The organism is Pantoea sp. LS15 (assembly GCF_012241585.1).
In the GTDB taxonomy this organism is placed as follows: Bacteria; Pseudomonadota; Gammaproteobacteria; order Enterobacterales; family Enterobacteriaceae; genus Enterobacter.
Map to the genome: position 1 here is coordinate 1 of NZ_JAAVXA010000001.1, position 57671 is coordinate 57671.

The following is a 57671-nucleotide window of genomic DNA, read 5'->3' on the forward strand; positions in this document are numbered from 1 at the left end:
GGCGAACAAAACAAACTCGGTACGTAATGACATGGTATCTCTCGCATCCCAGGGCATAAGCGACTCCATTAACGGGTTCTTATGCCTTAGTTGTAAGTGTCTACCATGTCCCCGAACAAGTGTTCACTATGTCCCCGGACTGTACACCGGGAGAGGGGCAGGGTGAGGGCATCAGCGCCCTCGATGTTAACTTGCCGTCTTCTTCATCATACTGAAAATAAACAGCACCGCTGCACACAGCACCACAGACGGCCCTGCAGGCGTGTCATAAAACGCCGAGAAGGTCAACCCACCCGTTACCGCAACCATCCCAATGAGAACGGCCACGCCGGCCATCTGTTCTGGCGTGCGGGCAAAGCGGCGCGCTGTGGCTGCAGGAATGATCAGCAGGGAGGTAATAATCAGCGCTCCGACAAACTTCATCGCCACACCAATGGTCAACGCTGTCACCAGCATCAGCAGCAACTTCACGCGCTGCAATTTCACGCCATCAACAAACGCCAGGTCCGGACTTACGGTCATCGCCAGCAAATTACGCCACTGCCAGAGCAGAATGCCGAGCACCACGACGACACCAATGGCGATAGAGATCAGATCTTCTGGCGTCACGGCCAGCAGGTCGCCGAACAGGTAGGCCATCAGGTCGACGCGAATGTTCGACATCAGGCTCACGACCACCAGACCCAGCGACAGGGCGCTGTGCGCCATGATGCCAAGTAGCGTATCAATGGCGAGGTGTGGGCGTTTTTCCAGCCAGACCAGACCCGCGGCAAGGAGCAGCGTGACCACAATCACCGCATAGAAAGGATTGACATTCAGTAACAGACCAAAAGCGACGCCCAGCAGAGAGGCATGCGCCAGCGTATCACCGAAATAGGACATTCTGCGCCACACGACAAACGAGCCCAGCGGACCCGCCGCACAGGCAAGCATAATCCCGGCTAACCAGCCGGGCAGTAACAGTTCAATCATGAGTGTCCATTTCCCCGGCGCAGGACAATTCGTCCCTGTAAATCATGGCGATGATTATGATGATGGCGATAAATGCCCAGTTGCTCAGCACCGCGCGGGCCAAACATGGAGATAAACTCCGGATGCATTGACACCACTTCAGGCGTGCCGGAGCAGCAAATATGGTGGTTGAGACACAGCACTTCGTCAGTTTTTGCCATTACCAGATGCAGGTCATGGGATACCATCAGTACTGCACAATTCAGTTCCCGACGCAGTTGGTCAATTAAATCATAAAGCGCGACCTGACCATTAACGTCGACCCCCTGGGTGGGTTCATCCAGTACCAGTAACTGGGGACTGCTCAGCAACGCACGGGCAAGTAAAACACGCTGGGTTTCTCCCCCGGAAAGTTTTTGCAACGGCGCGTCGATGAGATGACCTGCCTGCACGCGTTTCAGTGCCGGGAGAATATCGGCTTTTCGTGTTCCGGGACGCAGACGCAGGAAGCGGCTGACCGTCAGCGGTAATGTGGCGTCGAGGTGGAGTTTTTGCGGCACATAGCCAATACGCAATTTTTCCTCGCGCTTAATCACGCCTTCATTGGGTGTGACCAGACCCAGCACCACGCGCACCAGGGTGGATTTGCCGGCACCATTGGGGCCGAGCAACGTCAGAATTTTGCCGGGCTTCAGATCCAGCGACACGTCAGAAAGGACGCGGCGCTGCCCGAATGAGACCGAAATATTTTCAAGAGAAACCAATGTCGTCATGTCAATTTAAGCTTGAAGAAGTCAACGAATGTTATAATATCACATTCCACGCATTCACTACGATGATTAGTCGCATTATGTTACATAAAAATACGCTTCTTTTCGCAGCATTATCCGCTGCCCTTTGGGGTACAACCGCACAAGATGTTAACGCTGCGGTTGTCGCTTCGCTTAAACCGCTTGGATTCATCGCATCTGCCATTGCAGACGGGGTAACGGAAACCCAGGTTCTGCTCCCTGATGGTGCATCCGAGCATGATTATTCCCTGCGTCCTTCAGATGTAAAGCGCTTACAAAACGCGGACTTAGTCGTCTGGATTGGCCCGGAAATGGAAGCGTTTATGCAGAAGTCAGCGAAACAGGTTGCTGACGAAAAACAGGTCGCGATTGCCGAACTCCCCGGCGTGAAACCGTTGTTCATGAAAGGGTCGGATGACGACGGCGACGAACATGACCATCATACTGCAGACGGCGAAAAAGGTGATGGAGATCACCATCACGGCGAGTACAACATGCATCTTTGGTTATCCCCAGAGATAGCGCGGCTTTCAGCGGTTGCAATCCATGACAAATTAGTGGAACTTATGCCGCAAAGTCGAGCCAAACTAGACGCCAACCTGAAGGATTTTGAGGCACAATTAGCCGCAACCGATAAGCAGGTTGGTACTGAGCTCGCACCGTTGAAAGGAAAAGGGTATTTCGTTTTTCATGACGCCTATGGCTATTACGAAAAACACTACGGTTTGACCCCGCTGGGGCACTTCACCGTCAACCCTGAAATTCAGCCTGGTGCGCAGCGTTTACATGAAATCAGAACACAGTTGGTTGAGCAAAAAGCGACATGCGTTTTTGCTGAGCCGCAGTTCAGGCCAGCGGTCGTAGAAGCCGTGGCCAGGGGGACATCCGTGCGCATGGGGACCCTTGACCCGCTAGGAACGAATATCCAGTTGAGCAAAGCGAGCTATTCGCAGTTCCTCAGCCAACTGGCGAACCAGTATGCGAGCTGCCTGAAAGGAGATTAACGAGGAAGTGAATACGTGCAACAGATAGCCCGCTCTGTCGCCCTGGCATTTAACAATCTGCCTCGACCCCATCGCGTTATGCTGGGGTCGCTTACAGTTCTCACTTTAGCGGTCGCCGTCTGGCGGCCCTATGTTTACCACCCGAGTTCTGCCCCTATCATCAAAACCATCGAGCTTGAAAAGAGCGAAATCCGTTCTTTGCTGCCTGAAGCCAGTGAGCCTATCGACCAGGCGGCTCAGGAAGATGAAGCTATCCCGCAGGATGAACTGGACGATAAAACCGAGAGCGAAGCAGGGACCCACGAATACGTTGTTTCTACCGGGGATACGCTGAGTAGCGTACTGAACCAGTACGGCATCGATATGGGTAATATCAGCCAGCTGGCGGCTGCCGATAAAGATCTCCGTAATCTGAAAATAGGGCAACAGCTCTCATGGACATTAACGGCAGATGGCGATCTACAGAGTCTTACCTGGGAAATGTCTCGCCGCGAAACCCGCACCTACGAACGTACTGCAAACGGTTTCAAAATGACCAGCGAAATGCAGAAGGGCGACTGGGTCAACAGCGTTATGAAAGGGACTGTGGGTGCAAGCTTTGTTTCAAGTGCCCGAGATGCAGGGTTGACCAGCGCTGAAATCAGTTCTGTCATCAAAGCCATGCAGTGGCAGATGGATTTCCGCAAACTGAAGAAAGGTGATGAGTTTTCCGTCCTGATGTCCCGCGAAATGCTGGAAGGTAAGCGCGAGCAGAGCCAACTGCTGGGTGTACGTTTGCGCTCAGAGGGCAAAGATTATTACGCGATTCGTGCTGAAGACGGTAAGTTCTATGACCGCAGCGGTACAGGTCTTGCAAAAGGCTTCATGCGCTTCCCGACGGCGAAACAGTTCCGCGTTTCTTCTAACTTCAATCCGCGCCGTCTGAACCCGGTCACCGGACGTGTTGCACCGCATCGTGGCGTTGATTTCGCGATGCCGCAGGGTACACCGGTACTGGCTGTGGGTGATGGTGAAGTGGTCATGGCTAAACGCAGCGGAGCAGCAGGATACTATGTTGCGGTGCGTCATGGTCGTACTTACACGACTCGCTATATGCACTTGCGCAAGTTGTTGGTCAAACCGGGTCAAAAAGTGAAACGTGGTGACCGTATCGCGCTTTCAGGCAATACCGGACGTTCTACCGGCCCGCACCTGCACTATGAAGTATGGATCAACCAACAAGCTGTTAACCCGCTGACGGCGAAACTGCCGCGCACCGAAGGCCTGACAGGTAAAGATCGTTCTGATTACCTGGCGCAGGTGAAAGAGGTGATACCGCAGTTGAGCTTAAACTAAGCCCTTTGTGTTGTTAAAAAAGCCGGTGTCAGTGTGCGCCGGCTTTTTCTTTTGTGCGGGGACGACTGCCTCGCTACACTATCTGAATAAAATTTTGCGTCATCAGACCCTGGATCCAGCATGGAAACCCAAAAAAACAATATTGAGTACATTCCTGAGTTTGAAAAATCTTTCCGTCACCCGCGTAACTGGGGTGCCTGGCTTGGCGTTTATGCATTTGCGGGTATTGCGATGTTACCGGCCTCTGTACGCGATCCTGTGCTGGGTAAAATAGGTCGCCTGGCAGGACGCTTAGGTAAAAGTGCCCGTCGCCGTGCGCAAATTAATCTTTACTACTGTTTCCCGGAAAAGAGCGACGCAGAGCGGGAAGCCATTATTGATGCCATGTATACCACTGCGCCACAGGCGATGGCGATGATGGCTGAACTGGCGCTGAAAGGGCCGGAAAAAGTCATGGATCGTGTTGACTGGAAAGGTCTGGAAATCATCGATGAGATGCGTCGCAACAACGAGAAGGTCATTTTTCTCGTTCCACACGGCTGGGGCGTTGATATTCCAGCTATGCTGATGGCGTCGCAGGGACAAAAAATGGCGGCAATGTTCCATAATCAGGGCAACAAGATCTTTGATTACGTCTGGAATACAGTACGTCGCCGTTTTGGTGGTCGTCTTCATGCGCGTAATGATGGTATCAAGCCGTTTATTCAGTCCGTCCGTCAGGGCTACTGGGGCTACTATCTGCCGGATCAGGATCACGGCCCGGAACACAGTGAGTTTGTGGATTTCTTCGCGACCTACAAAGCGACACTGCCTGCGATTGGCCGTCTGATGAAGGTGTGCCGTGCCCGTGTTATTCCGCTTTTCCCGGTTTACGATGGCAACACCCACCGTCTGAATATTGAGGTTCGCCCGCCGATGGATGATCTGCTCACCGCAGACGATAACACCATTGCGCGTCGAATGAACGAAGAGGTGGAAATACTGGTGGGACCGCATGCGGAGCAGTATACGTGGATACTGAAGCTGCTTAAAACGCGTAAGCCAGGCGAAAAAGAGCCGTATAAACGCAAAGAGCTTTTTCCAACAAAATAAAAAAAGCCCTCTCTGAAAGGAGAGGGCTTTTTAACAGAGACTGACTTACTCGACTGTCATGACGCGAGTGGTATTGGTTGAGCCGATGGTGCTCATCACATCACCCTGAGTCACGATGACAATATCACCGGATACCAGATAGCCTTTGTCGCGCAGCAGGTTTACGGCGTCATGTGCCGCAGCCACGCCGTCATTGCTGCTATCGAAGTGAACCGGGGTAACACCGCGATACAGCGCCGTCAGGTTCAGCGTACGCTCGTGACGGGACATGGCGAAGATAGGCAAGCCGGAACTGATACGGGAGGTCATCAGCGCGGTACGGCCAGATTCGGTCATGGTGATGATCGCGGTAACGCCCTTCAGGTGGTTGGCAGCGTACATGGCGGACATCGCAATCGCTTCTTCCACGTTGTCGAACTGAACGTCCAGACGGTGTTTAGAGACGTTAATGCTTGGGATCTTCTCAGCACCCAGACAAACGCGCGCCATGGCGGCCACGGTTTCTGCAGGATACTGGCCTGCCGCGGTTTCCGCTGAAAGCATAACTGCATCGGTACCGTCCAGCACGGCGTTGGCAACGTCCATGACTTCCGCACGGGTTGGCATTGGATTGGTGATCATGGATTCCATCATCTGAGTGGCGGTGATCACCGCACGGTTCAGCTGACGTGCGCGACGAATCAGCGCTTTCTGGATACCCACCAGCTCAGGGTCGCCGATTTCCACACCCAGGTCGCCACGGGCAACCATCACTACGTCGGAGGCGAGAATCACATCGTCCATGGCGTCCTGATCGCAAACGGCTTCCGCGCGTTCAACTTTAGCGACGATTTTGGCATCGCAACCTGCATCACGTGCCAGTCGGCGCGCATAGTTCAGGTCTTCACCACAGCGTGGGAAGGAGACGGCCAGGTAGTCAACGCCGATCAGCGCTGCGGTAACGATATCCGCTTTGTCTTTATCGGTAAGCGCTTCCGCAGAGAGGCCGCCGCCAAGTTTGTTAATGCCTTTGTTATTGGAGAGCGGGCCACCGACAGTGACTTCGGTGAACACTTTCATGCCCTGAACTTCCAGCACTTTCAGCTGTACGCGACCGTCGTCGAGCAGCAGGATATCGCCAGGTACCACGTCAGCTGGCAGGCCTTTATAGTCGATCCCGACTTTCTCTTTATCGCCTTCACCTTTGCCGAGGTTAGCATCAAGCAGGAATTTATCGCCGATATTGAGGAAGACTTTGCCTTCTTTAAAGGTCGATACACGAATTTTAGGACCTTGCAGATCGCCGAGGATGGCAACATGGCGGCCCAGTTTTGCTGCGATTTCACGCACTTTATCGGCACGTAATTTATGGTCTTCTGGCGTACCGTGAGAGAAGTTCATACGCACCACGTTGGCACCTGCGGCGATAATTTTCTCGAGGTTATTATCGCGATCGGTGGCCGGGCCTAAGGTGGTTACGATCTTGGTTCTGCGAAGCCTTCTGGACATGTAATACTCCGTTGACTGAAACAACTTTGGTGTTGCGTGAACATTGAATCGACCTTCATCTGCCGCAAGGCAGCAGAGAGCGGACCGAATGCCGTAAATCGTTACATCGTAATTATTCGTTACGTCTCGTTATCAACTATCAGGGAACATCGCTCTTTATAAGCAATTCTTTATCAAAACGCGATTCCTTAAGCGCTTCCTTGACACGCTTCAAGTTATCTCTGAATTTTGCGCCCCTTCGTAAGGTAAAACCGGTCGCCAGCACGTCAATCACCGTGAGCTGCGCCAGACGGGAGACCATCGGCATATAGATATCGGTGTCTTCCGGTACGTCGAGGGTAATAGCAAGTGTCGCCTCACGGGCCAGCGGTGTCCCTGCCGTCGTGAGAGCGATCACCATGGCATCGTTTTCACGCGCCAGCTGGGCCAGTTCTACCTGGCTCTTGGTACGTCCGGTGTGCGAAATCAGTACCACGACATCATCTTCACTGCAATTCATACAGCTCATGCGTTGCAACACAATGTCATCGGAATAAATAACCGGCACGTTAAAGCGGAAGAATTTGTTCATGGCATCGTGCGCCACAGCTGCCGACGACCCAAGACCAAAGAATGCAATCCGCTTGGCCTGGGTGAGTAAATCCACCGCACGATTCACCGAACTCATATCCAGACACTGACGGACGTGGTCAAGTGTGGCCATGGCTGACTCAAATATTTTCGCTGTGTAGGCATCAACGCTGTCGTCTTCATCCACATTACGATTAACATAAGGTGTGCCGTTAGCCAGACTTTGTGCCAGATGCAGTTTAAAATCAGGAAAGCCGCGCGTTTCCAGGCTACGGCAGAAGCGATTTACCGTTGGCTCGCTGACACTCGCTTCCTGCGCCAGAGCGGCGATGCTTGAATGAATCGCCTGAGCGGGAGACGCGAGAATAACTTCGGCCACTTTTCGCTCGGATTTGCTAAGGTGTTCCAGTTGAAACTGGATTTTTTCCAGCATGTTCATTGTTAACATGACGCTCATGGGTGTAAACGATTTCATAAATGGGTGAAATCGTGATTCGATTTAGCCGATATTACCCCTGTGGCTTCCATAAAGGGTAACAGTCGACAAGATAATGTTGTTGTTTTTTTTCATTACTTGATCGGCGTCGGGTTTTGCCGGGCCCTTGTTGCGCAAAGAATCGGCGGTTGTTGCGTCATTGCACCTCCGAAATCACCGGAATGGCGAAAAATCGCGGTAAAGCACGTGGCGATAAGCGCTAATGGTTTCGGGAATGACGTAAAAGCAGTACAGTGCATTGTAATAAAATTACAACGATACCTGGCAGAAGTACCAGGTGATCCAACTGAGGAGAATGACATGGCGGTAACGCAAACAGCCCAGGCATGTGACCTGGTCATTTTCGGCGCGAAAGGCGATCTTGCACGCCGGAAATTGCTGCCTTCCCTGTATCAACTGGAAAAAGCAGGCCAACTTCATCCGGATACCCGTATCCTGGGTGTAGGGCGTGCCGAATGGGACAAAGACGCTTATACCAAAGTCGTGCGTGAAGCGCTCGAAACGTTCATGAAAGAGAAAATCGATGAAAGTTTGTGGGATACGCTGAGCGGACGCCTTGATTTCTGTAACCTGGATGTGAACGACATCAGTGCGTTTTCTCGCCTGGGTGACATGCTGGATCAGAAAAATCGTGTCACCATTAACTATTTCGCCATGCCGCCAAGCACCTTTGGTGCCATCTGCAAAGGTTTGGGCGAAGCCAAACTGAACGCCAAGCCGGCGCGCGTGGTGATGGAGAAGCCGCTGGGAACGTCGCTGGCAACCTCCCGCGAAATTAACGATCAGGTAGGCGAGTTCTTTGAAGAGTGCCAGGTTTACCGTATTGACCACTATCTTGGTAAAGAGACGGTCCTGAACCTGCTGGCGCTGCGTTTTGCTAACTCCCTGTTTGTGAACAACTGGGACAACCGCACTATCGACCACGTGGAAATCACCGTGGCGGAAGAGGTGGGGATTGAAGGGCGCTGGGGTTACTTTGACCAGGCCGGTCAGATGCGCGACATGATCCAGAACCACCTGCTGCAAATTCTGTGCATGATTGCTATGTCTCCACCGTCTGACCTGACGGCTGACAGCATCCGCGACGCAAAAGTGAAAGTGCTGAAGTCACTGCGCCGTATCGACCGCTCCAACGTGCGTGAGAAGACCGTTCGTGGTCAGTACACCGCCGGGTTTGCGCAGGGCAAAAAAGTGCCAGGCTATCTGGAAGAAGAGGGCGCGAACAAGTCCAGCAACACTGAGACGTTTGTAGCGATCCGCGTGGACATCGACGACTGGCGCTGGGCGGGGGTTCCGTTCTACCTGCGCACCGGTAAACGTCTGCCAGCCAAATGCTCCGAAGTGGTTGTCTACTTCAAAAACCCGGAACTGAACCTGTTCAAAGAGTCCTGGCAGGAACTGCCTCAGAACAAACTGACCATTCGCCTGCAGCCGGACGAAGGGGTTGATATTCAGATCCTGAACAAAGTGCCTGGCCTTGACCACAAACACAACCTGCAGACCACCAAGCTGGATCTGAGCTACTCCGAAACCTTCAACCAGACGCATCTTGCAGACGCGTATGAGCGCCTGCTGCTGGAAACCATGCGCGGTATCCAGGCGCTGTTTGTGCGCCGCGACGAAGTGGAAGAGGCCTGGAAATGGGTTGACTCTATTACTGAAGCCTGGGCTGCCGATCAGGATGCACCTAAACCGTATCAGGCAGGCACCTGGGGGCCAGTTGCATCTGTGGCGATGATCACCCGCGATGGCCGCTCCTGGAACGAGTTTGAGTAAGGTCATCCTCTGGCTCGAAAGTGTTATTTTACCGGTAACATGATCTAACACAGCTAGTGGCACAATTTTTAAACTTTTAAGCTCCGTGTGGATTCACCCGCGGAGCTTTTTTTATTACACTGCCGGAAGTGATTTTGCCCCTGAGCTCCGGACAGCAAGCGTTTCAGCGTTGTTAACAACTGCCAGCGACTTTGTAAACTCCTGAGCACGGACAGATAAATTAGAGGAGCATTTATGAATCCGACATTGTTACGCGTAACACAACGCATTATTGAACGCTCGAAAGAGGCTCGTTCGGCCTACCTCGCCCGGATTGAACAAGCTAAAAGTAACACCGTCCACCGCTCTCAGCTGGCATGCGGTAACCTGGCACACGGTTTCGCCGCCTGCCAACCCGATGATAAAGCCTCGCTGAAAAGCATGTTGCGTAACAACATCGCTATCATTACCTCCTACAACGATATGCTTTCTGCGCACCAGCCGTATGAGGTCTATCCCAATATCATCCGTAAAGCGCTGCACAGCGTGAATGCCGTTGGCCAGGTGGCGGGCGGTGTGCCGGCGATGTGCGACGGCGTGACGCAGGGTCAGGACGGGATGGAGCTTTCCCTGCTGAGCCGCGAAGTGATTGCGATGTCTGCGACGGTTGGCCTGTCACACAACATGTTCGATGGCGCGTTGTATCTCGGCGTGTGCGACAAGATTGTCCCGGGCCTGGTGATGGCAGCCCTGTCATTTGGTCATCTGCCTGCGATCTTCGTGCCATCCGGACCGATGGCAAGCGGTCTGCCAAACAAAGAGAAAGTGCGTATCCGTCAGCTGTATGCAGAAGGGAAAGCAGACCGTCAGGCGCTGCTGGAGGCAGAAGCCGCATCCTACCATGCGCCGGGAACCTGTACTTTCTACGGCACGGCTAACACGAACCAGATGGTCGTAGAGTTCATGGGGATGCAGCTTCCGGGCTCGTCCTTTATCCAGCCGGATGCGCCACTGCGCCAGGCGTTGACTGAAGCGGCTGCCCGTCAGGTTACGCGTTTGACCGGTAATGGCAACGAATGGATGCCGATGGGCAAAATGATTGACGAGAAAGTCATCGTTAACGGCATTGTCGCGTTGCTGGCAACGGGGGGGTCAACCAACCACACTATGCACCTGGTGGCCATGGCGCGTGCGGCGGGCATTCTGATTAACTGGGATGATTTCTCCGAGATCTCTTCTGTGGTGCCGCTGATGGCGCGTCTGTACCCGAACGGCCCGGCTGACATTAACCACTTCCAGGCCGCTGGCGGTGTACCGCTGCTGATGCGTGAGCTGCTGAAAGGCGGTCTGCTGCATGAAGATGTGAATACCGTGGCGGGCTTTGGTCTGCAACGTTACACCCAGGAGCCGTGGCTGAATAACGGCGAGCTGGACTGGCGCGAAGGGGCGAATGTTTCTCTTGATGCACAGGTTATCGCCACCATCGACAAACCGTTCTCTCCTCATGGCGGCACCAAAGTGCTGAGCGGCAACCTCGGACGCGCGGTGATGAAGACCTCTGCCGTACCGGAAGAGAATCAGATTATCGAAGCACCGGCGGTAGTGTTCGAAAGCCAGCACGACGTATTACCTGCCTTCGATGCCGGTCTTCTGGATAAAGACTGCGTGGTGGTCGTTCGCCATCAGGGGCCAAAAGCCAACGGGATGCCAGAATTACATAAACTTATGCCACCACTTGGTGTATTATTGGACCGCCGTTTCAAAATTGCACTGGTGACTGATGGACGCCTCTCTGGCGCATCCGGTAAAGTGCCTTCAGCCATCCACGTGACACCTGAAGCTTACGACGGTGGTTTGCTGGCGAAAGTGCGTGACGGTGACATGATCCGCGTTAACGGGCAGACAGGTGAGTTAACCCTGCTGGTGGATGACGCAGAGCTGGCGGCACGCAAGCCACATATTCCTGACCTGAGCGCATCGCGCGTGGGGACAGGGCGCGAAATGTTTGGTGCGCTGCGTGAGAAACTCTCCGGTGCTGAGCAGGGCGCAACCTGTATTACGTTTTAAGACGACTTGATTTTAACGATCTGGCGAGAGAAGACACTGATGAAAAACTGGAAAACAAGTGCAGAAGCAATCATGACCACTGGCCCTGTCGTGCCAGTTATCGTGGTAAATAAACTGGAGCATGCGGTACCGATGGCGAAAGCGCTGGTTGCTGGTGGCGTTCGTGTTCTGGAAGTCACCCTGCGCACCGCCTGCGCGATGGATGCCATTCGCGCAATCGCTAAAGAAGTGCCGGACGCCATTGTCGGTGCGGGTACCGTTCTGAATGCACAGCAGCTGGCGGAAGTGACTGAAGCGGGCGCACAGTTCGCCATTAGCCCGGGCCTGACTGAGCCTCTGCTGAAAGCGGCAACCGAAGGCACTATTCCTCTGATCCCTGGTATCAGCACCGTATCTGAACTGATGCTGGGCATGGACTACGGCCTGAAAGAGTTCAAATTCTTCCCGGCAGAAGCGAACGGCGGCACCAAAGCGCTGCAGGCGATTGCGGGTCCATTCGCGCAGGTTCGTTTCTGCCCGACGGGTGGCATCTCTCCTGCTAACTACCGTGACTACCTGGCACTGAAAAGCGTGCTGTGCATCGGTGGTTCATGGCTGGTTCCGGCGGATGCGCTGGACGCGGGCGACTGGGATCGCATTACTAAACTGGCTCGTGAAGCGGTTGAAGGTGCGAAGCAGTAAGTTATTCGCAGCATGAAAAACGGGCCTTTCGGCCCGTTTTTTTATCCTGTTACGCTAACTGCAGCGGCGGCTGTTTTGGCTCTCGCCACAGCGTCTTCTACGTTATCTCCGGTGGCTAATGCTACGCCAAGCCGACGCGTGCCGTCGATCTCCGGTTTACCGAACAAACGCACCTGTAACCCGGCACCTACTGCTCCGTCGACGTTATCAAACGTGACATTCTGGCTGGTTAATTGCGGCAGGATCACTGCGGAAGCGGCCGGGCCGTACTGACGGATACCACCAACAGGCAGGCCGAGGAAAGCGCGTACATGCAGGGAGAACTCAGAGAGATCCTGCGAAATCAGCGTCACCATGCCGGTGTCATGCGGGCGAGGTGAGACTTCGCTGAAAATAACCTCATCTCCGCAGACGAAAAGCTCTACACCAAACAGACCATAGCCGCCCAGCGCGAGTACGGTTTTACGGGCGATCGCCTGCGCCCGTTCCAGTGCCAGGTCACTCATCTGCTGCGGTTGCCAGGATTCACGGTAATCGCCATCTTCCTGACGGTGGCCAATTGGGTCACAGAAATGGACGCCATCAATGGCGCTGACGGTCAACAGGGTGATCTCGAAATCAAATTTCACGACACCTTCGACAATCACGCGGCCCGCTCCGGCACGACCACCTTGCTGGGCATAATCCCATGCGTTACCCAGCGTGCTGCTGTCGCGAATAAAGCTCTGTCCTTTACCGGAGGAGCTCATCACGGGTTTAACGATGCACGGGTAGCCAATCTCCTCGACAGCCTGCAGGAATGCGGATTTATCGCCAGCAAACCGATAGCTCGACGTGGGAAGCCCCAGCTCTTCCGCCGCCAGACGACGAATACCTTCCCGGTTCATGGTCAGTTTTGCCGCTTTGGCACAGGGCACCACGCGCTGACCTTCCTGTTCAAGGGCGATCAGCGTATCGGTGGCGATGGCTTCAATTTCCGGGACTACGAAATCGGGTTTCTCCTGCGTAATCAGTGCCCGCAGGGCTTCACCATCCAGCATGTTAATCACATAAGAACGATGGGCGACGTGCATGGCGGGGGCATCAGCGTAACGGTCTACGGCAATCACTTCCACACCTAAACGCTGACATTCAATGGCGACCTCTTTCCCCAGTTCGCCCGATCCCAACAGCATCACACGCGTCGCTGCAGGTCGCAGCGCAGTTCCTAAACGAGTCATAACATTCCCCCTGAAAAAGATGCGCGCAGTATAAACGAAAACGTTTGCGTGTGTCTTGTGCAGGGCTAAAGGAGGGGGAAGAAATTTGCGCATCTTTAGCCAGGCTGGACATTTCCTGACGTCTGCTCGCTTACGCTGTGAAATATGTTCACCGTTAAGTGAGGGAAACCATGTCAGGCTGGTTAAATCAGTTGCAATCGTTGTTAGGGCAGAAAACATCATCGTCTGGCGAGCAAGGGCTCAGTAAACTGCTGGTTCCCGGTGCACTCGGCGGATTGGCAGGCCTTTTGGTCGCGAATAAATCCTCACGTAAGTTGCTGGCAAAATATGGTACTGGCGCGTTGCTGGCCGGTGGCGGGGCCATCGCAGGCACTGTACTGTGGAATAAATACAAGGACAGGATACGAACTACTCACAGCGATGAACCGCATTACGGTGAACATACCTCGCCTCTGGATCTGCGTACCGAACGATTGATCCTTGCGCTGGTCTTTGCCGCGAAAAGTGACGGGCATATCGACGATAAAGAGCGAGCGGCGATTGAGCAGCAGCTCCGTGAAGCCGGTGTCGAAGAGAAGGGCAGAGTCCTGGTGGCGCAGGCGATCGATCAACCACTCGATCCACAGCGCCTTGCGCAGAGTGTGAAGAATGAGGAAGAAGCCCTTGAACTCTATTTCCTCAGCTGTGCCGCCATTGATATCGATCATTTTATGGAGCGGAGCTATCTCAATGCTCTGGGGGATGCGCTGAAGATCCCTCAGGATGTCCGGGAGGGCATTGAACAGGATATCCGGGAACAAAAGCGGACGTTAACTGACTGACTATCACTTCTGTGGTCATGTTTCGCTTGCATCATGCGTGGGTTTTGCCACCCTTATAGGGTGTAGAACTTACAAGAATGATCACATGCCACCGAAAGCCCGACGTACTCCTTATGCGATAACCACGCATGGCGATACGCGTATAGACAATTATTACTGGCTACGGGACGATTCGCGCTCGCGGCCAGAGGTGCTCGACTACCTGCACGAGGAAAACGACTATGGCCGCAAGGTCATGTCCAGCCAGCAGGCACTTCAGGATCAACTGCTGAATGAAATGGTACAGCGCATTCCTCAGCATGATATCTCCGCGCCCTGGACCAAAAATGGCTATCGCTATCGTCATATCTACGAGCCCGGCAACGAGTATCCCATCTACCAACGACAACCCGTGTTAAGTGCCGAATGGGATGAGTGGGAGATTTTGCTGGATGCCAACCAGCGCGCCGCCCACAGCGAATTTTATACGCTGGGCGGCATGTCCATTTCACCTGACAACACGATTATGGCGCTGGCTGAGGACTACCTCTCCCGTCGTCAGTATGGCCTGCGTTTTCGCAATCTGGACACTGGTAACTGGTATCCTGAAATGCTGGAAAACGTCTCCCCGGATTTTGTCTGGGCGAATGATTCCGAGACTGTCTACTACGTCAAAAAGCATGCGTCCACGCTACTGCCTTATCAGGTGTGGCGACATACCGTAGGGACGGGTTCTGCCGATGACGAACTGGTCTATGAAGAGAAAGACGAAACGTTTTATGTCAGCCTGCATAAAACCTCCTCACGCCACTATGTGATTATTTTCCTCGCCAGCGCGACGACGTCTGAGGTTTTGCTGCTGGACGCCGAACTACCTGATGCCCAGCCGCTCTGTTTTCTGCCGCGTCGTAAGGATCATGAGTACAGTCTGGATCACTTCCAGCACAGTTTTTATTTGCGCTCTAATCGCGAGGGCAAAAACTTTGGTCTCTATAAAACCAAAGTGCGTGATGAACGTAAGTGGGAGGTGCTTATTCCTGCGCGGGAGCAAGTGATGCTGGAAGGCTTCACTCTGTTTACTGACTGGTTGGTGGTGGAAGAGCGTCAGCGCGGGCTGACCAGTATCCGGCAAATCAACCGTAAAACACGGGAAGTAGTGGGGATTGCGTTCGACGACCCAGCGTATGTGACGTGGATTGGTTTCAACCCTGAACCCGAATCGTCGCGGTTGCGCTACGGCTACTCATCCATGACCACACCAGACACGCTGTTTGAGCTGGATATGGATACCGGGCAGCGTCAGGTGATTAAGCAGACCGAGGTCAAAGGGTTTGAATCTGAAAACTACCGCAGCGAGCACCTGTGGGTCACTGTCCGCGATGGCGTTGAGGTTCCGGTCTCTCTTGTTTACCACCAGGCGCATTTCCAGAAAGGTAAAAACCCACTGCTGGTTTACGGCTACGGCTCCTATGGCTCAAGCATGGATGCCGATTTCAGCAGCAGTAGATTAAGTCTGCTCGATCGCGGCTTTGTTTTCGCTATCGCCCATGTTCGCGGTGGCGGTGAACTGGGGCAGCACTGGTATGAAGATGGGAAATTCCTGAAAAAGAAAAACACCTTCAATGACTATCTCGATGTCTGTGATGAGCTGATTGAGCAAGGCTATGGCGATCCGCATCTCTGCTTTGGTATGGGGGGCAGCGCGGGAGGTATGTTGATGGGGGCGGTGATCAACCAGCGTCCCGATCGCTTCAAAGGGATTGTTGCGCAGGTTCCGTTTGTCGATGTGGTCACGACTATGCTTGATGAATCCATTCCCCTGACGACGGGGGAATTCGAAGAGTGGGGGAATCCTCAGGATGCGATCTACTATCGCTATATGAAAGAGTACAGCCCGTACGATAACGTGGAGGCAAAAGCCTATCCGCACATGCTGGTCACCACCGGATTGCATGATTCGCAAGTGCAATACTGGGAGCCCGCAAAATGGGTGGCAAAACTGCGGGAATTAAAAACCGATGACCATCTGCTGTTGCTCTGTACTGATATGGACTCCGGGCATGGAGGAAAATCGGGACGATTCAAAACCTATGAAGGCGTCGCCCTGGAATATGCCTTCCTGATAGGCCTGGCACAAGGAACGCTGCCAGGCGGTGCAGAGCCTTAGGCTTCGCCCAGATAGTGTTTCAGCGTTAAGCGCAGTTCCGGGCTCATTTTGTCGAGGTTGTTGTATAGCCAGCGCAGATAGCCCGGATCTTTATCCGCAATATCAGACACCGCTCTACCGCGATATTTGCCAAAGGTAAAGGTGGTGAGAAGCGCAGGACGACCGGTAATCGTCGCCATATCATCCGGCGTCCAGCCAGAAATATTCATGATATCAATGAGTAATGCTGCGGTAATATAGCAGTCGTACAACGCGCGGTGATGGTGAAGCCCCTCAGGTGTACGGACGCTAAGCTTACGGGACTTATACAGTGCCATGTTACTGTATTTGATACCAGGCCAGAGGCGACGCGCCAGCTTCATGGTACAAATCCATTCGCCTGGCATTTCGGGCAACACCCGGCGGTCAAAGCTGGCGTTATGCGCGACGTACCACGGGCTACCGTAATAGTGTGGAATAATTTCTTCTATCCACGGCTTATCCGCCACCATTGATTCGGTAATGCGATGGATTGCCATTGCCTGCGGGCTGATAGGGCGATCCGGGCGCACCAGATGACTCATTGGGTTGACGATTTTACCATCAACCACATCGACAGAGGCCACTTCCACAATTCCGCCCTGAAGATCGCAAGTTTCGGTATCGATGACGCGCAGCATTGAAAACTCCTGAGCTCAAAACGCTTAGCCTAAAGGAATGATATCGCCTTGCCAACCCTGTCTGCTGAGCGTGCCAGTCAACAGGAGCTCACCTTTATCCGCGCGGACAATCAACTGACCTCTTTCATCCCATAATGCGCTGCCGCCACAAGCATTAGCCATTAACACGGCAATGGCATATTTATGTGCGAAGCGCTGCAAGGTGCTGATGGATTGCCGCCAGCGATAATCCACGACCGACTGGCAACTGGTGAACAGAGCCGCCTGCGAATCAAGATTGGGTGAATCGGTATGCGCATCAATGATGCTAAGTTGCTTATCCCCCGGAACCAGACTTGCACCGCCACCCTGAGGGTAGCGCAGGATACTCTGGCGAGAAGGTGTAAACAGCGCGAGTCCTTTCTGGCGCTGACCATTCTGTTCAAGAGAGAGCCCGGCAATGAGGGTTATCTGGTAAAAATGTGCGGCATTAAGCAGGGGTTCAAGCTGCGCATCACTGGGGGGAGGAGGTAACACCGTTGTGCCTGAGCCCGTCAATGAAAGTTCAGGAAAAACCAGCAAATCGCATTGCTGTCGTGCTGCTTCGGCGATGAAGCAGAGATGGCGTGAAACATGGTCATCTACATTGTGATGCTGCCCGGTATACTGGGCTGCGGCAATATTCCATTGTGACATCGTGACTTCCTTATACACTGAGTCGCAGGGATTTTAAGAATAGACCTAAATAAACTAGGGTTTTCTTATCCTGGCATATTCCGCGTAAGGAAGTGTAACGACTTATTAAGCTTATTTAACTTTAGGCTCGTAAGGCAAACGAGAGAGGTTGACCGACGCGAGACGGTGGGCAATTAATCTTTCGCGAAACCAGTCACGCAGATGAGCCGGTTGTTCACGTTCAATGACCTCAGCCACTATGGGCATGTTGTAACGCTCTTTAAATGCGACACCTGCAGCCGCAAGATCGACATTCACTTTATCCATCTCGTCCTGAGGAAGGGTGGCCAGATTAATCTTCATTTCCTTCTCCTTATTATGCGGCGGCAACGTTACCGCGATTGCACGATGATGACAAGCGGAGGCGGGATGATCCTCGACTCGTTTATTATACAGCGTTATTCTTTAGCATACAGACATAACAAAAAGGAATGATTGCGATGGGATTAACCACTTCCCGCGCGGTATGCGCACTTGCCTTTCTGGCATCAATGATCATGACGCCTTCTGTGCTGGCGCATGCTCATCTTAAACAGCAAACCCCGGCGGCAGACAGCCAGGTGACACCACCCCAGGTCCTTACGCTGATTTTTTCGGAAGGTATCGAACCTGGTTTTAGCGGAGTCGTGGTCACGGATACACAAAAGCAGGTTATGAAAACAGGTACGGTTAAACGAGACGAAAAGAACAACACTCAGCTGACGGTTCCACTGGAACAAACGCTGACGCCCGGGACCTATCAGGTCGACTGGCATGTGGTCTCCGTAGACGGCCATAAAACCAAAGGCAGCTACCACTTTAGCGTGAAATAGCATGCTGGCCCTGTTTTATGTCGGGTTGCGATTTATCCATTTCGGGGCGCTGATGCTCATTTTTGGCAATGCGCTTTACAGCGTCTGGTTTGCTCCTTCCTCACTCCACCGCCTGATGTCCCGGCGTTTCCAGTTACAGCAGAAAGTGGCTTCTTTAATTAGCCTGGGTGCTGCACTCCTGATGTTTGTGTTTCAGGGGGGATTGATGGGTAGTGGCTGGGGGGATGTCTTTTCCCCGGAGATCTGGCGTAGTGTGCTGGCGACGCAGTTTGGCAGCGTCTGGCTGTGGCAAATTATTCTTGCTGTCATTACTGTCGGAGCTGCATGGCTCGCTCCCCTGAAAGGTTCACGGCTGTTACTGCTCGCAATGGGGCAGCTTATCCTGCTGGCAGGGGTAGGGCACGCGGCGATGAGCGACGGTCCGACAGGAGCTTTGCAGCGTCTTAATCATGCTTTTCACCTGCTGTGTGCCGCAACCTGGCTTGGCGGATTACTTCCGCTGCTGTTCTGCATGCGTCTGGCGAAAGGGCGCTGGCAAAATGCTGCTATCTACACCATGATGCGTTTCTCGCGAGTCGGTCATTATGCCGTCGCAGGAGTGCTGCTCACAGGTATTATCAATACGCTGTTTATCACTGGCATCCAGATCCCATGGCAGACTGACTACGTGCGGTTTTTGTTGTTCAAATGTGCGCTGGTGGCGTTGATGGTAGCAATTGCGCTGGCAAATCGGTATTTTCTGGTGCCACGGTTTCGTCCGGAGACCGGACAAGCGCAACAGATTTTTATCAGGATGACACAGGCAGAGGTGGTGCTGGGAACGCTGGTGCTGGCAACGGTCAGTCTGTTCGCTACCTGGGAACCCTTCTGATAAGGTTAAATAGCATATGAAAAAGACAGTACTTTCTCTCTTATTACTGGCCTGTACGGGGAGTGCCCTGGCTGCACCGCAGGTGATTACCGTCAGCCGTTTTGAAGTGGGCAAGGATAAATGGGCTTTCAATCGAGAAGAGGTGATGCTGACTTGCCGTCCGGGTCATGCATTATATGCGATCAACCCAAGTACGCTGGTGCAATACCCGTTAAATGAGACCGCAGAGCAGCAGGTGGCCAGCGGTAAGAGCAGTGGCCAACCGATCAGCATTATTCAGATTGATGACCCGGCTCATCCGGGACAGAAGATGAGTCTGGCACCGTTTATCGAGCGCGCCGACAAGCTCTGCTAATGTTCAGGTTTCCAATAAAAAACCGCAGATGCTTGCGAAAGCACTGCGGTTTTTTACTTTTTATGATGCTCTTACGCTTTTTTTCAGGCCGCTTTAGCTGTGGACTGGAAAACCTGGCGTCGTCATCTATTCTTAAAAGGCAAGGCGACTTAGCCTGCATTAATGCCAACTTTTAGCGCACGGCTCTCTCCCAAGAGCCATTTCCCTGGACCGAATACAGGAATCGTATTCGGTCTCTTTTTATCTGTATGAAAGTAAACGAGTAATTTCAGCACTTTCTTTCTCATACAGCGTTCACACTGTGTGTGACTTGCTAAAACATAACACAACACAGCATGCGGAAGTCCAGCCCTTTTTGCCTGTTTTGTTAAATTTTTGTGCGCAATCAGCGAAAGCCCGTGCTGTGCTTAGAAACGGGATTTTACCGACGCCTCAATTTCATCAAGGAGTTCAAAGCGACGGCGATATTCGGCACGTTTTTTACTGGCAATCTCCTCAAGAGATTTGCGCTCCATCTGCAGGGGCAGTTGCCAGCAGAAGGCGGAGAGCTTTTTACCATCAAGCGATCCCCAGAATTCATCATAGCTGGCATGGAAATGACGGCCTTTGCTGAGGCGATAGCGTAACGCGCGGAAAACGTGTCCCTCATCGCTGACAGCAAAGATAGCCCGGACAGATGACTGCGCTGCCAGCTGGGAAATCACTTCCATCAGCACCCGTTTTGGGAACAGACCATGGCATGCGCGGGTGGCTTGCTTAATCACGTCCCGTGATACGTTGCGGCGCGGTCCCTGAAGCCCACCTATCACTATTACCCGTTGACCATTGCTGCGTGAAGCGCTAAAGGTCAGGCTGGCAAGCAGCGTGTTGTCGTTATCGCGCAGCCACAGCGTGCTTTCGCCTTCGCGTTCGGCTTTCCCGGCAGAAGAGGCATTGACGGTATAGATCGTGTCGTTTTTGGCCCTGAACTGGACAATCGGTTGCTCCTGTGGGCTGGTCAGCGCCTGGGCGAGCCCGTTCTCTTTCAGGCTATCGATCCAGTGATAGTGGTGAATGATAGCGTCTGCACGATCATTGGCCGTCAGGCCGCGCATCAGATACTGCCGATGGGTCTTACTCGGTAAGGTCACCTGAGAAGCCAGCAATCGGTCGAAATCGTCGCGACCTGAAAGGGCTTCCAGCATGCGATGGGTGGAAGACCAGAACAAAAGCGAACGCAGCAGAAACTTGAGTCTATATTCGCGCTTCTGCCAGATTGGCCCAGGGATGCGTTTGCCTTTCACCAGCTCGGAAATAATATGTGTGCGATGTGGATAGAAAACATCGTTATGCAGGTCTGTATTAGACACGTGAAGGCCCTCGTTTTTATCTCCTCTTATTCTAAAGACCCAGCAAAAAGGGATTAATAGTATGAGGATCTTTATTTCCGTTTGGTTTAGCGTTTGTTTGATTTTGTGAAAGCCACGCTGATCATTATTAATTTCTACTGTGGCTATACTGTTAACAGGAGGCCTTATGTATCAGCGAATAGAAGGTGGGAGGTGGCGTCACGTCTGGGTTGTCAGCGATATCCATGGCTGTTACCAGTGGCTGATGGATGAACTGAAACGTCGTCATTTTAATCCTTATGAGGATTTACTTATCTCCGTCGGGGATTTGATAGATCGTGGTCCTGATAGCGTTAAATGCCTGGCACTAATCAATGAAAAATGGTTTCGCGCGGTGCGCGGCAACCATGAGCAAATGGCATTAGACAGCCTGGATAATAATGATTTTGCGCTCTGGACGATGAATGGCGGAATGTGGTTTACGCGTCTTGAACGCGACCAGCAACAGCTGGCGATATCGTTACTCAATGCCTGTCGCAGTTTGCCGCATATTATCGAGATCACCTGTGCAAATGGTCTGAATGTGATCGCTCATGCTGATTATCCCGCGGCGGAATACCGCTGGCAAAAACCGGTAAGCGCCCAGCGCGTATTATGGGATCGCGATCGGTTAATGGGGTTTATGGTGGGAAAAGGGCAGGGAATTAGCGGGGCGGATCATTTCTGGTTTGGACATACACCTGTCGACCGAAGGTATGATTTTAATAATTTGCACTATATCGACACGGGTGCCGTCTTCGATGGTTACTTTACGCTGGCACAATTGCAGTAATAAATAACCCGCCTTCGGGCGGGTTCTCTTTAGGTCAGGCAAGGCGCATGACCCAGGCATCGGTTTTGCTATCGTAATGCTCACGGTAAAGGACAGAGTGTTCGCCATCAAGAATTGCCGGGACGCTGATGTCCGCATCCCAGGCATCGAGTTGCATACACAAATCCGGATCGGATTTGCAGGGAATACTTAACGTTCGATCACCTTGTATTTCGCCGCGCAGTTCTGCGTCGTCAATCTCAAAAGCACCAATACGCACGCTGGTTTTCGTCATATTGCTCTCCGGGTCGGTTGTCAAAATCTGGTATGACCAGTGCGGTCATCCATTTTTGATCGTAGACAAGGAGAGCAAAATCGCCAGTAAAAAAATGCGCTTTTTTTCAGGCGGTGCGATCGTTACCGGTAAACAGCCGACCATCTCGCACCAGTTCACGCGGATAGCTGTTTTTCAGTCGTGAGCCCACCTTTTTGGCCAGCCCCAACGGGTATCCCTGATACGTAACCACGACTTCATCATTAGATGGCGTACTGGCAGGGTAAACATCACGACCACGGTACCACTCTTCAGCTTCCTGATGCGTCAGCGCGAACGTATTCTCGTGTCCGGCGAGGGCGATAACGGCCTCATGCTGCCAGCGATAACCTTTATTATGAACTTCCGCCAGACGGATACCGATACGGGAAAAACGCACCTTGCCAATAAGCGGCTCAATATTAGCCGGGAAAAGCCAAATCTCTTTCTCACGTAACCAGAGGTGGTGTGTTTCATCCCAGGCAAGCCCGGCTTTTCTGGCGGCGAGGGTGACCTGCTCGGCCTCTCGACCTTTCAGCGGTGTGAACGGGAAATTGCCGACCTTAAACGTTGGAGCGGGCAGCGGGTCAACGGCGACAGTTTTGCGCAGTCGGGCAACAAAAAAACCTTCACAGTCATAGATCTGCGGGAAAACATGTAGAAAGCCTTCAGGCGTGATGGCCTCTTTTGCCGTGGGGAACAGATCATTGAGCGGCTGAAACTCAACGGCATCGGGATATTGCGCTTTCAACCACAGACAGACGTCTTCGTTTTCATCCCGGTTCAGCGTGCAGGTGGAGTAAATCAACGTGCCACCTGGACGAAGCGCATGAAATGCGCTGTCGATCAACTCACGCTGCGTGGCAGCGATCTCAAGATTGCTTTCAACTGACCAGTTTTTTAACGCATCAGGATCTTTACGCACCACACCTTCCCCGGAGCAGGGAGCATCCAGCAGAATAGCATCAAAGGCTTCCGGCAAGGCAGCGCCGAATACGCGCCCGTCGAAGTGTGTCAGGGCAACATTATGAATGCCGCAGCGGCTAATGTTGGCATGCAACACTTTGACGCGGCTGGCGGAATACTCATTGGCGAGAATTGCGCCGTGGTTACCCATCCGGGCGGCAATCTGCGTGGTTTTCGACCCGGGTGCCGCGGCCACATCCATCACCCGCTCAGGCGCGTTGTCATCGGCGAACAACGCGGCAACTGGCAGCATAGAACTGGCTTCCTGAATATAAAACAGCCCGCTCAGATGCTCGGCGGTACTTCCCAGCGGCACGGCATCTTCGTCATCGCGCTCGATCCAGAACCCTTCAGCACACCACGGTACGGGCGTCAGTTGCCAGTTGTACGGGGCGACCAGCGCCAGAAAATCATCGACGCTGATTTTCAGCGTATTGACGCGAATACTTCGGCGCAACGGACGCTGGCAGGCGGCGATAAAATCATCTAACGACAGGTGAGAAGGAAGTGCCTCGCGCATCTGCGCCAGGAATTGTTCAGGAAGAAATACGGAGTTTTGAGCCACGGGTACACCACAGGGAAAAGTTCAGGTGCGCAGTGTAGCATAAAGGCTCCGGTGCGTTGACACCGGAGCCCTGAGATTAACGCGGCAGGGCAGTTCCCCATTCACGCCACTCTTTCGGTTCACTTTCGAGCAGCAGGAAGTGTTTACCCGGTTGCGCTTTCGGTGCCAGCGGTGTGCCCGGTGGTGTGGCAAACGCAATCCCACCGCGAATGAACTGGTTGAAGGTACCGGTTTTCACGACACCCCCCGTCAGGCCAAAGTCCAGCGAATAGCCGGAAGCCAGCCAGAATACCGAGTTATTTCGCACCAGATGCTGGTAACGTTCGCTGATCCGTAACGCCACCATTACGCGGTCGGAGAGCGTCCCGAGCGTCAGACCGGTCACTGTGCCCACTTCAATACCGCGGAACAGAACTGGCGTGCCGATGCTAAGCGAACCAGCTTCTGGTACCTCCACCACAATGCTCAGACCATCAAGATAGCGCGAATCAGTGATCGTGGCTTCCTGCAGCTCAAAATCACGACGGGCATTGCCCTGGCCAGGCTCGACATTAATATACGGTTGCAGAATGGTGTCGAGATGCTCAACACCTGCCGCCGAGATTTGCGGTGTCACCACCGAGAAGCGAGAACCCGTGCGGGCGAAAGTCTGCACATATTCCGGGTAAAGCACGGCGGTGGCCTGCACCTCGTTACGCGAGGTGATCAGCGTCAGCTTCTGGATCTGCCCGATATCAATACCCAGATAACGGATTGGCATCCCTTCAGCCAGTTTCCCCGCATCAAAAGCGTGCAGGGTAATTTGCCCGCCAACGGCACGTGCTGCGGTTTCGGACGGGAAGAGAATACGCTTATCACCTTTGCGCAGATTCGCGCCTGCACCACTGAGGTTATCGAAGCTAATTGCCCCACGCAGCGCGCGTGAAAGTGGGGAAGCCTGCACCGTCAGCCCGTTACCGTTGAGCTGAACTTTTGCACCGCCTTCAGCCCAGAATACGCTGTTTGGCGTCAACAGCTTACGATACTCCGGCTTGATATGCAGTTCGATATCAAATGCGTCCGCGCGAGGGCGAACGGTGATCACTTCCCCGACCTCAAATTTGCGATAAAGCACCACGGAGCCTGCCTGAACGTCCGGCAATGTCTCGGCACTTAATGTTAGTGTCGTGGTAGGAAGATCGCTCAGGCTGTTTTCAATCGCTTTATCCAGGTTGGCATATAGCGGATAGCTGTCACGCACAGGGCCTTTATCGCCCGGAAGAATGCGGATCCCTCCGTTGACCCATTCGCTGGCGCTGGCCCCAAGGAACTCCACCCCGTCCAGACCCACTTTCACGTCGACACGACTGTTAACCACAAACTTACTGTCGCCATGGACCAGGTTGCTGTATTGCGGGTCAATGGCGACCGAGAAGCTCACGCCGTTCTCGTTAAGCGTACGTTCCAGAACTTGCCCTACCTGGACACCGTGTAAAATCAACGGCTGGCCAGCTTCGATACCGTAGCTTTCTGGCGCATTCAGCGTAACCGTCACGACACCTGGTTTTTGCAACAAGGCTTTATCGGCCGGGGCAATCACAAAGCTATTGCTGGGCTGACCTTCACCGGGGATCAGTTCAAACGTATTGCCCGTCAGCAGGCTACTGATACTGGCATCGCTGAGAGAGAGTTTCGGACTGCGCATTTCAATGCGAGTTTTCTCGCGTAGAAGGTCGACCACGCTCGGATCAACAGTCATTTCGCCTGTGACTGAACCGCTCGGGTTGAGCGTCATTTTGGTGAGCTGACCGACCTGCAACCCTTGATACATCAGCGGCGTTGAACCGGCTTTTAGTCCCTTTGCGTCAGGCAGGACGAGTTTAACGATCACCCCACGCTGGCTGTGCGCCAGGTCAGCGTACAATCCGAACGAATCATCAGCGGTGGCAGGGCTTGAGTTTTCCGGGGAATCAAAGGCAATGGCGCCATTCACCAGCGCAGCCAGACTCTCCAGTTTCACCTTTGCACCGCTCAGACTGAGATCGGCATCGACGCCGGATACGTTCCAGAAGCGGCTGCCCTTTTTAACCAGATTGGTAAAGCGGCGCTCGATCAGCACATCAATGGTGACACCTTGTTTATTCGGGTTGATGGCGTAATCGTAAACGCGCCCCACCGGTATTTTACGGAAATAAACCAGTGAGCCACTGTTCAGAGAACCGAGATCCGGTGCCTGCAGATGGATCATCAAATCGCCGTTGTTAAGGCGGTACTTGGGCTGTGTATCCAGGGCAACAAAGTGATCCTGTGGCTCACCTTTACCTGGCATCATACCGATATAGTTACCGCCCACCAGCGCATCCAGACCGGAAACACCCGCCAGAGAGGCTTTTGGCGTAACCAGCCAGAACTGCGTTTCGCTGCGCAAGGCATCCTGCATGTCTGATTTAATACTGACCCGCACCTGAATCTTGTTCAGCCCTTTTCCAAGGGAGATGTCCTGAACCGTACCCACTTCAACTCCCTGGAAGCGAACAGGTGTTCGCCCGGCGACGATACCGTCGGCGGTCTGGAAATCAATGGTGACGGTACTCCCGCGATCTTGATAGCTCGTCCAGATAAGCCAGCCTGCAATCATCAGGGCGATGACAGGCAGCAACCAGAATGGCGAAATGCGGCGTTTTGTTTTAATTCTCGCTTCAGTCGGCGAAGCGGGGGTTTCCTGACTCATGTGCATCCCAAAGTAAGCGGCTATCCAGCCATTCCACAGCAAGAATAGTCAATATCACCGCTGAGCCGAAATAAAAAGCCGCGGGTCCCATTGTAAAAGCAAGTAACTGGTCACGATTAATCAGCGACATCATCAACGAAATCACGAACAGATCCAACATCGACCAGCGACCAATCCAGGTGACGAATCGCAGAAGCAGGATACGGGTTCGTAACCCCTGCTCACATTTAAAGTGAATGCTGATAAGCAGGGTAAACATCACCACTACTTTGGTAAACGGCACCAGGATACTGGCGATAAACACAATTGCCGCGACCCCCACATTGCTGTGTGCAAGGGAGATAATACCAGAGAGGATGGTATCCTCCTGACGTGCACCATTCACATAAATAATGGAAATCGGCAGCATATTGGCTGGGATCAGAAACACAATAGAGGCAATCAGTGCGGCCCAGCATTTTTGCAGACTGTTGTTGCGCCGTACCTTCAAAGGAATATGGCAGCGTGGGCAGCGGCCACGCGCGTCAGGCAGCCCGGTGTAGTGGCATCCCAGACAGACCCGAAGGTTCTCATTCGGGCGTGTGGCAGGGCGCTGAGGGTAAAAACGCTCCCAGAGTTGCTCGACGTTCAGGTGTATCAGCGTCAGGATACTGAGCAATACCAGACAGATAAAAGCAAAGAGTCCGACGCCTGGCTGCAGGAACGCGTAGTCCTGTACTTTGATCGACGCCACGCCAACACCCACAAGGTAGATATCCAGCATGACCCACTCTTTAAGTTTATCCAGCATCAGCAACACGGGTCGCAGGTTCATACCCAGGATATTGCCGAGCCACAGATACGCAATCGCAGCGACCAGTACCAGCGGCGCGCCCACGGTACAAAAAAGCACCATGGCTGCAGTCACCGGATCTCCCTGGCGCGTCATCTGCCAGATCCCTTGCAGCACGTTGGCGTCAATGCGCACACCTAGCAGATAGAGTTTCAGCAGCGGCTCGCTCCACGCGAAAGGCATCAGGAGCAGCATGGTGACGGCCATGGCGGCGAGGCGGGTCAATGACCAGTCCCGCCCGTCACGAATTTTGGCATCACAGCGGGGACAAAAGGCACTTTGATGCGATTTCATCTTCGGCAACATAAAAAGCGTATCGCACTGGGGGCAACGCTGATAATGTGCACGAGGCAAAGCTTCGCTTACCGTATGGACAGTTATCTTTTTTGTCGGCGTGATTTTGGTTGTTTTTAAGGCCATCGGCTGCGCACAAATAAGTATTGTTGAACGTTATATTAACTCATGAACGGATTCATCTTGAGCATGAGCGCATTTAATGCTTATTTTAATAGGCTCTGCGGTAATTTTGTAAGACAACTAAGTGATTGAAGAATGAACAAAACAGAATTCTACGCGGATCTAAACCGCGATTTTAAGGCATTGATGGCGGGTGAGACCAGCTTCTTAGCCACTCTGGCAAATACAAGTGCATTACTCTTTGAACGTCTGTCCGAGGTGAACTGGGCCGGTTTTTACCTTCTTGAAGGCGAAACGCTGGTGCTGGGGCCATTCCAGGGGAAAATCGCTTGCGTGCGTATCCCTGTGGGGCGCGGCGTGTGCGGAACCGCTGTCGCTAAAAATGAAGTACAGCGTATAGAGGACGTTCACGCGTTTGACGGGCACATTGCCTGCGATGCCGCTAGCAATTCTGAAATCGTTCTGCCACTGGTGGTAAAAAATCAGATTATTGGCGTTCTGGATATCGACAGTACGGTCTTCAGTCGCTTTACAACCGAGGACGAACAGGGACTGCGCGAGCTGGTAGCAAACCTGGAAAACGTTCTCGCAGCAACCGATTATCAAAAATTCTTTGCGAGCGTCGCAGGATAATCAACGGATAACGTAGCATTTACTGATAGCGTCATTATAATGACGCCTGTTCATGCCTGCGCTTGTTGGCAACGTCCGTTGTAATCAGGAAATTTCATGGAAAATCAACCTAAGTTGAATAGCAGTAAAGAAGTTATCGCATTTCTGGCCGAGCGTTTCCCACAGTGCTTCAGTGCTGAAGGTGAAGCTCGTCCCCTGAAAGTCGGTATTTTTCAGGATCTGGTGGCACGTGTTGAAGGGGAAATGAACCTCAGCAAAACTCAACTGCGTTCCGCCTTACGTCTTTATACTTCGAGCTGGCGTTACCTGTACGGTATCAAACCGGGCGCGACTCGCGTGGATCTCGATGGCAACCCTTGTGGTGAGCTGGATGAGCAGCACGTTGAACACGCGCGTAAACAGCTGGAAGAAGCCAAAGCACGCGTTCAGGCACAACGTGCAGAACAGCAAGCGAAAAAACGCGAAGCCGCAGCGGCAAACGGCCAGGAAGAAGCGCCTCGTCGTGAGCGTAAACCACGCCCTGCACCGCGTCGTCACGAAAATAACGATCGCAAACCGCGTGCTGACAAACCTGCAGCGAAAGCCCCGCGCGCTCCTCGTGAAGAGCCGCGCCATACTCCGGTTTCAGACATTAACGCCCTGAGCGTTGGTCAGGCACTGAAAGTAAAAGCGGGTAACAATGCTATGGACGCCACTGTACTGGAAATCACCAAAGATGGCGTTCGTGTACAGCTGACTTCTGGTATGTCAATGATTGTACGCGCAGAACACTTGTTGTTCTGAAACGGAGGCCAAGCCTGGCATGAACACTTTTTTTAAGCTCACCGCGCTGGCGGGCCTGTTTGCCATAACAGGTCACGCTTTCGCAGTGGACGATATCACGCGTGTTGATCAAATTCCGGTTCTTAAGGAAGAGACGCAGCACGCAACTGTGAGCGAGCGTGTGACCTCACGTTTCACCCGTTCACACTATCGTCAGTTCGATCTCGATCAGGCCTTTTCGGCCAAAATCTTTGACCGCTATCTGAACTTGCTGGATTACAGCCATAACGTTTTGCTCGCCAGCGATGTCGAGCAGTTCGCGAAGCGTAAATCCGAGGTGGGTGACGAGTTGCGTTCAGGCAAGCTGGATCTGTTCTACGATCTCTACAACCTGTCGCAAAAGCGCCGCTTTGAACGTTATCAGTACGCGCTGAAAGTGCTGGAACGTCCGATGGACTTCACCGGCAATGACACCTTTAATCTGGATCGCAGTAAAGCACCCTGGCCGAAAGATGAAGCCGAGTTGAATGCGCTGTGGGACGGAAAAGTTAAATATGACGAATTAAGCCTTAAGCTCACTGGCAAAGATGAAAAAGAGATCCGTGACACGCTGACACGTCGTTACAAATTTGCCATTCGTCGTCTGGCGCAGACTAACAGTGAGGATGTCTTCTCACTGGCAATGACTGCCTTTGCCCACGAAATCGATCCGCATACCAACTATCTCTCCCCGCGCAATACCGAGCAGTTCAATACTGAAATGAGCCTGTCTCTCGAAGGTATCGGCGCGGTACTGCAGATGGATGATGATTATACCGTGATCAATTCGATGGTCGCAGGTGGCCCGGCATCCAAAAGCAAAGCGATAAGTGTAGGTGATCGCATTGTGGGTGTGGGACAAACCGGTCAGAACATGGTTGATGTGATCGGCTGGCGTCTTGATGATGTGGTGGCGCTGATTAAAGGCCCGAAAGGCAGCAAAGTTCGTCTGGAAGTTCTGCCTGCAGGTAAAGGCACTAAAACCCGTATTGTTACCCTGACCCGTGAGCGTATCCGTCTGGAAGACCGCGCGGTGAAAATGTCGGTGAAAACCGTGGGTAAAGAGAAGGTAGGTGTTCTGGATATTCCAGGCTTCTACGTAGGGCTGACTGACGATGTGAAAGTTCAGCTGCAGAAGCTTGAAAAGCAGAACGTTAGCAGCATTATCATCGACCTGCGCAGTAACGGCGGCGGTGCGCTGACGGAAGCGGTTTCACTCTCTGGTCTGTTCATTCCATCTGGTCCTGTGGTTCAGGTACGTGATAACAACGGTAAAGTGCGTGAAGATGCCGACAACGACGGTGTGGTCTACTACAAAGGCCCGCTGGTGGTCCTGGTTGACCGCTTCAGTGCTTCAGCGTCAGAAATCTTTGCCGCGGCAATGCAGGACTATGGCCGTGCGTTGATCGTGGGTGAGCCGACGTTCGGTAAAGGCACCGTTCAACAGTATCGCTCTCTGAATCGTATTTACGATCAGATGCTGCGCCCTGAATGGCCTGCGCTGGGTTCGGTTCAGTACACTATTCAGAAGTTCTACCGCGTGAACGGTGGCAGTACGCAGCGTAAAGGCGTGACACCGGATATCATGATGCCGACAGGCACGGAAGAGACGGAAACCGGCGAGAAGTTTGAAGATAACGCGTTACCGTGGGACAGCATCAACGCTGCGACCTATGTGAAAGCGGGTGATATGACGCAGTTTGGTCCTGAACTGCTGAAAGCGCATAATGACCGCATTGCGAAGGATGCGGAATTCCAGTACATCATGAAGGACATTGCGCGTTTCAATGCTCTGAAAGATAAACGGAATATTGTTTCTCTGAACTACGATCAGCGTGAAAAAGAGAACAACGAAGACGATGCAACACGTCTGGCGCGTATCAACGATCGCTTCAAACGTGAAGGCAAACCTCTGCTCAAGAAACTTGACGATCTGCCAAAAGATTACAAGGAGCCAGATCCCTATCTGGATGAGACGGTGCATATTGCACTCGACCTGGCGAATCTTGAAAAAGAGAAACCTGCCGTACAACCTGCTCCGGCAAAATAATCTCCCAACAGGCACAAGAAATTGTGCCTGTTTCTTTTTGTTCTGCATCCTTCCGTCAGGCAGGTTTCCAATTGTGTAAAGTTGTGTCTTTCTGGTGACTTACGCCCGCCGGATGCTTGAAAATAGCCACAATACCCATACGATGTGGGTAATCGCATAGTGCGTTTTGTTAAACTGAGGTTAAAAGAAAATTATGATGCGAATCGCGCTCTTCCTGCTCACCAACCTTGCGGTCATGGTGGTTTTCGGGCTCGTGCTAAGCCTGACAGGAATTCAGTCGAGCAGCGTTCAGGGTCTGTTGATTATGGCGCTGCTGTTTGGTTTTGGTGGCTCTTTCATTTCACTTCTGATGTCGAAATGGATGGCACTGAAATCGGTAGGTGGTGAGGTTATTGAACAGCCGCGTAACGATATGGAACAGTGGCTGATGAATACGGTTGCTCAGCAATCCCGTCAGGCTGGGATCGCCATGCCACAGGTCGCTATTTACCATGCGCCGGATATCAATGCGTTTGCTACGGGGGCCCGACGCGATGCATCCCTGGTTGCTGTCAGCACCGGGTTGTTGCAGAACATGAGCCGTGATGAAGCCGAAGCGGTTATTGCTCACGAAATCAGCCATATCGCAAATGGTGACATGGTGACTATGACCCTGATTCAAGGCGTGGTGAACACCTTTGTTATCTTTATCTCCCGTATTCTGGCGCAGATTGCGGCAGGCTTTATGGGTGGCAACCGCGACGAAGGTGAAGAGAGCAATGGCAATCCGCTGATCTACTTCGCTGTTTCCATGGTACTGGAACTGGTGTTCGGTATTCTGGCAAGCATTATCACCATGTGGTTCTCCCGTCACCGTGAGTTCCACGCGGATGCCGGCTCCGCAAAACTGGTTGGGCGTGAGAAAATGATTGCTGCGCTTCAGCGTCTGAAAACCAGTTACGAGCCACAGGAAGCGAACAGTATGATGGCTTTCTGCATTAACGGAAAATCGAAGTCACTGAGTGAAATGTTTATGTCTCACCCGCCGCTGGATAAACGTATCGAAGCGCTGCGTAGTGGGGAATACATGAAGTAACGTGAAGAACCGCAATAAGCCGGGCTGGAGAATACTCCGCCCGGCTTTTTTTATGCCTGGACTCTGGGCTGGGTAATGCGTAGACCGCTGACGATAGCCGCGAGGGTCGCAAGGGCTCCAGCGCTCAGGAGTGCAATGTGATTACCGTTTTGCCCCGCAAGGTTGAACATCAGGGCAACCAGTGCTGCACCGGTGCTTTGCCCCAGCAAACGCGCGGTACCCAACATACCACTGGCCCCTCCACTGCGATGACGCGGCGCTGAGGTAATAATGGTGTGATTGTTGGGGGACTGGAACAGGCCAAACCCGGCACCGCACAGGATCATGCGCCAGATAATGTCCAGATCGGAAGGCGATGGCGGCAGCAGTGCCAGCGCGAAAAGGCCTGTTGCCATCACTGCCAGCCCCAGTGCACCTAATAAACCAGCATGAACGCGTTCAATTAAGTAACCCGCCAGCGGTGCCATCACCATCGTAGCCAGTGGCCAGGGGGTTAACAACAGCCCGGTCTCCACTTCGGAACGTCCCACCACGCTTTGCAGGAAGAAGGGCAGTGAGACCAGGGCCAGCATCTGGGCGCAGAACGAACAGACAGACGTACAAATGGAGAGTGAAAAGAGGGGAATACGCAGCAGATCAACCGGCAGTAACGGTACAGGAAGTGTGAGCTGGCGGCGAACAAAGAAGAAACCTGTCACAAGCAAGACAATGAGTTCTGCGGCAGTAAGCATCAGGGATTGTCCTTGTGCAAAACCACTCAGGGCCGTAATCAACAGACCAAAAGTGAGGGCATTCATTACCGCGCTCACTACGTCGAAGCGCGGCATTGTACTTTTGGGACCGTTAGCCGGGAGAAAACGCAGGGCAAAGAAGATAGCCACGATACCCAGCGGCACATTTATGGCGAACAGCCATTGCCAGGACGCGACGGAAAGAATGGCTGCCGCAATAGTTGGCCCGGCGGCGGAAGAGACCGCGACAATAAATGAGTTTATTCCCATGCCGCGCCCCAGATGGCGCTGAGGATAAATCAAGCGGATCAACGCCGTGTTTACACTCATGAGTGCTGCGCCACCAAAACCTTGCGCTATACGTGCAAGTGTCAGGGTATGTAGCGAATCAGAAAGAGCACATAACAAAGAGGTGAAGGTGAAAACCACCAGGCCGCACTGATACACCCGACGATAACCGAACATATCGCCCAGAAAAGAGAACGAGAGCAGGGAAATCACGATTGCAATCTGATAGGCGTTAACTATCCATATTGAACTGGCGGGGGAGGCATGCAGATCGCTGGCGATGGTTGGCAGGGCAACATTCGCAATTGCGCCGTCAAGGACGGCCATTGAAATACCGATAATAATGGTAGCAATAGCGCCATACCGCTGGGGTAAAGGCAGGCCATCGGAAAGGTTCTTTTCCATTAGGGGTAAAAAGCTCAGTGTGAAATTATTCTCAGGGTAACTATTTTAGCATCGTTAATGCAGTGATATGTCGCAGATTTGTAACGAAGTAAATGCGGATTGATTGCAGGTAACATGACGGGAACTTATAATAAAAACCAGTTCTGATTTTTATAAAACACTCGCTATGAGGTGGTAAATGGCAATTGCCGATTTGGATAAACAGCCAGATTCTGTTTCTTCCGTGCTGAAGGTGTTTGGCATCTTACAGGCGCTCGGGGAAGAGCGTGAAATTGGTATTACAGAGTTGTCGCAGCGTGTGATGATGTCGAAAAGCACTGTTTATCGCTTTTTGCAAACCATGAAGTCACTGGGTTACGTTGCGCAGGAAGGCGAGTCTGAAAAATACTCTCTGACACTGAAACTGTTCGAACTGGGTGCCCGTGCGCTGCAAAATGTTGACCTGATCCGCAGCGCCGATATTCAGATGCGTGAAATCTCTCGTCTGACCAAAGAGACTATCCACCTGGGGGCACTGGATGAAGACAGTATTGTCTACATCCATAAAATCGACTCCATGTATAACCTGCGAATGTATTCACGCATTGGCCGTCGTAACCCACTCTACAGTACTGCAATTGGTAAGGTTCTGCTGGCATGGCGCGATCGTGAAGAAGTAAAACAGATCCTCAATGGTGTGGAATACAAACGCAGTACGGCACGAACCATTATCAACACCGATGAACTGTTAACCGTGCTCGATAAAGTGCGTGAGCAAGGGTATGGCGAAGATAACGAAGAGCAGGAAGAGGGCCTGCGCTGTATTGGCGTTCCGGTATTTGACCGCTTTGGTGTCGTGATTGCAGGGCTGAGTATTTCTTTCCCTACGTTGCGCTTCTCAGAAGAGCGACTGCACGAGTATGTGGCTATTCTGCATACTGCAGCACGTAAGATTTCTGAGCAGATGGGTTATCACGACTATCCGTTTTAATCCCTGTTAGCATAAAAAACGCCGCATTTTTGCGGCGTTTTTTGTCGTTAGCCGGGCTGATCAGCCATTATCGATGACGACAGACATTTTACGCAGTACCGGGCAGTTAGTCAGGCCAATGATCCCGCTATCAGAGTGCAGATACTGCGCCGTGCTCACGCCTTGTGCTGTTAAGTATTTACACTGAATGCCTAATCCTGCTGCGTTTTCAGTGCTTCCCACCAGCACGCCATAGCCTGTTAACAGAAGACCAATCCAGACGATAGCCAGTACAATAATTGTTCGAATAATTAAGCGCATCAATGCCTCTTTATCGTTGTTATCATTAATCAAGCGTAAACGGTTTACGCTATGAAACAAGTGCATGATTCTGAAAAAGGTTTGATGGCGGTACAGTTAGTCCTTGTTTAAGATAACCGTGATAACCTGGTTACATCAGGTCTTTAGACGGAGTGTGGAGTGAAAAAAATACGCTGGGTAATTCTGATAATCGTGCTGATAGCGTGCGTGGTGTTATGGACGCAGACTATCAATGTGATGTGCGATCAGGATGTACAGTTCTTTAGCGGCGTTTGCGCAATAAATAAGTTTATTCCGTGGTAACACGCATTTTTTATCAAGGTGATTTCCTTCCTTCGCGCCAGTGGTAAAATAGACGTTTTTATTGAGGTGGTGAAATGGGTGAGTTACTGAATTCGGGGCTGCTGAATATGGCATCCCTGATGATTTCTTTGGTCGTTCTGCTTGTGGGGCTGGTCATTTGGTTTTTTGTGAACCGAGCCAGTTCACGTACTAACGAGCAGATCGAACTGCTGGAAGCACTGCTCGATCAGCAAAAACGTCAAAACGCGTTGTTACGCCGTCTGTGCGAGGCTAACGAACCGGAAGAGAAAGACGCGCAGAAAGACGCTGTTGCTGAAGACGACAAAGACGAAGACGACTTTATCCGCCTGGTGGCTGAGCGTTAATCTTTCTGTCCTGGGAGGTGGCTGTGGTCTGGAAAAATCCCTGGTATGACCCCTCCCTGAAACATCACACGCCGAATGGTTTTCGTAATACCAGTTCGGTCGGCCATCAACCCGGTGACCTTGAACGCTGGCGAAAAGCGCGTAAAGCGGCCGACTTGCCCAGACCACCTGCACTCGGTTATGAGGATTTTATACGTCAGTGGTGGCAACCGGTTGATCTAATGCAACCTCATGAGGATGGGGTATGGTGGCTGGGACACGCGAGTGTGCTGCTGCAGATAGACGGCAATATTCTCCTCACTGACCCGGTTTTCTCACATCGTGCCTCTCCGCTCCCTTTTCTGGGACCACAACGTAAAACCCCTCCGGTACTTTCTGTTGATCAACTTCATCAGCTTGATGCTGTCGTTATCTCACATAATCATTACGATCATCTTGATGACGCAACTATCCGTAGGATCCTTAAACGCTTCCCTGACGTGAGTCTGTTTGTACCTTTAGGTCTGGCCGACTGGTTTCGCCGCCGGGGAGCAAGACGCGTGGTTGAACTCGACTGGTGGCAGAGTTTCACCTGGCAGGGGATGACGTTGAGCGCTGTTCCGGCACAGCACTGGAGTATGCGCACACCCTGGAATCGAAACCGCTCATTGTGGTGCGGTTGGGTCTTTGAAGGGCGGCATCACCGTTTCTGGTTTAGCGGCGATACAGGTTATTCGCCTGAGCTACTGTTGATACCGGAGCGTTTGGGGAGAATTGATACTGCAGCATTACCGATTGGTGCTTATGCCCCACGATGGTTCATGGCTGTACATCATATGGACCCTCAGTCTGCTGTTGCGTTGTGGCAACAGTTGGGCTGTCCTCTGGCGTTTCCCATTCACTGGGGGGTGTTTGAACTGGCAGATGAAGCGCTGGATGACCCTGTGAGAGAGTTAACGGAAGCACTAGATAATTTAGCACCAGTTGATAGTTCTTTAAGGATACTGAAAATTGGTGAATATTTATCCTTATAAACGAAGCGATAAATTGTTGCATATATTCTGTATGTGAACGCGATAATAAATGTTTTATTTTTATCGAAACGTTTTGCTTGCCTTGTTTTGATGCAGAGTCATAAAAGTTTCATTATTTTGGTGCATAACTCACTTATTAGCTGATGAATTTTAATACAGTCAGGTGCAGATTATTAACATTGTATTTTCTGCGAAACAATACAGTGTCGTTACAATGATTTAAGCATAAGTTTTCACAAATTGTTCTAACTCAATCAGATCTGAAGATTTCTTTTCCCGGCTGCTGGACGCACTGGAATGATTGAGCTATGTTAAAAAAGTCTTAGATTACAGCGACTGCGAGAGCAACGTTGAGTCTCTGTAACGAAGTAGAATTGCCTGTATGTCATGCGCATAATTGTGCAAAACCTGACAGGCAGTGTTCGAATTTGTGCGGCGGATCGAGACATGTTTAAAAATGGCTTGCCATATTAAACATTGTGTGTGATAACACGTTTTGGGTCAAACGAGGTACAGTTCTGTTTATGTGTGGCATTTTCAGTAAAGAAGTCCTGAGTAAACACGTTGTCGTTGAATACCGCTTCTCTGCCGAACCTTATATTAGTGCCTCATGCAGTAATGTCTCAGTTTTATCTCAGTTAATGCCTGCGGGCTAAGAAAACACTCTAAGGAATTTTGCAAATGGCAAAGATTAAAGGTCAAGTTAAGTGGTTCAACGAGTCTAAAGGTTTTGGTTTCATTACTCCTGCTGACGGCAGCAAAGACGTGTTCGTACACTTCTCTGCAATCCAGGGTAACGGCTTCAAAACTCTGGCTGAAGGCCAGAACGTTGAGTTCGAAATTCAGGACGGCCAGAAAGGCCCAGCAGCAGTTAACGTAACTGCTATCTGATCGAACCACTGCTGACTGAAGCGCTTAGCACTTCACTCTCAGACATAAAGCCTCGCACAACGCGGGGCTTTTTTATGTCCTTTATCTTTCAAAATATTACCATCCCCGTACTTGTTAGTAACTTGTTGCAAAGCTGCGAGGTTAGTAGCACTGTTTCGGCTACTTCTGCTCGGCTTTTCCCGTTAAATCAGGGCGTTGTTAAATTGTCCTGGGGTTCAGGTGAAGAAGAAGATACTTACGACAGCCGGAAATTTCACGCCGGCGCGTTTTGCGCTGCTCTGTTTAGCCATTTTTTGTAGTCTGGCTTTTTTACTGGGTCGTGTTGCCTGGCTGCAAATCATCAAGCCTGACAATCTGGTGAAGCAGGAGGATATGCGGTCACTGCGGGAGCTGGCGATTGATGCTCCACGCGGCATGATCACGGATCGTGAAGGCCGACCACTGGCGGTCAGTGTGCCCGTCAGGGCCGTATGGGCCGATCCAAAAACCGTACTGGCGAAAGGGGGAGTCGGCTTTGATCAGCGCTGGCAAGCGCTGGCGAATGCGCTGCATCTCTCTCTGGCTACGCTCTCGACGCGCATCAACGCGAATCCACAGGGACGCTTCATTTACCTTGCCCGCCAGGTCGATCCGGCACAAGCAAAGTGGATCGATAAACTGAATTTGCCGGGCATCAATTTACGTGATGAGTCTCGTCGTTTTTATCCCGCCGGACACGTGGCAGCGAATCTGATTGGTTTCACCAATATTGACGGGCAGGGTATTGAGGGTGTGGAAAAAAGCTTCAACGCTCAGCTAACGGGCAAGGCCGGGGTCCGGCAGGTAAGAGAGGATCGCTACGGGCGTGTGGTAGAAAACCTGACAGAAGTTGCCCCTTCACCGGCGCATAACATCCAGTTGAGTATCGACGAGCGCCTGCAAACCATTACCGAAGATGCGCTTGATAATGCCGTGGCCTGGAATAAGGCCGAATCCGGGGCATCGGTGTTAATTAACATCCCAACCGGGGAAATACTCGCCATGGCGAGCTATCCGGATTTCAACCCCAATAACCGCGAAGGCGCGACAATAAACGATTTTCGTAACCGTGCGATCAGCGATACATTCGAACCCGGCTCTACCGTAAAACCGCTGGTGCTGATGACCGCATTGCAGCAGGGACTGGTCCAGCCGGACAGCGTGATTGACACCCATCCGTATACTCTCGACGGGCATCGTATTCGTGATGTGGGTTACTACCCTGAACTGACCATGACCGGGATCTTGCAAAAATCGAGCGATACAGGTGTATCCCGCCTCTCGCTGGCGATGCCGGTCCAGCATCTTATTGATACTTACCGTAACTTTGGTTTTGGTACGAATACGGGGCTTGGCTTAACGGGGGAGAGTGCGGGACTTTTACCACAGCGTAAATTCTGGAGCCAGCTCGACAGGGCGACTTTTGCCTTTGGTTACGGGCTGATGGTGACACCGCTCCAGCTGGCACATGTTTACGCCACCATTGGCGGCTACGGGCTTGAGCGTCCTCTCTCAATCACGCGTATCGATCCCCCCGTTATTGGGCAACGTGTCATGCCAGAGGAAATTGCTCATGAAGTGGAGCACATGATGGAGAGCGTAGCACTGCCTGGTGGGGGAGGCGTTAAAGCAGCCGTCCGTGACTATCGCGTGGCGGTGAAAACCGGTACGGCGAAGAAAATTGATGATAGCGGGAAGTATGTTGATAAATACGTCGCCTACACTGCAGGTGTTGCACCCGCCAGCGATCCACGCTTTGCGCTCGTAGTCGTGATTAACGATCCTCAAAACGGGGCATACTACGGAGGTGCTGTCTCCGCGCCCGTTTTCAGCGAGATCATGGGAAACGTGCTACGCCTGGAGAATGTGAAACCTGATGGTTTACCGGCGGGTTCAGATCACCTTATCGTCATGCGTTAACCCGGGCGTTTATAACCAGGGCGAATAGCGTTACACTTCGCCCTTTGATTTATGCTCCGGAGTAGCTATGTCTTTCAGTTGTCCTCTTTGCCACGCGCCCCTGACTCGCTCAGAAATAAGTTACACCTGCCCGAAGGGACATCAGTTTGACATGGCGAAAGAAGGCTACGTGAATCTTCTGCCGGTGCAACATAAGCGCTCCCGAGACCCAGGGGACAGCGCCGAAATGATGCAGGCGCGTCGCGCGTTTCTGGATGCCGGGCACTATCTGCCTTTGCGGGAAACTGTCGCGCAGATGCTGGATGACTCTCTGGGAGAGTCATCATCGGCCATACTGGATATTGGCTGTGGGGAAGGGTACTACACTGCGAGATTTGCCGAGGTTGCCCATAAGAGGGGCGCTCTGACATTTGGTCTGGACGTGTCGAAAGTGGCGATCCGCGCAGCGGCAAAACGTTACACCGACGTGACGTTCTGTGTGGCATCCAGTCACCGCTTGCCCTTCGATGATGCCAGTATGGATGCCGTTATCCGCATCTATGCCCCCTGTAAGGCAGAAGAGCTGGCACGCGTGGTGAAACCCGGCGGATGGGTGATAACCGTTACACCAGGCCCACGTCATCTGCTGGAGTTAAAAGGTCTGATCTACGACGAAGTGCGTCTGCATGCGCCTCATTCTGAACAACTGGCAGGTTTTACCCTGAAGCAAGAGGGATCAGTTGCGTATGAAATGACGCTTAAAGGAGAAGAGGCCGTTGCGTTGTTACAGATGACGCCGTTTGCATGGCGGGCAAAACCGGAAGTGTGGGAAACGTTAACTGCACAATCATCATTTCGCTGCCAGACGGATTTCAGTATCCACGTCTGGCAGCGCGAAGTTTAACCGGCGAAGTGTGCCCAGAGTATCTGGGCTCCGATGCCAATTAACACAATCCCACCCAGAATCTCGGCGCGTTTACCCAGCAGCGGGCCGATAAACCGACCGACCATTATTCCCAGCGTGGACATCATTAGCGTTGCGCAACCAATAGCCAGCGCGGTGGCGATAATATTAACCTGCAAAAATGCCAGGCCAACACCGACTGCCATCGCATCAAGGCTGGTGGCAATTGCTGTGGTAACCAGTAACCAGAAACCGTGGCGGTGTTGAGGCTCCTCATCTTCATCGTCACTGCCGCGAAAACCTTCGATGACCATTCTGCCACCGAGGAACACCAGCAGCACGAACGCAATCCAGTGGTTCCATTCCAGCACAAACTGGCTGGCGAGCATGCCAAGGCCCCAGCCGATAAGCGGTGTCAGCGTTTCAATCGCGCCAAAGATAAGACCGGTGCGTAATGCTTCAGAGAATTTTGGTTTATGGAGCGTGGCACCTTTTCCGATGGAGGCCGCAAAAGCGTCCATGGACATGCCGAAAGCAAGAAGGATGGTAGCGGAGATATTCATAACAGCGTCCAGACCGGGAGATATCCATATGACACATCACTGCCCCCAGTAAACAGCAGTTGATGTATCTATGGTCTCGCCTGATCACAACGCACATAAGATGTGCAGAAAGCGATCCGTACGTGCCACGTTTTTCAACGAGTATGTTGACACGTACATTTCCTGAGAACAGGAAATCGGCTACTCCCCAACGACGGGCGCAACCTTAACATATTTTGAGAATATAAAACAACAATGGAGAGGCATTATTTCAAATGCTTGTTGATAACGATTTTCATTTTTATTTAAGGGTGAATATATCGTTAAGAAATATAGGTGGAAAGAAAAAGAGTAATATAGCTTCGGCTATATTTATTGCGCGAGGTACACACAAAATATAGCCAATGCTATATATCTAACTCATTGAGTTTTAACGAGTAATTTGTATATTTTTTCCAGATCGTCAATATTCTTAACACGAATAAGCAGGCGGCGTTGCTCTAATTGCATGACCAGTACACCATCTTCCGATAAATTCATCTCTTTAATACGGTTATATTCTATCCAGACATTGGCAAAGAAAAATCCACCGGATTTAAAAATGATTTTTGGCGTGCGGATCCAGAACAGATAAATCGCCATTAATGCCAGCGCACATAATAACCATGTGGTTAATATTGCACCATGGCTGGTGACGTTATTGTAAATAAGGATGACGATGAGACCCGCGAAGATAAACGCATCTACGCGACCACGTCGCAAAAGAGGAAGGGAGAGCAGTGTCTCGCCGTAGCGGCGAGGCATGATGAACTCGTCATAGATCGCGTAAGCCAGAAGGGCAGCAATAAATAAAATCAGTACGATGTCTGTGACAGTCATTCATCCTCCAGATGACAGATAAAAAAACCGGGGGCAAGCCCCCGGCGTCTAACGTTATTGCTTTACAGGCCCAGCAAGCCGACAGCGTAACCCGCGATACCGATGATGAAGAAGCCAACGATAATCCACAGTGGGTTGACTTTTTTACGCAGCAGCCACATACAGGCGAAGGTTAACAGCAGCGGCACCAGACCAGGCATAAGCTGATCAAGGATAGTCTGCACGGTGGTGACACGGGTCTGACCATCCTGCCCGGTGATGGTGGAGACCACCAGCGGAATGTTCACATGTGTCCACTTGTTAACCAATGCCCCCATCACAAACAGGCCGAGGATCGACGCCCCCTCAGTCAGTTTTTGCAGGAAGCCGCCGCCCATGTCCTTAACGATGTCTACCCCTTTACGGTAACCGTATGCCACACCGTAGTAGCGGGTCAGCAGACGCACGGCGTTGAACAGGATGAAGAACAGCAGCGGGCCAAGCAGGCTGCCGCTCATCGCGATACCGGCACCCAGTGCCGCGAAGACCGGACGAACGGTACCCCAGAAGATAGGGTCACCCACACCTGCTAACGGACCCATCAGACCGACTTTGATACCGTTGATGGCACCATCGTCAATCTCTGCGCCGTTCGCACGCTGCTCTTCCATCGCCAGCGTTACGCCCAGAACGGGAGCCGCCACATATGGATGGGTGTTAAAGAATTCCAGGTGGCGCTTAATCGCTTGACGGCGTGCTTCGTTGTTTTCCGGATACAGACGTTTTATCGCCGGCACCATGGAGAAACAAAAGCCCAGCGCCTGCATACGTTCGAAGTTCCATGAACCCTGAAACAGGTTAGAACGGATGAACACGCCACGAATATCACCCGGAGTGAGTTTTTTCTCGGTGGTAGTTTTTGTCATATCAACCATTTCGCTCACCTGCTAGTCCAGTTCGTTATCGAGATCGTTATTGCCAGCAGCCTGCACTGGGGCACCCGCAACGCGGTTATATTTCGGGCTCAGCTGGATGTAGAGAATCGCCATCACTGCACCAATCACACCCAGTGCAACTAGGTTGAAGTTGGTGAATGCAGCGGTCACGAAACCGAGGTAGAAGAACGGCATCAGGTAGCCTGCGCGCATCATGTTGATGACCATCGCGTAACCAACTACCACGATCATACCGCCCGCGATGTTCAGGCCGCCGGTGACCACTTCTGGAATGGCGTTCAGCATGCTCTGGACTTCACTGGTACCAACAGAAATCGCGACGATAACCGCCGGAATAGCGATACGCATTGCCTGCAGGAACAGAGACGATACGTGGATCCAGGACAGCGCCGTGAGGTTGCCATTTTCGGCCGCCTTATCCGCTGCGTGCTGGAAAGCAACCGTGATGGTACGAACGATGATGGTCAGTACCTGGCCTGCTGCTGCCAGCGGGATTGCCAGGGCGATACCTGCACCGATACTCTGGTGACCGGCAATAACCAGAACGGTAGAAATGATTGAGGCCAATGCGGCATCAGGCGCAACCGCCGCACCGATGTTCATCCAGCCCAGGGCGATCATTTCAAGGGTACCACCGATGATGATACCGGTTTTCATGTCACCCAGAACGGCACCAATCAGCGTACAGGCCACCAGAGGACGGTGGAACTGAAATTCATCAAGTACGGATTCCATACCCGCAATACATGCGACGACGAACACCAGCACAATCTGAAGAGTGGTAATCTCCATTGCACTTCTCCTATTACATAAGCGTTATGTGAAAACCGGCGCGGGCTTATTTCCCAACTTTACCGATCAAATCCATCATTTTCAGTTTCTGATCCGTGGAAACCTTACGGGCTTCCAGCTCAATACCGCGGGCATTCAGTTTGTTAAATGCCTCGATATCTTTCGCATCAACCGAAATGGCGTTGTTGACCTGCGTTTTGCCCTGACGGAATGCCATACCCCCGATGTTCACGGAGGTGATTTTCACGCCGCCTTCAACAATGCGCTCAACGTCTGTCGGGTTAGTGAACAGTAGCATCACGCGTTCACCCGCATATTTCGGGTTGTTATAAACGCGGATCATCTTGGCGACATCCACCACGTGCGCGGTAACGCCAGGAGGAGCAACCTGAGTCAGAAGGGTTTTACGTACAGTATCGGCGGCAACTTCGTCACTGACGACGATAATACGTCGGACGTTGGTCTCTTTGGTCCAGCGCGTAGCGACCTGACCGTGGATTAAGCGGTCATCAATACGTGCAAGGCCGATAACCATGTAATCGTTCGGGCCCATCGGTTTTGCCGGTGTAGCAGCTTTTGGTGCTGCGACAGACGGTGCGGGTTTCTCGACCGGTTGTGCTTTCAGCGCTTTCACACCTTCGCGGCCAGTTTCAACGGCCAGTGCAACCAACTCATCGAAAGATGGATTGTCGTCGCGCGCCATGAAGGTTTCCACCAGCATCGGGATATTCACCCCGGCGACAACTTCGTAGTGCTCTTTATCGACGACAATGCGGCTGGCAGCATTGAACGGACTGCCACCCCATGTATCAACGAGAAACAGCACGCCTTTGCTGGTATCCAGCTTCGCGAGTTGGGCGTTGTACTTCTCAATCAGCGTCTCGGCATTTTCACCGGGAACGAAATCGATCCAGCCGACGTTTTCCTGCTCGCCCAACAGCATCTCTGCTGTTTTGAGTAGCTGCTCAGCAGCCCAACCATGTGTGCCTATGACAATAGCAATGGTCACTTGCTACCTCCTTTTATTATCATTAATACGCCTGACTGGCAGACGTACTGAGAATCGTATTGGCGAACCGAATCGATTCAGATAAGGGTTAGAGTTCAAAAAACTAAGACTTCCGCGAATTATTTTAGATAGTGAAAAAATAATTTATGTGATGAAGATCCGTAATTTAGCTTTCGCAAACGAGAAATTACTCGTCAAGAATTAAGTCTTATCGAATTTTTGCAAAGGAACGTAAATCTTTGCTAAACAGATATTGTCTCTGATATGTTTAGCCTCCGTTTAATTGTTCAGGAGTATAGGGCTACAGCCCACTATATGGACCGTCACCGACGTCAGTCATCTACCAGGCCATTTCGCGCCTATTTCACCGGCGATCCTCGCCACGTTTCGACTCTGTCTGCCTCTGTTTTGCCCACATTGAGTGGGGCACCGTTTCGTCATTCCTTTAGCAGGAGCTTGTCATGGAATTCTTAATGGACCCGTCAATCTGGGTGGGATTGCTCACGCTGGTGGTGCTGGAGATTGTTCTCGGCATTGATAACCTGGTGTTTATCGCCATCCTTGCGGACAAACTGCCGCCAAAACAGCGTGATAAAGCGCGCCTGATTGGTCTGTCGCTGGCGCTGGTCATGCGCCTGGCATTGCTGTCCGTCATCTCGTGGATGGTTACGCTGACAAAACCGCTCTTTTCCGTCATGGATTTCACCTTCTCCGGCCGTGATTTGATCATGCTATTGGGGGGGATATTCCTGCTGTTTAAAGCGACGACAGAGCTACATGAGCGGCTGGAAAACCGTCAGCACGATGATGGGCATGGTAAAGGCTATGCCAGCTTCTGGGTTGTCGTGATGCAGATCGTGGTGCTTGATGCGGTCTTCTCGCTGGATGCGGTGATCACGGCCGTCGGCATGGTGAATCATCTCCCGGTGATGATGGCGGCTGTTGTTATTGCGATGGCGGTCATGCTGCTGGCCTCGAAACCGCTGACGCGTTTCGTGAATCAGCATCCGACGGTAGTGGTTCTGTGTCTGAGCTTCCTGTTGATGATTGGTTTGAGCCTGGTGGCGGAAGGCTTTGGTTTCCATATTCCGAAAGGCTACCTGTACGCAGCCATTGGCTTCTCAATTCTGATTGAGCTGTTTAACCAGATTGCGCGCCGTAACTTTATTAAACAGCAGTCGAATCAGCCACTTCGTGCCCGTACTGCAGACGCCATTCTGCGTCTGATGGGGGGCCGTCGACAGGTCAACGTCCAGTCTGATTCCGAAAACCGTCACCCGGTTCCGGTCCCTGAAGGGGCGTTTGTGGAAGAAGAGCGCTACATGATTAACGGCGTACTCTCCCTGGCCTCGCGTTCACTGCGTGGGATCATGACCCCGCGCGGTGAAATCAGTTGGGTTGATGCAAACCTGAGCGTAGATGAAATTCGTCAGCAGTTGCTCTCGTCACCACACAGCCTGTTCCCGGTTTGCCGTGGTGAGCTGGATGAGATCATCGGTGTGGTCCGTGCGAAAGAGATGCTGGTGGCTCTGGAAGAGGGTGTCAACGTCGAAGCCATCGCCGCTGCTTCACCTGCGATTGTGGTGCCGGAAACGTTAGATCCAATCAACCTGCTGGGCGTGCTACGCCGTGCTCGCGGTAGCTTTGTGATCGTCACTAACGAATTTGGCGTAGTACAGGGGCTGGTGACGCCGCTGGACGTGCTTGAAGCGATCGCCGGTGAGTTCCCGGATGCAGACGAAACACCTGAGATCGTGGCTGACGGTGAAGGCTGGCTGGTTAAAGGTACAACCGATCTGCATGCGCTCTCACACACCCTGGGGCTGGAAAACGTGGTCAACGATGAAGAAGACATTGCCACCGTGGCGGGTCTGGTCATCGCGGTTAACGGGCAAATCCCACGAGTGGGTGATGTTATCGAACTGCCGCCGTTGCACATTACCATCGTTGAAGCCAACGACTATCGCGTTGATATGGTCCGTATTGTTAAAGAACACTCTGTTCACGATGAAGATGAGTAAGTCTGCTTAACGTAACGGCATTAAAGGCACGATGTGTCCGTTATGATGTGCTGGCGGGGAGGAACTTCCCGCCAGCCATTGCGGAAAATCTCGCAGTGGCATAGGCCGTGCATAGAAAAATCCCTGCAGGACAGGTACCCCATGACGGCGTAAATACCGCGCTTGTTCCTCTGTCTCGACCCCTTCAGCAACCAGTTCGATATTCAGCCGCTGACCCAGAGCAATAATGATATCTGTCACCGTTGAATTTACTGCATCAGTGCCAATTGCAGTGGTAAACGACTGATCAATTTTCAGAACGTCCGGGTGCAGTTTTTCAAGCCAGGAGAGGGAACTGTTCCCGGTGCCAAAATCGTCGATAGCGAGTTTCACCCCCTTACGATGGAGCTCACGCACAGTGCGATAATCCGCATCCAGCAACGCATCTCGTTCCGTTAATTCAATCACCAGTTGCTGGCGCGGGTGTGCGCTGAACCAGAAGTGGTTCAGATCCTGTATCAACGCAGCGCGACGGAAATGGCTGGCGGCGACATTAATCCCAATGTGGAAACCGGCGCTGGAAGGAAAGTAACTTATCTGGCGCACCGTTTCGGCGATGACGTAACGGGTCAGGGGAACAATCAGGTTGTGTTCTTCTGCCAGAGGAATAAATACTTCCGGGGAGATCCATCCCTGACGGGGGTTATTCCAGCGCAGCAGGATCTCAACGCCAGAGCACTCCTGAGTACGGGCATTCACCAGCGGCTGACAGAAAAGCTCAAATTCACGCGCCGCAATCCCCATATCGATCTCCCATGTGAAGCTCATCCGGTTTGCCGTAGCGAGCCAGGCGAGATACCCCAGCAACAGGCTCAGCATTAACCCAAGCGGCAACTGGGCTGGCAGACTCTTTAAGGCGAGTTGTCCAGGACCCGGCCCGCTTACTGTAATGGAGAAAGGATTACGGATTGATGACTGCTGGAAAATAGCGCCATCTTCATCAAATGTCAGGCTATCAGTGACGCGTTGACCATAACGCAGAAAGCGATCCCCCACGGTCAGTGCCACGTCATTAATAAGCGGGCGCTGGGGTTCCAGTATCATTTTGGTAATAAGATCAATATTGATGATCTCAATGACGCCGTCTTCACCGTCTCCGGAGACCGGGTACCACTGGATCAAAATCGGGCTGCCCTTAAGCAACCACTGGTCGGTCGATAAAATCAGCTTCGTGGTGTTGGCGGGTAATTCTTTCAGGAAGTCACGAACCGGCACATTGCGGCTACCGAAAATACTGGAGCAATAGAGAATACCGTCTTTAATCAGGGCAATGGAGCGCACGGTTTGCAAAATAGCCGCCTGCTTTCGCAGAGCCAGGTGTGTCTGCGGGCAGGGTTGACCCACCAGGGGCTGCAGCACCTTGCGACGGTTTTCTAAAGAAAGCAGAACGTTATCAAGGGAGCGAACGGTATGGCTGGTAAAGTCGAGGATCCGCTGTTGGTTTACGTTCCGCTGCGAAATAAAGCGAATACCTAATGTCAGGATGAGCGTGAGGAGCGCGACCGTCACACAGACGATAACGCGTTTTCGGCGATAGTTTTTAATGATCGTTTGTGCTGTTTGCATGAACGGTCGCCTGATAAGCCACCAGCCACAAAAGCCGGACGCAACAGTACAAAGTGTAGTGGTGAAAGCAGAAGGAGACGAGAAACAGGAGGGAAATTCGCCCATCCGTTGCAGATGGGCGAAAGAGAGTATTAGTCGCACTGCACCTTAATGGCCAGGCCACCACGGGACGTTTCACGGTATTTCGCGTTCATGTCTTTGCCCGTTTCGTACATGGTTTCAATCACCTTATCCAGCGATACACGCGGCTCGCTGGTACGGCGCATCGCCATGCGCGAGGCGTTGATGGCTTTCACCGACGCAATTGCATTACGTTCGATACACGGCACCTGGACCTGACCTGCAACCGGGTCACAAGTCAGACCGAGGTTATGTTCCATACCGATTTCAGCCGCCACACAGACCTGCTCAGGGCTTGCTCCCAACAGTTCTGCCAGACCGGCTGCCGCCATAGAACAGGCCACACCTACTTCACCCTGACAACCGACTTCAGCGCCAGAAATGGAGGCGTTCATTTTGTACAGCGCACCGATGGCACCCGCCGCCAGGAAATAACGGATGTAGATGTCCGGGGTCACTGGTTCAATAAAGTGGTCGTAGTAAGCCAGTACCGCCGGAACGATGCCGCACGCGCCGTTGGTAGGAGCTGTCACGACGCGCCCCCCTGCGGCGTTTTCTTCGTTAACCGCCAGGGCAAACATGTTTACCCAGTCGACCACGTTCATCGGGTCGTTGGAGAACTTGTCCGTGGTCACCAGCATACGGCGCAAAGCAGAGGCACGACGTGGTACGCGCAGTGGACCCGGCAGAACGCCTTCGGTGTTCATCCCGCGATCGATACAGGCGCGCATGGTTTGCCACACGTTTGCAAAATAGTCTTCAATCTCTTTTTTGCTGTGCAGTGCCAGTTCGTTCTGCATCACCATACCGGACAGTGAAAGACCGGTCTCTTTGCAGTAACCCAGCATTTCGGTAGCCGATTTGAACGGGTACGGTACGTTGACGTCGCCGACGCTATCTTTGCCAAAATGTTCTTCATCGACGATAAAGCCCCCGCCGATGGAGTAGTAGGTTTTGCTGTAAATCTCTTTTTCGCCGTTCCAGGCGTGGATGGTCATGCCGTTTTCATGCAGCGGCAGGTTGTCGCTACGAAAACGCATGCCGTCATCCTGCGGGAAATCGACTTCATGCTGGCCGTTAGCCAGCAGCAGGCGGCCACGTGTTTCCACGTCGCGGATGAACGCCGGGATGGCATCAATATCAACGGTATCCGGCATATTGCCAGCCAGACCCATAATAATGGCGATATCGGTGTGGTGGCCTTTACCCGTTAATGACAGTGAGCCGTAAACATCCACGGCGACACGGGTAACGCTTTCCAGTAATCCTTTTTCGACCAGATCATCGACGAACTGTTTACCGGCCTTCATCGGGCCAACAGTATGGGAAGACGAAGGGCCAATTCCCACTTTGAACATGTCGAATATACTAATCACTTTCACACTCCTGACAGGGTTACCGGGGTTCCAGTAACGATGTTATAACTGCGCATAGTGTAAGAGGGAACACCGACCTCGGCTTAACTATTCACATGAATTAAACTAATGGTTAACGATGGGTTTTGCTAATAGCGCGACACAGATCGCAAACCTGGCAGAAGAGGGCGGAATGTAAAGTATAGTCAAGGCTTCAGGCCGATTTGCAACGCCAGCTCACGAATAATGCCTGCCGTCATGCCCCAGACAAAATAATGCTGATACCAGGACAACCAGACCCGATGGTCATGCCCGCGACGCTGAATATCCAGCGGGTGATAACGACTCAGTCGAAGGGCTTCATCCAGCGGCATTTCAAACACCGCAGAAACTTCATCAACGCTGGCGTGATACTGCAGGCCCGGCGGGATAATGCCAACCACTGGCGTGACCTGAAACCCGGTGACACTGTCGACGGGCGGCAGCACGCCGATAACCTCCACAGCCTCTGGCGGAATGGCAACCTCTTCCTGCGCCTCCCGCAGCGCGGCGACAATCAGCGAGGCGTCGGAACTGTCGACTGCGCCTCCTGGGAAGGCGACCTGACCCGCGTGCTTACGTAAATGGGGAGAACGCTGGGTGAGCAGCAGGCCCGGCTGCGCGCGACGCACGACCGGGATCAGTACGGCTGCCTGACGCTGATTAAGCGCTTCGCGGTTGACCTGCGGTCGTAATAGCTGAAAACGAGATAAAAAGTCATCCAGCGTCATGTTCTCTTTTTCCACCCGTGATTACTCCAGTTGTTTCAGGATACGGTTAACTTTATCAAAGGTTTCCTGATATTCCGCATCGACCTGGCTATCGGCAACAATGCCGCCTCCGGCCGAACAGTAAAGATTTCCGTTGCAGGCCGTCAGCGTGCGGATCGTGATGCTTGTATCCAGCGTGCCACAGAGGCTGATATAGCCAATGCTACCGCACCAGGCGTTGCGGCGGTGCGGTTCCAGTTCGTCGATGATTTCCATGGCGCGAATTTTTGGCGCGCCAGTGATGGATCCGCCAGGAAACGCGGCGCGGAGCAGATCGCAGGCGGTGCGAGAAGTGGGCAGACGCGCGGTAATGGTACTGACCAGATGATGCACCGCCGGGAAAGGTTCGACGACAAACAGTTCCGGCACGCGTACGCTGCCCGGAACGGCCACCCGGCCTATATCGTTACGCATGAGATCAACAATCATCAGGTTTTCGGCGCGGTCCTTCGGTGAGGTGGCCAGTTTTTCTGCTTGCTGACGATCGGCGTCGGGATCGGTAAGACGCGGCAATGTGCCTTTAATCGGACGGGTTTGGATCGTACCCTCTGCCAGATGAATAAAGCGCTCAGGCGACAAGCTGAGTATTGCCCCCTGTTTCAGGCGAATAAACGCGCTGAACGGTGCCCGGTTAGTGGCATTGAGGCGGGTAAATGCCTGCCATTCATCGCCTTCATAAGTCGCCTGGAAACGCTGGGCAAGGTTAACCTGATAACAGTCACCGCTTTGCAGATACGCCTGAACGCGCGAGAATTTTTCGGCATATTCCGCGGCGCTCATATTTGAGCGCCACCCGGAGGTTAGTGTGAACGACTGTGCCGGGGCAGCTTGCTGCGCCTCAAGCCACGCCAGGCGCGCCTGCACGTCATGATGGCTCAGAAGGGAAACCGTTTTTTTCTGATGATCAACGATTAACGCCCAGTCATACAGTCCCACGGCCATGTCTGGCAGGGAAATATCAGCCTGCGCATGTTCAGGTAGCGTTTCGAAACGACGACCCAAATCGTAGCCAAACAGGCCCAGCGCGCCCCCCTGAAAAGGGAGGTCCGGGTTCGGTGTGGCAGATAAGCCCAGCGCGTTAATTTCTTGCTGAAGCAGCATCAGCGGATCGTCGGTTAACGACATGTCATCGGTTGTCAGCGTCTTGACGGGATCGGCTACCAGAATATCGAAGCGGCTGTACGGGTGATCCGCATAGCCGGAGTGCAGCAGCATCGCAAACGGAAGATGGCTCAAACGAGCAAACCAGAATTCAGCGGCGTCCGTACGCCAGGGCAGGGTAATAACAGTGGGGAAGCGCATGTTCATGTGTGGCATACTACCGGGCAGCGTGAAATAATTAGCGCCAATAATTTAGCAGGAGTTGACGATGTTTGCAGGTTTACCTTCTCTGAGCCACGAGCAGCAGCAGAAAGCGGTTGAGCGAATTCAGGAACTGATGTCCCAGGGGATGAGCAGCGGACAGGCGATTTCCCAGGTGGCTGAAGAACTGCGCGCCACGCATACCGGCGAGCGGATCGTGGCGCGTTTTGAGGATGAAGATTAAGAGTGATCGGGCTTAAACCGCCGCGATAATCTTAATCTCAACCTTGTATTCCGGTTTCATCAGCGTGGCCTGTACGGTGCAGCGTACAGGCGCGTGACCTGCTACAACCCACGCATCCCAGGCTTTGTTCATTGCCGCGAAGTCATCTTTGTTTGCCAGAAAAATCGTCGCATCCAGAATGCGGGATTTGTCGCTGCCCTGTTTTTCCAGCACCGCGTCAATCTGCGCCAGGGTGTTTGCCGTCTGCTCGAACGCATCTGCGTCCAGGTTAGCCGGTACGCCGGTGTAGTAGAGCGTCTGGTTATGGATCACCACATCAGACCAGCGGGCTTCGGCATCAATGCGCACAATTGTCATAAACGTTTCCTCGTTATTTTTCGTCATCAGGCGGCAAGACTGCCATATTGTTCCGCTGTCGTCACTATATTGGGGTGGCACTGGAGAGAAGGGGCTGACATAATCCCTGTGCAAAAATACAGTGAGAGAACAACGTGGCAGACGATTTTTCCCCTGAAGGTCAATTAGCACAGGCCATCCCTGGTTTCAAACCGCGTGAACCACAGCGGCAGATGGCGCATGCCGTTGCGCGCGCGATCGACAAGGCGCAACCGCTGGTGGTCGAAGCCGGAACCGGTACCGGGAAAACGTATGCTTACCTTGCTCCGGCGCTGCGTGCAAAAAAGAAGGTGATTATTTCCACCGGATCGAAAGCGCTGCAGGATCAGCTCTACAGCCGCGATTTACCCACCGTGGCAAAGGCGTTGAAATACAAAGGCCGTCTGGCCTTGCTGAAGGGACGCTCCAACTATCTCTGTCTGGAACGTCTTGAGCAGCAGGCGCTGGCAGGGGGTGATCTGCCGGTGCAAACCCTGAGTGACGTTATTATTCTTCGCGCCTGGGCGAACCAGACCGAAGAAGGGGATATCAGCACCTGCGCGAGTGTGCCGGAAGACTCTCCTGCCTGGCCGCTGGTGACCAGTACTAACGACAACTGTCTTGGCAGCGACTGCCCGCTGTATAAAGACTGCTTTGTGGTGAAAGCGCGCAAAACGGCGATGGATGCCGATGTGGTGGTGGTGAACCACCATCTGTTTCTCGCCGATATGGTGGTTAAAGATAGCGGTTTTGGTGAGCTGATCCCCGAGGCGGACGTCATGATCTTCGATGAAGCCCATCAACTGCCGGATATCGCCAGCCAGTATTTCGGTCAGTCGCTCTCCAGCCGTCAGCTACTGGATCTGGCCAAAGATTTCACCATTGCTTACCGTACTGAATTAAAAGATACCCAGCAGTTGCAGAAGTGTGCCGACCGACTGGCGCAAAGTGCCCAGGATTTTCGCTTACAGCTTGGCGAGCCGGGCTATCGTGGCAACCTGCGTGAACTGCTGGCCGACAAAAATATCCAGCGCGCATTGCTGCTGCTGGATGATGCCCTTGAACTCTGTTACGACGTGGCGAAACTGTCCCTCGGACGCTCCGCGTTGCTGGATGCTGCCTTCGAGCGCGCCACGCTCTATCGCGGGCGGCTCAAACGGCTGAAAGAGATTAACCAGCCGGGTTTCAGCTACTGGTATGAGTGTACCTCACGTCATTTCACCCTCGCCCTGACACCGCTTACCGTGGCAGATAAATTCAAAGAAGTGATGGCGCAAAAACCGGGAAGCTGGATCTTCACCTCGGCAACGCTTTCGGTGAATGACGATCTGCACCACTTTACCGAGCGTCTGGGCATCGAGCATGCGGAGTCACTGCTGCTGCCAAGCCCGTTCGATTACGAAAAACAGGCGCTGCTCTGTGTGCCGCGCAATTTGCCATTACCGAATCAGCCCGGTGCCGCACGCCACCTGGCGGCGATGTTAAAACCGATGATTGAGGCCAACAACGGCCGCTGCTTTATGCTCTGCACCTCTCACGCCATGATGAGAGACCTGGCTGAGCAGTTCCGTGCCACCATGACCTTGCCAGTGCTGTTACAGGGTGAAACAAGCAAAGGGCAACTGCTGCAGCAGTTTGTCAGTGCCGGTAATGCCCTCCTTGTGGCAACCAGCAGCTTCTGGGAAGGGGTGGATGTGCGCGGGGACACGCTCTCGCTGGTGATTATTGATAAACTGCCGTTTACCTCTCCGGACGATCCGCTGCTGAAAGCGCGCATGGAAGATTGCCGCCTGCGCGGAGGCGATCCGTTTGACGAAGTCCAGTTGCCGGATGCGGTAATTACCCTCAAGCAAGGGGTAGGGCGATTGATCCGCGACGTGACCGACCGCGGCGTGCTGGTCATTTGCGATAACCGGCTGGTGATGCGCCCGTATGGTGCCACTTTCCTTGCAAGCCTGCCGCCCGCGCCACGTACGCGGGACATAAAACGCGCGGTGCGTTTCCTCGCAAACCCAACGGCGGAGTAATTTGCCCCGGAGTGTGCTAAGATGCGCGCCATTTTGTGACTGACCCTTGCGAGAGCGCGACAACTGATGCGAATTCTGGCTATTGATACCGCTACAGAGGCTTGTTCCGTTGCCCTGTGGAACGACGGTACTATCTCTGCTCATTTCGAAGAGTGCCCACGGGAACACACCCAGCGCATTCTGCCCCTGGTAAAAGCGATTTTAACTCAGGGCAACACCTCCTTAACCGACCTCGATGCGCTGGCCTTTGGCCGAGGGCCTGGCAGCTTTACGGGCGTACGTATCGGGATTGGCATTGCACAGGGGCTGGCGCTGGGCGCTGAGCTGCCGATGATTGGCGTCTCTACTCTCGCCACCATGGCGCAGGGTGCATGGCGCATGACCGGAGCAACGCGCGTGCTGGCCGCGATTGATGCCCGCATGGGTGAAGTCTACTGGGCCGAATATACGCGCGATGAAAACGGCGTGTGGCACGGTGAAGAGACGGAAGCCGTGCTTAAGCCGGAAGCGGTCACTGAACGACTGCAAGAGCTGTCCGGTGAGTGGGCGACTGTCGGCACGGGCTGGCCTGCGTGGCCCGAGATGGCGAACGATACCGGGGTGACGCTGGTGGATGGCAACATGTTACTGCCAGCTGCGGAAGATATGCTTCCGATTGCCTGCCAGCTGCTTGCAGAAGGAAAAACCGTTGCCGTGGAACACGCGGAGCCGGTTTATTTGCGAAACACCGTCGCGTGGAAGAAACTTCCGGGCCGCGAGTGAATCTCAGTAACAGGAACTGAGAAAAAGGAGTCGCATCATGGCGGTTCAGACTAAAGTAGTACGCCTTATTATGGCAGGCGTTGTAGCCATAGCACTGAGCGGATGCGTTTCCGTTCCTGATGCGATAAAGGGCAGCAGCCCGACACCACAGCAGGATCTGGTCCGGGTGATGAATGCCCCTGAGCTTTACGTCGGCCAGGAAGCTCGCTTCGGCGGCAAGGTGATCGACGTACAAAACCAGCAGGGAAAAACCCGTCTGGAGATCGCAACCGTTCCGCTGGACAGCGGTGCTCGGCCTGTACTGGGTGAAGCCTCTCGCGGTCGGATTTATGCGGACGTCAGTGGTTTCCTTGACCCGGTCGATTTTCGCGGACAACTGGTGACCGTTGTCGGGCCGATTACCGGTGCCGTGCAGGGCAAGATCGGCAACACGCCGTACAAATTCATGACCATGCAGGTTAACGGGTATAAACGCTGGCGCCTGGCGCAGCAGGTGATTATGCCGCCTCAGCCTATCGACCCGTGGATGTGGGGACCGCATCCTTATCGTTATGGCTACCCGGGCTGGGGTTGGTATAACCCAGGACCTGCACAGGTACAGACTATCGTTACTGAGTAACTTACTGTTATTGCTGGAAAAGAGACAGCGGCTCAGCCGCTGTCTCTGTTTTTTTACGGACAAGACGAAAAAAAAGAGTGACGCGCTTCGCAACCTTAAATCTGAACAATTAATAAACTGGTACGCTGAGTTAATATAATGTTAACAAACTGTTTATTATCGGGGTTGTGATGACGACGAACACTCATTTCAGAGGTGATGCATTGAAGAAGGTTTGGCTTAACCGTTATCCCGCAGATGTTCCTGCCGAGATCAATCCTGACCGTTATCAATCCCTGGTTGAATTATTTGAACACTCGGTAAGGCGTTATGCCGATCAACCCGCTTTCGTGAATATGGGCGAGGTGATGACGTTCCGTAAACTTGAGGAGCGTAGCCGGGCGTTTGCGGCTTATCTACAGGAAGGTCTGGGACTGCAAAAAGGGGACCGCGTCGCGCTGATGATGCCGAACCTGCTGCAATACCCGGTAGCATTGTTCGGTATCCTGCGAGCAGGGATGATTGTCGTCAACGTTAACCCGTTGTACACGCCGCGTGAACTGGAACACCAGCTGAACGACAGCGGCGCGGCGGCAATTGTGATTGTCTCTAACTTTGCCCACACGCTGGAAAAAGTGGTCGATAAAACCCAGGTTAAGCACGTCATCCTGACGCGTATGGGGGATCAACTCTCCACCGCCAAAGGCACGCTGGTTAACTTTGTCGTCAAATACGTCAAACGCCTGGTGCCAAAATACCATCTGCCGGATGCTATCTCCTTCCGCCGTGCGCTCCATGCGGGCTATCGTATGCAATACGTCAAGCCGGAGGTGGTGTCAGAAGACCTGGCCTTCCTGCAATACACTGGCGGCACTACCGGCGTGGCGAAAGGCGCGATGCTGACCCACCGTAACATGCTGGCAAACCTTGAGCAGGTGAATGCCACGTATGGCCCACTGCTGCATCCTGGAAAAGAGCTGGTCATTACAGCATTGCCGCTGTATCACATTTTTGCGCTCACCATGAACTGTCTGCTGTTCATTGAACTGGGTGGCCAAAACGTATTGATCACCAACCCGCGTGATATTCCTGGGCTGGTCAAAGAACTGGCAAAATATCCGTTCACCGCGATGACCGGTGTGAATACCCTGTTTAACGCGCTGCTTAACAACAAAGAGTTCCAGCAGCTTGATTTTTCGACGCTGCACCTCTCTGCGGGTGGTGGGATGCCGGTGCAACAGGCAGTCGCCGAGCGCTGGGTCAAACTCACCGGTCAGTATTTGCTGGAAGGCTATGGCCTGACGGAGTGTGCGCCGCTGGTTAGCGTCAATCCACATGATATTGACTACCACAGCGGTAGCATTGGTCTGCCAGTGCCTTCGACAGAGGCTAAACTGGTCGATGATGACGATAACGAAGTTGCACCGGGTGAGCCGGGAGAACTGTGTGTTAAAGGGCCACAGGTAATGCTGGGTTACTGGCAGCGTCCTGATGCGACAGACGAAATCATCAAAGACGGCTGGCTACACACCGGGGACATCGCCGTGATGGATGATGAGGGCTTCCTGCGCATCGTTGACCGTAAGAAAGACATGATCCTCGTGTCCGGCTTCAACGTCTATCCGAACGAGATCGAAGATGTCGTCATGCAGCACAGCGGCGTACTCGAAGTGGCGGCGGTAGGGGTTCCTTCCGGCAGCAGTGGTGAAGCGGTCAAAATTTTTGTGGTCAAGAAGGATCCGTCTCTCACCGAGGAGGAACTGGTAACGTTCTGTCGCCGTCAACTGACGGGGTACAAGGTACCGAAGCTGGTTGAATTCCGCGATGAGCTGCCGAAATCAAACGTTGGAAAGATATTACGACGAGAATTACGTGACGAA

The 57671-nt window shown here is 52.7% G+C and carries 54 protein-coding genes, 1 pseudogene and 1 riboswitch (1 of these 56 running past the window's edge); of the genes and pseudogenes, 30 read left to right on the forward strand and 25 right to left on the reverse strand.

Annotation, left to right across the window (positions count from 1 at the left end; translation table 11 throughout):
* Nucleotides 1–186: 186 nt before the first annotated feature.
* Together znuB and znuC are read right to left on the reverse strand one after the other, a co-directional pair.
* Nucleotides 187–972 (reverse strand): zinc ABC transporter permease subunit ZnuB, encoded by a 786-nt coding sequence (znuB, locus tag HED65_RS00005; protein ID WP_114976890.1) that lies wholly within the window; start codon nt 970–972, stop codon nt 187–189.
* A complete protein-coding gene (znuC, locus tag HED65_RS00010) occupies nt 969–1724 on the reverse strand; it encodes a zinc ABC transporter ATP-binding protein ZnuC (protein ID WP_114976891.1) in 756 nt (251 codons plus the stop codon). The genes znuB and znuC overlap by 4 nt, the downstream gene beginning before the upstream one ends.
* A gap of 77 nt (nt 1725–1801) precedes the next feature.
* Here znuC and znuA point away from each other — a divergent pair, with 77 nt between their 5' ends.
* The 3 genes from znuA (at nt 1802) to lpxM (ending at nt 5173) form a co-directional block, all read left to right on the forward strand.
* A complete protein-coding gene (gene znuA / locus HED65_RS00015; protein WP_147279781.1) occupies nt 1802–2746 on the forward strand; it encodes a zinc ABC transporter substrate-binding protein ZnuA in 945 nt (314 codons plus the stop codon).
* Between the two features lie 15 nt (nt 2747–2761).
* Complete coding sequence (gene mepM, locus HED65_RS00020; protein ID WP_114976893.1) at nt 2762–4081, forward strand: murein DD-endopeptidase MepM; 1320 nt, start codon at nt 2762–2764, stop codon at nt 4079–4081.
* 120 nt (nt 4082–4201) lie between these two features.
* Nucleotides 4202–5173, forward strand: coding sequence for a lauroyl-Kdo(2)-lipid IV(A) myristoyltransferase (gene lpxM, locus HED65_RS00025; protein ID WP_114976894.1), 972 nt, complete (start codon nt 4202–4204; stop codon nt 5171–5173).
* A gap of 45 nt (nt 5174–5218) precedes the next feature.
* Here lpxM and pyk read toward each other — a convergent pair whose 3' ends face one another.
* Nucleotides 5219–6661, reverse strand: a complete 1443-nt coding sequence (pyk, locus tag HED65_RS00030) for a pyruvate kinase (RefSeq protein WP_114976895.1) — start codon at nt 6659–6661, stop codon at nt 5219–5221.
* A 139-nt stretch (nt 6662–6800) separates the two neighbouring features.
* Nucleotides 6801–7670 carry a MurR/RpiR family transcriptional regulator gene (locus HED65_RS00035; RefSeq protein WP_114977444.1) on the reverse strand — a complete coding sequence of 290 codons (870 nt, stop codon included), beginning with the start codon at nt 7668–7670 and terminating at the stop codon, nt 6801–6803.
* A gap of 357 nt (nt 7671–8027) precedes the next feature.
* On the opposite strand from HED65_RS00035, the gene zwf reads away from it, so the two are divergent.
* The 3 genes from zwf to kdgA all read left to right on the forward strand — a co-directional run bounded on the left by zwf (nt 8028) and on the right by kdgA (nt 12230).
* Nucleotides 8028–9503, forward strand: coding sequence for a glucose-6-phosphate dehydrogenase (zwf, locus tag HED65_RS00040; protein ID WP_028018638.1), 1476 nt, complete (start codon nt 8028–8030; stop codon nt 9501–9503).
* A gap of 234 nt (nt 9504–9737) precedes the next feature.
* The gene (gene edd, locus HED65_RS00045) at nt 9738–11549 is read left to right on the forward strand and encodes a phosphogluconate dehydratase (RefSeq protein ID WP_114976896.1); all 1812 of its coding nucleotides are present in this window, start codon (nt 9738–9740) and stop codon (nt 11547–11549) included.
* Nucleotides 11550–11588: 39 nt separating this feature from the next.
* Nucleotides 11589–12230: a bifunctional 4-hydroxy-2-oxoglutarate aldolase/2-dehydro-3-deoxy-phosphogluconate aldolase gene (gene kdgA / locus HED65_RS00050; protein ID WP_114976897.1), complete on the forward strand. Its 642-nt coding sequence runs from the start codon at nt 11589–11591 to the stop codon at nt 12228–12230.
* 41 nt (nt 12231–12271) lie between these two features.
* Here the strand turns inward: kdgA and purT are convergent, their stop codons facing one another.
* Nucleotides 12272–13450, reverse strand: a complete 1179-nt coding sequence (gene purT, locus HED65_RS00055) for a formate-dependent phosphoribosylglycinamide formyltransferase (RefSeq protein ID WP_114976898.1) — start codon at nt 13448–13450, stop codon at nt 12272–12274.
* A 170-nt stretch (nt 13451–13620) separates the two neighbouring features.
* Between purT and HED65_RS00060 the strand changes: the two genes are divergently transcribed.
* Together HED65_RS00060 and ptrB are read left to right on the forward strand one after the other, a co-directional pair.
* Nucleotides 13621–14271, forward strand: coding sequence for a tellurite resistance TerB family protein (locus HED65_RS00060; protein ID WP_114976899.1), 651 nt, complete (start codon nt 13621–13623; stop codon nt 14269–14271).
* An 85-nt stretch (nt 14272–14356) separates the two neighbouring features.
* A complete protein-coding gene (gene ptrB / locus HED65_RS00065; RefSeq protein ID WP_114976900.1) occupies nt 14357–16417 on the forward strand; it encodes an oligopeptidase B in 2061 nt (686 codons plus the stop codon).
* Here the strand turns inward: ptrB and exoX are convergent.
* From exoX to HED65_RS00080, 3 genes are all read right to left on the reverse strand, one after another.
* Entirely contained in the window at nt 16414–17076 is a 663-nt protein-coding gene (gene exoX / locus HED65_RS00070) for an exodeoxyribonuclease X (protein WP_028018644.1), read from the reverse strand. The genes ptrB and exoX overlap by 4 nt on opposite strands.
* Before the next feature lie 24 nt (nt 17077–17100).
* Nucleotides 17101–17751 carry a carbon-nitrogen hydrolase family protein gene (locus tag HED65_RS00075; protein ID WP_114976901.1) on the reverse strand — a complete coding sequence of 217 codons (651 nt, stop codon included), beginning with the start codon at nt 17749–17751 and terminating at the stop codon, nt 17101–17103.
* A gap of 111 nt (nt 17752–17862) precedes the next feature.
* Nucleotides 17863–18093 (reverse strand): DNA polymerase III subunit theta, encoded by a 231-nt coding sequence (locus HED65_RS00080; RefSeq protein ID WP_114976902.1) that lies wholly within the window; start codon nt 18091–18093, stop codon nt 17863–17865.
* Nucleotides 18094–18230: 137 nt separating this feature from the next.
* Between HED65_RS00080 and yobA the strand changes: the two genes are divergently transcribed.
* From yobA to HED65_RS00095, 3 genes are read left to right on the forward strand one after another with little or no spacing between them, the layout of a single operon-like run.
* On the forward strand, nt 18231–18602 hold the full coding sequence (gene yobA / locus HED65_RS00085) for a CopC domain-containing protein YobA (RefSeq protein WP_114976903.1): 372 nt from the start codon (nt 18231–18233) through the stop codon (nt 18600–18602).
* Between the two features lies 1 nt (nt 18603).
* Complete coding sequence (copD, locus tag HED65_RS00090; RefSeq protein ID WP_114976904.1) at nt 18604–19473, forward strand: copper homeostasis membrane protein CopD; 870 nt, start codon at nt 18604–18606, stop codon at nt 19471–19473.
* A gap of 16 nt (nt 19474–19489) precedes the next feature.
* Nucleotides 19490–19828: a YebY family protein gene (locus HED65_RS00095; RefSeq protein WP_114976905.1), complete on the forward strand. Its 339-nt coding sequence runs from the start codon at nt 19490–19492 to the stop codon at nt 19826–19828.
* Nucleotides 19829–20235: 407 nt separating this feature from the next.
* On the opposite strand, the gene HED65_RS00100 is transcribed toward HED65_RS00095, so the two are convergent.
* The gene (locus HED65_RS00100) at nt 20236–21177 is read right to left on the reverse strand and encodes a VirK/YbjX family protein (RefSeq protein ID WP_114976906.1); all 942 of its coding nucleotides are present in this window, start codon (nt 21175–21177) and stop codon (nt 20236–20238) included.
* A gap of 166 nt (nt 21178–21343) precedes the next feature.
* Between HED65_RS00100 and pphA the strand changes: the two genes are divergently transcribed.
* On the forward strand, nt 21344–21988 hold the full coding sequence (gene pphA / locus HED65_RS00105) for a protein-serine/threonine phosphatase (RefSeq protein WP_114976907.1): 645 nt from the start codon (nt 21344–21346) through the stop codon (nt 21986–21988).
* Between the two features lie 34 nt (nt 21989–22022).
* Here pphA and HED65_RS00110 read toward each other — a convergent pair whose 3' ends face one another.
* The 4 genes from HED65_RS00110 to yebS form a co-directional block, all read right to left on the reverse strand.
* Nucleotides 22023–22262, reverse strand: a complete 240-nt coding sequence (locus HED65_RS00110; protein WP_028018652.1) for a YebV family protein — start codon at nt 22260–22262, stop codon at nt 22023–22025.
* 106 nt (nt 22263–22368) lie between these two features.
* Nucleotides 22369–23811 (reverse strand): 16S rRNA (cytosine(1407)-C(5))-methyltransferase RsmF, encoded by a 1443-nt coding sequence (gene rsmF, locus HED65_RS00115; RefSeq protein WP_114976908.1) that lies wholly within the window; start codon nt 23809–23811, stop codon nt 22369–22371.
* Nucleotides 23812–23887: 76 nt separating this feature from the next.
* A complete protein-coding gene (locus tag HED65_RS00120; protein WP_168112366.1) occupies nt 23888–26521 on the reverse strand; it encodes a PqiB family protein in 2634 nt (877 codons plus the stop codon).
* Nucleotides 26490–27773 (reverse strand): membrane integrity lipid transport subunit YebS, encoded by a 1284-nt coding sequence (yebS, locus tag HED65_RS00125; protein ID WP_114976910.1) that lies wholly within the window; start codon nt 27771–27773, stop codon nt 26490–26492. Before yebS ends, HED65_RS00120 begins: the two co-directional genes overlap by 32 nt.
* Before the next feature lie 132 nt (nt 27774–27905).
* Between yebS and msrC the strand changes: the two genes are divergently transcribed.
* The 4 genes from msrC to htpX all read left to right on the forward strand — a co-directional run bounded on the left by msrC (nt 27906) and on the right by htpX (nt 32329).
* On the forward strand, nt 27906–28403 hold the full coding sequence (gene msrC, locus HED65_RS00130; RefSeq protein ID WP_114976911.1) for a free L-methionine (R)-S-oxide reductase MsrC: 498 nt from the start codon (nt 27906–27908) through the stop codon (nt 28401–28403).
* Between the two features lie 96 nt (nt 28404–28499).
* A complete protein-coding gene (proQ, locus tag HED65_RS00135; protein WP_114976912.1) occupies nt 28500–29186 on the forward strand; it encodes an RNA chaperone ProQ in 687 nt (228 codons plus the stop codon).
* A 19-nt stretch (nt 29187–29205) separates the two neighbouring features.
* Nucleotides 29206–31254, forward strand: a complete 2049-nt coding sequence (gene prc / locus HED65_RS00140; protein ID WP_114976913.1) for a carboxy terminal-processing peptidase — start codon at nt 29206–29208, stop codon at nt 31252–31254.
* Between the two features lie 193 nt (nt 31255–31447).
* On the forward strand, nt 31448–32329 hold the full coding sequence (gene htpX / locus HED65_RS00145) for a protease HtpX (protein WP_028018658.1): 882 nt from the start codon (nt 31448–31450) through the stop codon (nt 32327–32329).
* A gap of 50 nt (nt 32330–32379) precedes the next feature.
* Here htpX and HED65_RS00150 read toward each other — a convergent pair whose 3' ends face one another.
* Nucleotides 32380–33753 carry an MFS transporter gene (locus HED65_RS00150; RefSeq protein ID WP_114976914.1) on the reverse strand — a complete coding sequence of 458 codons (1374 nt, stop codon included), beginning with the start codon at nt 33751–33753 and terminating at the stop codon, nt 32380–32382.
* 178 nt (nt 33754–33931) lie between these two features.
* On the opposite strand from HED65_RS00150, the gene kdgR reads away from it, so the two are divergent.
* A complete protein-coding gene (gene kdgR / locus HED65_RS00155) occupies nt 33932–34723 on the forward strand; it encodes a DNA-binding transcriptional regulator KdgR (protein ID WP_114976915.1) in 792 nt (263 codons plus the stop codon).
* Between the two features lie 60 nt (nt 34724–34783).
* Here the strand turns inward: kdgR and HED65_RS00160 are convergent, their stop codons facing one another.
* Entirely contained in the window at nt 34784–35023 is a 240-nt protein-coding gene (locus HED65_RS00160) for a YobH family protein (protein WP_114977445.1), read from the reverse strand.
* Between the two features lie 159 nt (nt 35024–35182).
* On the opposite strand from HED65_RS00160, the gene mgrB reads away from it, so the two are divergent.
* The 7 genes and pseudogenes from mgrB to rlmA all read left to right on the forward strand — a co-directional run bounded on the left by mgrB (nt 35183) and on the right by rlmA (nt 40416).
* Nucleotides 35183–35326 (forward strand): PhoP/PhoQ regulatory lipoprotein MgrB, encoded by a 144-nt coding sequence (gene mgrB, locus HED65_RS00165; protein WP_006175995.1) that lies wholly within the window; start codon nt 35183–35185, stop codon nt 35324–35326.
* A 74-nt stretch (nt 35327–35400) separates the two neighbouring features.
* Nucleotides 35401–35691, forward strand: coding sequence for a YebO family protein (locus tag HED65_RS00170; RefSeq protein ID WP_114976916.1), 291 nt, complete (start codon nt 35401–35403; stop codon nt 35689–35691).
* A gap of 23 nt (nt 35692–35714) precedes the next feature.
* A complete protein-coding gene (locus tag HED65_RS00175) occupies nt 35715–36704 on the forward strand; it encodes an MBL fold metallo-hydrolase (RefSeq protein WP_114976917.1) in 990 nt (329 codons plus the stop codon).
* Between the two features lie 524 nt (nt 36705–37228).
* Nucleotides 37229–37373: pseudogene (locus tag HED65_RS00180) on the forward strand (DUF2627 domain-containing protein).
* Between the two features lie 12 nt (nt 37374–37385).
* On the forward strand, nt 37386–37595 hold the full coding sequence (gene cspE / locus HED65_RS00185; RefSeq protein WP_001062678.1) for a transcription antiterminator/RNA stability regulator CspE: 210 nt from the start codon (nt 37386–37388) through the stop codon (nt 37593–37595).
* Between the two features lie 219 nt (nt 37596–37814).
* Nucleotides 37815–39533, forward strand: a complete 1719-nt coding sequence (ftsI2, locus tag HED65_RS00190; RefSeq protein ID WP_114976918.1) for a peptidoglycan DD-transpeptidase FtsI2/PBP3(PARA) — start codon at nt 37815–37817, stop codon at nt 39531–39533.
* 67 nt (nt 39534–39600) lie between these two features.
* Nucleotides 39601–40416, forward strand: coding sequence for a 23S rRNA (guanine(745)-N(1))-methyltransferase (gene rlmA / locus HED65_RS00195; protein WP_114976919.1), 816 nt, complete (start codon nt 39601–39603; stop codon nt 40414–40416).
* Here rlmA and mntP read toward each other — a convergent pair.
* The 5 genes from mntP to manX all read right to left on the reverse strand — a co-directional run bounded on the left by mntP (nt 40413) and on the right by manX (nt 44573).
* On the reverse strand, nt 40413–40979 hold the full coding sequence (gene mntP / locus HED65_RS00200; RefSeq protein WP_114976920.1) for a manganese efflux pump MntP: 567 nt from the start codon (nt 40977–40979) through the stop codon (nt 40413–40415). The two genes, rlmA and mntP, sit on opposite strands and share 4 nt — an antisense overlap.
* A gap of 10 nt (nt 40980–40989) precedes the next feature.
* Nucleotides 40990–41180: riboswitch (yybP-ykoY riboswitch) on the reverse strand.
* Between the two features lie 198 nt (nt 41181–41378).
* Nucleotides 41379–41837: a DUF986 family protein gene (locus HED65_RS00205; RefSeq protein ID WP_114976921.1), complete on the reverse strand. Its 459-nt coding sequence runs from the start codon at nt 41835–41837 to the stop codon at nt 41379–41381.
* 62 nt (nt 41838–41899) lie between these two features.
* Nucleotides 41900–42751: a PTS mannose transporter subunit IID gene (locus HED65_RS00210; RefSeq protein ID WP_028018668.1), complete on the reverse strand. Its 852-nt coding sequence runs from the start codon at nt 42749–42751 to the stop codon at nt 41900–41902.
* Nucleotides 42752–42763: 12 nt separating this feature from the next.
* Nucleotides 42764–43564 carry a PTS mannose/fructose/sorbose transporter subunit IIC gene (locus HED65_RS00215; protein ID WP_028018669.1) on the reverse strand — a complete coding sequence of 267 codons (801 nt, stop codon included), beginning with the start codon at nt 43562–43564 and terminating at the stop codon, nt 42764–42766.
* A 46-nt stretch (nt 43565–43610) separates the two neighbouring features.
* Entirely contained in the window at nt 43611–44573 is a 963-nt protein-coding gene (manX, locus tag HED65_RS00220; protein WP_114976922.1) for a PTS mannose transporter subunit IIAB, read from the reverse strand.
* Nucleotides 44574–45034: 461 nt separating this feature from the next.
* Here manX and yoaE point away from each other — a divergent pair, with 461 nt between their 5' ends.
* Entirely contained in the window at nt 45035–46594 is a 1560-nt protein-coding gene (gene yoaE / locus HED65_RS00225; protein WP_049008537.1) for a CNNM family cation transport protein YoaE, read from the forward strand.
* Between the two features lie 6 nt (nt 46595–46600).
* Here yoaE and pdeD read toward each other — a convergent pair whose 3' ends face one another.
* The 4 genes from pdeD to pabB form a co-directional block, all read right to left on the reverse strand.
* A complete protein-coding gene (gene pdeD / locus HED65_RS00230) occupies nt 46601–48199 on the reverse strand; it encodes a cyclic di-3',5'-guanosine monophosphate phosphodiesterase PdeD (protein WP_114976924.1) in 1599 nt (532 codons plus the stop codon).
* Between the two features lie 131 nt (nt 48200–48330).
* Nucleotides 48331–49695, reverse strand: a complete 1365-nt coding sequence (gene sdaA / locus HED65_RS00235; protein ID WP_028018673.1) for an L-serine ammonia-lyase — start codon at nt 49693–49695, stop codon at nt 48331–48333.
* A gap of 185 nt (nt 49696–49880) precedes the next feature.
* Nucleotides 49881–50444, reverse strand: a complete 564-nt coding sequence (locus HED65_RS00240; RefSeq protein WP_114977446.1) for a CoA pyrophosphatase — start codon at nt 50442–50444, stop codon at nt 49881–49883.
* 21 nt (nt 50445–50465) lie between these two features.
* Nucleotides 50466–51791 carry an aminodeoxychorismate synthase component 1 gene (gene pabB / locus HED65_RS00245; RefSeq protein ID WP_114976925.1) on the reverse strand — a complete coding sequence of 442 codons (1326 nt, stop codon included), beginning with the start codon at nt 51789–51791 and terminating at the stop codon, nt 50466–50468.
* A 61-nt stretch (nt 51792–51852) separates the two neighbouring features.
* On the opposite strand from pabB, the gene HED65_RS00250 reads away from it, so the two are divergent.
* Nucleotides 51853–52029 carry a YoaH family protein gene (locus HED65_RS00250; RefSeq protein WP_114976926.1) on the forward strand — a complete coding sequence of 59 codons (177 nt, stop codon included), beginning with the start codon at nt 51853–51855 and terminating at the stop codon, nt 52027–52029.
* A 12-nt stretch (nt 52030–52041) separates the two neighbouring features.
* Here HED65_RS00250 and HED65_RS00255 read toward each other — a convergent pair whose 3' ends face one another.
* Entirely contained in the window at nt 52042–52386 is a 345-nt protein-coding gene (locus tag HED65_RS00255; RefSeq protein ID WP_008500498.1) for a RidA family protein, read from the reverse strand.
* Nucleotides 52387–52520: 134 nt separating this feature from the next.
* On the opposite strand from HED65_RS00255, the gene yoaA reads away from it, so the two are divergent.
* The 4 genes from yoaA to fadD form a co-directional block, all read left to right on the forward strand.
* Nucleotides 52521–54431 carry a DNA repair helicase YoaA gene (yoaA, locus tag HED65_RS00260; protein WP_114976927.1) on the forward strand — a complete coding sequence of 637 codons (1911 nt, stop codon included), beginning with the start codon at nt 52521–52523 and terminating at the stop codon, nt 54429–54431.
* A gap of 66 nt (nt 54432–54497) precedes the next feature.
* Nucleotides 54498–55193, forward strand: a complete 696-nt coding sequence (gene tsaB, locus HED65_RS00265) for a tRNA (adenosine(37)-N6)-threonylcarbamoyltransferase complex dimerization subunit type 1 TsaB (protein ID WP_114976928.1) — start codon at nt 54498–54500, stop codon at nt 55191–55193.
* 37 nt (nt 55194–55230) lie between these two features.
* Complete coding sequence (locus tag HED65_RS00270) at nt 55231–55812, forward strand: Slp family lipoprotein (RefSeq protein ID WP_114976929.1); 582 nt, start codon at nt 55231–55233, stop codon at nt 55810–55812.
* 203 nt (nt 55813–56015) lie between these two features.
* Nucleotides 56016–57671 carry the 5' portion of a long-chain-fatty-acid--CoA ligase FadD gene (gene fadD, locus HED65_RS00275; protein ID WP_133175275.1) on the forward strand. Its footprint extends 30 nt past the window's final position, so 1656 of the gene's 1686 nt are visible here — the first part of the coding sequence; the start codon lies at nt 56016–56018; its stop codon lies beyond the right edge, outside the window.

What these genes read in the sequence shown, in the direction of transcription:
- exoX (WP_028018644.1), bottom strand. Translation starts at nt 17,076, where the DNA reads ATGCTGCGCGTCATCGATACCGAAACTTGCGATCTTCAGGGCGGAATT.
- HED65_RS00075 (WP_114976901.1), bottom strand. Translation starts at nt 17,751, where the DNA reads ATGTCACAATGGAATATTGCCGCAGCCCAGTATACCGGGCAGCATCAC.
- HED65_RS00110 (WP_028018652.1), bottom strand. Translation starts at nt 22,262, where the DNA reads ATGACGAAAACCAGCGTGCGTATTGGTGCTTTTGAGATTGACGACGCA.
- HED65_RS00210 (WP_028018668.1), bottom strand. Translation starts at nt 42,751, where the DNA reads ATGGTTGATATGACAAAAACTACCACCGAGAAAAAACTCACTCCGGGT.
- tsaB (WP_114976928.1), top strand. Translation starts at nt 54,498, where the DNA reads ATGCGAATTCTGGCTATTGATACCGCTACAGAGGCTTGTTCCGTTGCC.
- HED65_RS00080 (WP_114976902.1), bottom strand. Translation starts at nt 18,093, where the DNA reads ATGAAGATTAATCTGGCCACCCTTCCTCAGGACGAGATGGATAAAGTG.
- znuC (WP_114976891.1), bottom strand. Translation starts at nt 1,724, where the DNA reads ATGACGACATTGGTTTCTCTTGAAAATATTTCGGTCTCATTCGGGCAG.
- yoaE (WP_049008537.1), top strand. Translation starts at nt 45,035, where the DNA reads ATGGAATTCTTAATGGACCCGTCAATCTGGGTGGGATTGCTCACGCTG.
- yobA (WP_114976903.1), top strand. Translation starts at nt 18,231, where the DNA reads ATGGGATTAACCACTTCCCGCGCGGTATGCGCACTTGCCTTTCTGGCA.
- kdgR (WP_114976915.1), top strand. Translation starts at nt 33,932, where the DNA reads ATGGCAATTGCCGATTTGGATAAACAGCCAGATTCTGTTTCTTCCGTG.
- znuB (WP_114976890.1), bottom strand. Translation starts at nt 972, where the DNA reads ATGATTGAACTGTTACTGCCCGGCTGGTTAGCCGGGATTATGCTTGCC.
- HED65_RS00060 (WP_114976899.1), top strand. Translation starts at nt 13,621, where the DNA reads ATGTCAGGCTGGTTAAATCAGTTGCAATCGTTGTTAGGGCAGAAAACA.
- rlmA (WP_114976919.1), top strand. Translation starts at nt 39,601, where the DNA reads ATGTCTTTCAGTTGTCCTCTTTGCCACGCGCCCCTGACTCGCTCAGAA.
- pdeD (WP_114976924.1), bottom strand. Translation starts at nt 48,199, where the DNA reads ATGCAAACAGCACAAACGATCATTAAAAACTATCGCCGAAAACGCGTT.
- HED65_RS00250 (WP_114976926.1), top strand. Translation starts at nt 51,853, where the DNA reads ATGTTTGCAGGTTTACCTTCTCTGAGCCACGAGCAGCAGCAGAAAGCG.
- htpX (WP_028018658.1), top strand. Translation starts at nt 31,448, where the DNA reads ATGATGCGAATCGCGCTCTTCCTGCTCACCAACCTTGCGGTCATGGTG.
- HED65_RS00255 (WP_008500498.1), bottom strand. Translation starts at nt 52,386, where the DNA reads ATGACAATTGTGCGCATTGATGCCGAAGCCCGCTGGTCTGATGTGGTG.
- HED65_RS00215 (WP_028018669.1), bottom strand. Translation starts at nt 43,564, where the DNA reads ATGGAGATTACCACTCTTCAGATTGTGCTGGTGTTCGTCGTCGCATGT.
- msrC (WP_114976911.1), top strand. Translation starts at nt 27,906, where the DNA reads ATGAACAAAACAGAATTCTACGCGGATCTAAACCGCGATTTTAAGGCA.
- HED65_RS00095 (WP_114976905.1), top strand. Translation starts at nt 19,490, where the DNA reads ATGAAAAAGACAGTACTTTCTCTCTTATTACTGGCCTGTACGGGGAGT.
- HED65_RS00240 (WP_114977446.1), bottom strand. Translation starts at nt 50,444, where the DNA reads ATGACGCTGGATGACTTTTTATCTCGTTTTCAGCTATTACGACCGCAG.
- HED65_RS00205 (WP_114976921.1), bottom strand. Translation starts at nt 41,837, where the DNA reads ATGACTGTCACAGACATCGTACTGATTTTATTTATTGCTGCCCTTCTG.
- znuA (WP_147279781.1), top strand. Translation starts at nt 1,802, where the DNA reads ATGTTACATAAAAATACGCTTCTTTTCGCAGCATTATCCGCTGCCCTT.
- pyk (WP_114976895.1), bottom strand. Translation starts at nt 6,661, where the DNA reads ATGTCCAGAAGGCTTCGCAGAACCAAGATCGTAACCACCTTAGGCCCG.
- zwf (WP_028018638.1), top strand. Translation starts at nt 8,028, where the DNA reads ATGGCGGTAACGCAAACAGCCCAGGCATGTGACCTGGTCATTTTCGGC.
- HED65_RS00170 (WP_114976916.1), top strand. Translation starts at nt 35,401, where the DNA reads ATGGGTGAGTTACTGAATTCGGGGCTGCTGAATATGGCATCCCTGATG.
- pphA (WP_114976907.1), top strand. Translation starts at nt 21,344, where the DNA reads ATGTATCAGCGAATAGAAGGTGGGAGGTGGCGTCACGTCTGGGTTGTC.
- proQ (WP_114976912.1), top strand. Translation starts at nt 28,500, where the DNA reads ATGGAAAATCAACCTAAGTTGAATAGCAGTAAAGAAGTTATCGCATTT.
- yebS (WP_114976910.1), bottom strand. Translation starts at nt 27,773, where the DNA reads ATGGCCTTAAAAACAACCAAAATCACGCCGACAAAAAAGATAACTGTC.
- kdgA (WP_114976897.1), top strand. Translation starts at nt 11,589, where the DNA reads ATGAAAAACTGGAAAACAAGTGCAGAAGCAATCATGACCACTGGCCCT.
- cspE (WP_001062678.1), top strand. Translation starts at nt 37,386, where the DNA reads ATGGCAAAGATTAAAGGTCAAGTTAAGTGGTTCAACGAGTCTAAAGGT.
- pabB (WP_114976925.1), bottom strand. Translation starts at nt 51,791, where the DNA reads ATGAACATGCGCTTCCCCACTGTTATTACCCTGCCCTGGCGTACGGAC.
- HED65_RS00160 (WP_114977445.1), bottom strand. Translation starts at nt 35,023, where the DNA reads ATGCGCTTAATTATTCGAACAATTATTGTACTGGCTATCGTCTGGATT.
- prc (WP_114976913.1), top strand. Translation starts at nt 29,206, where the DNA reads ATGAACACTTTTTTTAAGCTCACCGCGCTGGCGGGCCTGTTTGCCATA.
- copD (WP_114976904.1), top strand. Translation starts at nt 18,604, where the DNA reads ATGCTGGCCCTGTTTTATGTCGGGTTGCGATTTATCCATTTCGGGGCG.
- HED65_RS00035 (WP_114977444.1), bottom strand. Translation starts at nt 7,670, where the DNA reads ATGAACATGCTGGAAAAAATCCAGTTTCAACTGGAACACCTTAGCAAA.
- purT (WP_114976898.1), bottom strand. Translation starts at nt 13,450, where the DNA reads ATGACTCGTTTAGGAACTGCGCTGCGACCTGCAGCGACGCGTGTGATG.
- mntP (WP_114976920.1), bottom strand. Translation starts at nt 40,979, where the DNA reads ATGAATATCTCCGCTACCATCCTTCTTGCTTTCGGCATGTCCATGGAC.
- HED65_RS00270 (WP_114976929.1), top strand. Translation starts at nt 55,231, where the DNA reads ATGGCGGTTCAGACTAAAGTAGTACGCCTTATTATGGCAGGCGTTGTA.
- ptrB (WP_114976900.1), top strand. Translation starts at nt 14,357, where the DNA reads ATGCCACCGAAAGCCCGACGTACTCCTTATGCGATAACCACGCATGGC.
- HED65_RS00150 (WP_114976914.1), bottom strand. Translation starts at nt 33,753, where the DNA reads ATGGAAAAGAACCTTTCCGATGGCCTGCCTTTACCCCAGCGGTATGGC.
- lpxM (WP_114976894.1), top strand. Translation starts at nt 4,202, where the DNA reads ATGGAAACCCAAAAAAACAATATTGAGTACATTCCTGAGTTTGAAAAA.
- HED65_RS00120 (WP_168112366.1), bottom strand. Translation starts at nt 26,521, where the DNA reads ATGAGTCAGGAAACCCCCGCTTCGCCGACTGAAGCGAGAATTAAAACA.
- edd (WP_114976896.1), top strand. Translation starts at nt 9,738, where the DNA reads ATGAATCCGACATTGTTACGCGTAACACAACGCATTATTGAACGCTCG.